This is a genomic window from Kineosporia sp. A_224, from assembly GCF_002198655.1.
GTDB lineage: Bacteria > Actinomycetota > Actinomycetes > Actinomycetales > Kineosporiaceae > R-H-3.
The window spans coordinates 1-43,138 of the sequence record NZ_MWLN01000232.1 but is presented as its reverse complement, the minus strand read 5'-3'; the positions used below and the strand labels follow the sequence as shown (position 1 = coordinate 43,138).

Here is a 43,138-nt window from a genome sequence, read left to right as displayed (position 1 = left end):
CCCGCCGCACGTCGTCCACCACCCCGCGCCGGGGACGACGCACGAGGTGACGAACCAGCCGCCCCCGCTCGAGGGCTACGACGTCTACGAGGCCGACCGGGTGCTCGTCGAGGCCGTCGAGCGGGAGGGCGCCGGCTGGGCCGGGGCGGACCTGCACCGGCTCGGCCGCCGGGCCGGCAGTGCCGAGGCGGTCGCGCTCGGGTTCGCCGCCGACGTCCACCGGCCCGCGCTGCGCACCCACGACCGCTACGGCCACCGGGTCGACGAGGTCGACTTCCACCCGAGCTACCACGAGCTCCTCGGCACGAGCGTCCGGCACGGCCTGCACGCGGCGCCGTGGGCGGACCCGCGGCCGGGCTCGCACGTCGCCCGGGCGGCCGGCTTCGTCGTCTGGAGCCAGGTGGACGCGGGCACCGGCTGCCCGGCGTCCATGACCTATGCCTCGCTACCGGTGCTCCGGGCGGCCCCCGGGCTCTTCGCCGGGTGGGGCCCGCGGCTCGTCTCGCGGCACTACTCCCCGGCGCTGGTCCCGGTGGCCGACAAGGGCGGGGCCCTGGCCGGGATGGCGATGACCGAGAAGCAGGGCGGCTCGGACGTCCGGGCCGGGACGACCCGCGCCGGCCGCACCCCGGCCGCCGACCACGACGGCGCCGAGGCGTACCGGCTCACCGGCCACAAGTGGTTCTGCTCGGCCCCGATGTCGGACGCCTTCCTCGTGCTCGCCCAGGCGCCCGAGGGGCTCACGTGCTTCCTCCTGCCGCGGGTGCTCCCCGACGGCACGCGCAACGCCGTCCGGCTGCAGCGGCTCAAGGACAAGCTCGGCAACCGGTCGAACGCCTCGGCCGAGATCGAGCTCGTCGACGCCGTCGCCTGGCGTGTCGGGGAGGAGGGGCGCGGCGTCCGGACCATCGTCGAGATGGTCGCGCTGACCCGGCTCGACTGCGTGCTCGGGACGGCGGCCCTCATGCGGCAGGCCGTCGCCCAGGCGACCCACCACGCCGCGCACCGCTCCGCGTTCGGCCGCCGGCTCGCGGACGCCCCGCTCATGCAGGCCGTGCTCGCCGACCTCGCGGTCGAGTCCGAGGCGGCGACGGTCCTCGCGCTGCGCCTGGCCGGTGCCGTCGACCGCACCGAGCGCGACCCCGACGACCACGAGCAGGCGCTGCGCCGGATCGGCACCGCGGCCGCCAAGTACTACGTCTGCAAGCGCGGCTGCGCGGTGACCGCCGAGGCGCTGGAGTGCCTGGGCGGCAACGGGTACGTCGAGGAGTCGGTGATGCCCCGGCTGTACCGCGAGGCCCCGGTGAACTCGGTCTGGGAGGGGTCGGGCAACGTCAACGCGCTCGACGTGCTCCGCGCGCTCGCCCGCACGCCGGCCGTCGCCGACGCGGTGCTGCGCGAGATCGACCTCGCGGCGGGCGCCGACACCCGCCTCGACGCCGCCGCGGCGTCGCTGCGTCGCGACCTCGGTGCGCTCCTGGCGTCGCCGGACGCCGTGACGTCGTCCGCCGTCGAGCGCGGTGCCCGCCGCCTCGTCGAGCGCACCGCGCTCGCCCTGCAGGGCAGCCTGCTCGTGCGGCACTCCCCCGCCGCGGTCGCGGACGCGTTCTGCGGCAGCCGCTTCGGCGCCGGCGGCCTCACCTTCGGCACGCAGCCGGACGGCGTGGACCTCGCCGCGGTCGTCGCCCGCCACACGCCCGCGCTGCCCTGACGCCGGCGGGCCGCCGCGCCCGCCGGCGCCGGTCCGACGTTGCGCCGGTCAGACGCTGCGCCGCACCGGCGGCAGGACGCCGCCGTGCCGCGCCCGCAGGACGGTGGCGAGGTCCGCGCGCAGCGCCTCGAGCCGGCGGGCCCCGATCTCCTGCGCCCATCCGGCCTCGAGGTCCGCGTAGATCGACTCGACGTCCTCGAGCAGCGCCGCGCCGTGCGCCGTGAGGTGCAGCAGCACGACCCGGCCGTCGTCCGCGGACGGCTCGCGCCGCAGGAAGCCCTCCGCGACGAGCCGGTCGGCGAGCTTCGTCGCCGCCTGCCGGGACGTCCCGGTGAGCGCCGCGACGTCCACCGCGGAGGTCGGCCCCTGGCGGGCGGCGAGCAGGACGTACCCGTCGCCGGGGCGGACCTGCGGCCAGCCGGCGCCGGCGAGCCGGTCGTGCAGCCCGGTGAGCAGGTCGTCCAGGCCGATCGCCAGCAGCCGGGCCAGCGGCACCGGTCCGGCAGGCGCGTCCGCAGGCGTCACTGCGCCCACGGCGGGGTGAACGGCTCGCCGCCGGGCAGCACGGCCCGGCCACCGACCGGCATGCAGCACAGCGCGCGCAGCGGCTCGTCGCCGGACGCCGTGAGCGCGAACGGCACACCGGGCGGAACGACGATCGCGTCGCCCCGGCCGGCTTCGAGGCGCCGGCCGTCGAGCAGCACGTCCGCCCGGCCGGCGAGCACGACGAAGACCTCCTCGCGGGTCAGCGTGTGCGGCTGCGCGTCGGTGCCGGGCTCGATCTCGACCTGCCAGACGCTCGTCTCGCTGCTGCCCCGGCTGGGGGACGCGAGGGCGGTGAAGGCAGCACCCGGGAGGTGATGGGTGGCTGCGGGGGGTGCGGTGATGACGGGCACGGTGGGCTCCTTCCACGAGCGGTCCCGCGGGCGCGGGCACCCGACGACCGGGGGCGCTCCCTCTGCGGGACAACGGGTCCAGCGTCCGACCCGACGCACAGATTGTCAACCTGGTTGACGATTTCTCTTCCGGGGCCCGGCGGTGCGAGCATGGCCACCGTGACCCCGCCGGCCTCCAGCCCCGCCCCGTCCGACCCGCGCGACCCGCTGGGCCTGGCCGCCGACGCACCGCTGCTCGACGGTTGGCTGCGCTTCGACGACCAGGTGCGGGCGGGCACGGTGACGCCGTTCACCATCCCCGGGCACAAGCAGCGCACCCACCTCGTCGGGGACGTCGTCCGCGGGGACGTCCCGCTCTTCGCCGGGGTCGACACGATGAAGCAGGCCGGCGGGCTGCTCGCCGAGGCGGAGCGCCGGGCGGCGGTGCTGTGGGGCGTCGACTGGTGCCGGATCTCGGTCGGGGGCGCGACGCACGGCAACCAGGCGGTGGCCCTCGCGCTCGGCCGGCCGGGGCAGGAGGTCGTCGTCTCCCGGACCCTGCACCGCTCGCTCCTGCTCGGGATGGTGCTCGCCGGACTGCGGCCGGTGTGGGTGCGGCCCGCGATGGACGCCGCGACCGGGCTGCCGGCGGCCGTCCCGGTCGACGCGGTGCGGGCCGCGCTCGCCGCCCACCCGGGCGCCTGCGCCGTCGTCCTCGGCGACCCGTCCTACGTCGGCACGGTCGGGGACGTCGCCGGCCACGCCGCCGTCGCGCACGCGGCGGGCGTCCCGCTCGTCGTCGACGCCGCGTGGGCCGCGCACTTCGGCTTCTCCCCCGCGACGCCGCGGCACGCCCTCGCCGACGGCGCGGACGCCGTCGTCACGAGCGCGCACAAGACGCTCCCGGCCTGGAGCCAGGCCGCGTTCGTGCTCGCCAGGACGACCCGCGCCGGTGGCCTGCTCGACCCCGACCGGCTCGAGCGCGGCTTCGAGGCGACGCACACGACGAGCCCCGCGGGCGCCGTCCTCGCGAGCGCCGACGCCTCCCGCGCCCTGCTCGAGCGGCACGGCGCCGGCCTCGTCGAGCGGCTCGTCGCGCTGGTCCGGGGCGCCCGCGACCGGCTCGCCGCGGTCCCCGGGCTCGCTGTCCTCGACGACCGCCCGGACGACCACCCGGACGGGCCGCTGCGCGTCGACCCGGCCAAGCTCGTCGTCCTGCTGGCCGGCACGGGCGCCCACGGGCACGCCGTCGAGGCCGACCTGCTCGCGGCCGGCATCACGCTCGAGATGGCCGACCGCGACGTCCTCGTGCCGATGGTCACCCTCTCGGACGACGCCACGACCGTCGGGCGGCTCGTCGACGCCCTCGTCGAGGCGGTCGGGCGGCGCCGCGGCGCGCCGCGGACGGTCACCCCGTCGCCTGCCTGGACCGTGGCGCCCGCGACCGCGACCGACCCCCGGACCGCGTTCTTCGCGCGCCACGAGACGGTGCCCGCCGACGCCGCGGTCGGCCGCGTGAGCGCCGAGCTCGTCGCGCCGTACCCACCGGGCGTCCCCGTGCTCGCCCCGGGCGAGACGGTCACCGCGCCGGCCCTCGACGCACTGCGGGCGACCCTCGCCGACGGCGGCCGGATCGCCTACGCGGCGGATCCGACGCTCGCGACCCTTCAGGTCGTCGAGCGGTCCGCCGACACACCGACGATCAGCGGTTGAAGTAGTTGAACGGTTGACAGCCGGCCCGAGGGGCCTGAGGGTGTGACCAGCGTCCGCAGAGCGGTCAAATGTCCGCTCTGCGTCGCGCAGCTCGCAGACGCAACGACGCATCGACACGAGGGCGGATCCCATGACCGAGGCCACCACGAACGGCGCGACGACGACAGGAGCGGGTGCCGACCTCGACACCGACGTCCTCGTCGTCGGGTCCGGGCCCGCCGGGGCCTCGATGGCCCTGCTCCTCGCGACCTACGGCGTCCGGGTCCGGATGATCACCAAGTACGGCCGGCTCGCCGACACCCCCCGCGCGCACATCACGAACCAGCGCACCGTCGAGGTCTTCCGCGACCTCGGCATCGAGGAGCGCCTCATGCGCGAGGCGACGCCGTGGGACCTCATGAGCAACACGACGTTCTGCACGAGCCTGGCCGGCGAGGAGCTCGGCCGGGTGCCGTCGTGGGGCACCGACCCGCGCCGGCACGCCGACTACGTCCTCCAGAGCCCGTGCTCGATGGTCGACGCGCCGCAGACCATCGTCGAGCCGATCCTCGTCGGGCAGGCCCAGGCCCGCGGCGCGAAGGTCCGCTTCGACAGCGAGTACGTCAGCCACACCCAGGACGCGGACGGCGTGACGACCCTCGTCCGGGACCGGCTCACCGGCGCGGAGCACACCGTGCGCTCGGCGTACCTCGTCGGCGCGGACGGCGCGCGCAGCAAGGTCGCCGAGGACCTCGGCCTGCCGTTCGAGGGGCCGGGCGCCGTCGCGGGCGCGCTCGGGATCATCTTCGAGGCGGACCTGTCGCGCTTCGTCGCGCACCGCCCGTCGGTCCTCTACTGGATGCTCCAGCCCGGTGCCGAGCGCGAGGGTGTCGGGCTCGGCGTCCTGCGGATGATCAAGCCGTGGACCGAGTGGATGCTCATGTGGGGCTACGAGGTCGCCGCCGGGCCGCCCGAGCTCACCGACGAGCTCATCCGCTCGCTCGCCGTGGCGCTCGTCGGCACCGACGACTTCGAGATGCACGTGACGTCGCGCTCCCCCTGGACGATCAACCACCACTTCGCGACGACGGTCGCCAAGGGCCGGGTGTTCTGCGCCGGGGACGCCGTCCACCGGCACCCGCCGACGAACGGCCTCGGCTCGAACACGTCGATCCAGGACTCCTACAACCTCGCGTGGAAGCTCGCGCACGTCGTCAAGGGCCTGGCGGCGCCGGCCCTGCTCGAGACGTACGACGCCGAGCGGGCGCCGATCGCCCGTCAGATCGTCGAGCGGGCCAACCTGAGCATCGCCGAGACCGGCAAGATCCTCGAGGCGCTCGACCTCACCGACACCTCGGACCCGGCCAGGCTCGAGGAGCGGCTCGCCGCCCGGCGGGCCCCCGGCCCGGACGGCGCCCGCACCCGGGCGGCGATGCGGGAGGCGATCGCCGCCAAGTCCTTCGAGTTCAACGCCCACGGCGTCGAGCACAACCAGCGGTACGCGTCCGCGGCGGTCGTCCCGGACGGCACGCCGATGCCGGAGCCGACCCGCGACCCGGTGCTCTACGCGCAGCCGACGACGTGGCCCGGCGCGAAGCTGCCGCACACCTGGGTGACCGTCGACGGCGTCCGGACGTCGACACTCGACCTCGGCGGCAAGGGCCGGTTCACCGTCCTCACCGGGATCGGCGGCGACGCCTGGGCGGACGCCGCGCAGCGCCTCGCCGCCGAGCTCGGGCTCGACCTCCCCGTCGTCGCCATCGGGCCCGGGCAGCCGGTGGACGACCCGTACGGCACGTGGGCGGACCTGCGGGAGATCGACGACGACGGCGTGCTGCTCGTCCGGCCGGACCTCTACGTCGCGTTCCGGGCGCAGTCGTGCCCGGACGCCGGCGCTGCGTACGACGCCCTCGGCGGCGCGCTGCGGGCCGTCCTCGGGCGGTCGTAGGGGCCGGGCTACGATCCCGCCCGTGACGCGATGGGCACAGGTGGCGGGCGGCGGCGCCGACGGGTCGGACGGCGCCCGCTACCAGGAGCGGTTCGACGCGATGGCGGCCGCCGGGCAGCACGTGCACGGCGAGGCCGACCGCTGCGGCACGCTCGTGCCGCCCGGGTCCCGGGTGCTCGACGCGGGCTGCGGCACCGGCCGGGTGGCCGTCGAGCTCGGCCGGCGCGGGTACGCGGTCGTCGGGGTGGACGTCGACGCCGGGATGCTCGCGCACGCCCGGGACGCCGCCCCGCACCTGCCGTGGGTGCGCGCCGACCTCGCGGACCTCGACGCCGCGGTGCTCGACGCCGCCGGCCACGGGCCGGGCGACGGGTTCGACCTCGTCGTCGCCGCGGGCAACGTCGTCCCGCTCGTCGCCCACGGCACCGAGGCGCAGGTCGTCGCGCGGCTCGCGGCGCTGCTGCGCCCCGGTGCCCCGCTGCTCGCGGGCTTCGGGCTGGACGCCGCCCACCTGCCGCTCGACGCCGCCCCGTTCGGGCTCACGGAGTACGACACGTGGTGCGCCGCAGCGGGTCTCGTGCTCGCCGAGCGGTACGCCACCTGGGACGGCGCCCCGTACGCGGGCGGCGGCTACGCGGTGAGCGTCCACCGCCGCCGGTGATCAGAGCCGGGCGCCGGTGATCAGAGCCGGCCGCCGGTGATCAGAGCCGGCCGCCGCCGTTGCCCTCCGACAGCCGGTTCGCGAGGTAGACCGGGATCACCGACGCCACGACGAGGGCCGCCGCGACGACGTTGACGACGGGCGCCTGGTTCGGCCGGAAGAGGTTCGCGAAGATCCAGATCGGCAGGGTCTGCAGGCCCGCGCTGATGGTGAACTGCGTGACGACGATCTCGTCGAAGCTCAGCGCGAACGCGAGCAGGCCACCGGCGAGCAGCGCCCCGCGCAGCTGCGGGAACGTCACGTGGAGGAACGTCTGCAGCGTGCTCGCACCGAGGTCGGCGGAGGCCTCCTCGAGCGTCGTCCCGGTGCGCCGCAAGCGCGCGAGCACGTTGTTGTAGACGACGACGATGCAGAAGGTCGCGTGGCCGACGACCACCGTGAGGAAGCCCAGCGCGACGCCGCCGGCGCTGAACGCCGAGTTCAGCGCGATCCCGGTGACGATGCCGGGCAGCGCGATCGGCAGGACGACGAGGAAGCTCACCGTCTCCCGGCCGAACCAGCGGTACCGCGCCACCGCGAACGCGGCCATCGACCCGAGCACGAGCGCCAGGGCCGTCGCGGCCAGGGCGATCTCGACGCTCGTGAGGAGCGCCTCCCGGGCGCCGGGGTTGGACGCCGCGCGCGACCACCACTGCGTCGTGAAGCCGGACGGCGGCCAGCCGAACGTCTTGCTCGGGTTGAAGGAGTTCACGAGGACGACGAGCAGCGGCACGTAGATCACCGCGAGGCCGCCGAAGGTGGCCAGCCGCAGCAGGAGCCGGGCGCGGGCGGACAGGGTCATCGCGGGCTCCTCCCGGGTCGGCTCACGGGCTGTGTCACGGGCTGCGTCTCGGGCTGCGTCACAGGTTGTCCAGGGCACCCGTACGGCGCACGAGCGCGAGGTAGAGCAGGATCGCGACGACGGGGAAGACCGCGGCCGCCGCGGCGAACGGGAGGTTCCCCGCGACACCGATGTTGTCGTAGATGACGTTCGCGAACATCTGTGTGCTGCCGCCGACGATCTTCACGGCGATGTAGTCGCCGAGGGTCAGCGAGAACGTGAAGATCGAGCCGGCGACGATCGACGGGAAGAGCAGCGGCAGGACGACGGTCCGGAACGTGCGCCCCGCCGTCCCGCCGAGGTCGCCGGACGCCTCGAGGAGCGAGTCGGGGATCCGCTCGAGACCGGCGAACACGGGCAGGATCATGTACGGCAGCCACAGGTAGCCGAGCGTGATCGCGGTCGCGGCGACGCCGAAGCCCGGGCCGCGGCCGCCGACCGGCCCGAGCGCCCAGTTCACGACGCCGTCCTCGGCGAGCATCGTGCGCCACGCGTACGCCTTGACGAGGTAGCTCGCCCACAGCGGGGTGAGCACGAGCGCGACGAGCACCTTGCGGGTGCGGGGCGAGGCCACCTTGGCCATGTAGAACGCCATCGGCAGCGCGACGAGCGTGTCGACGACGGTCACCGCGGCGGCGATGCCGAGCGTGCGCAGGGCGACCCGCCGGTAGACGTCCTCGGTGAGCAGCTCGGTGAAGTTCTGCAAGGACGGCGTCCGGTCGAGCACCGCCACGAAGCCGCCCGTGTCGAGCCGCCAGAACGCGGTCACGAACATCACGGCGAGCGACCCGAGGTACGCGACGACGAGCCAGAGCATCGGGGCGGACAGCAGCCCCGCCAGCCGGAGCCGGGGGTGGCGGTGGAGGAACGAGGACGCGCGCACGGCCGCGGAGGGCCTGCCGGGCAGGCCCTCCGCGGTCGGCGTGGAGGTGGTCACGGTCGTGCGACGCCCTTCGGGACGGTGCTTCTCGGTCGGACGGCGGTCAGCCCTTGATGTCGGTCCAGGCCTTGGTCCACTCCGAGTAGTCCTTGCAGACGTTGCCCCGCTCGTCACCGCAGCCGGCGAGCGGCGTCGTCCAGTAGGCGATCTTCTCGGCGTACGCCGAGTCGGTCGCGTGGTACGTCTCGCAGTGCTTCTTGTCCGTCGTGAGGTCGCACGCCTTGACGTTGGCCGGCGCCTCGCCGAACCACTCGGCGACCTGGGCCTGCGCCTGCGGGCCGGCGATCCAGTCGAGCCACTTGTACATGCAGTTCGGGTTCTGCGCCTTGCTGGCGACCATCCAGGTGTCCGACCAGCCGGTCGCACCCTCGGTCGGCAGGACGGTGCCGATGTCGACCTTCTTGCCGGCGGTCACGAGGTTCGCGATGACCTGCCACGACGTCGTGAGCGCGGTGTTGCCGGACTCGATCGAGGCGGTCGCCTTGGTGTAGTCCGACCAGTACTCGCCGACGACGCCGCGCTGCTGCTTGAGCAGGGCGACCGCGGCGTCGAACTGGGCCTGGTCGAGCTCGTACGGGTTGGTGATCTTCAGGTCCGGCTTGGTCGCCTTGAGGTACAGCGCCGCGTCGGCGATGTAGATCGGCGAGTCGTAGGCCGAGATCTTGCCCTTGTACGGCGAGGCGGGGTCGAAGACGGCACCCCACGACGTCGGGGCCGGGTCGACGACCTTCTTGTTGTACAGCAGCACGTTGGCGCCCCAGCCGTGCGGGATGCCGTACATCTGCCCGCCGACCGAGTTCCACGCCTTGTCCTTGAGGAACGGCGCGATGTCGGCGTAGCTCGGGACGAGCGAGGTGTTCACCGGCGCGACGTCACCGCCGTAGATGAGCCGCAGGGTCGCGTCGCCGGACGCCGAGACGCCGTCGTACTGCCCGGTCTTCATGAGCGTGACCATCTCGTCGGACGTGTTGCCGATCTTGACGTTCACCTGGCAGCCGGAGGCCTTCTCGAACGGCGTCACCCAGTCGACGGACTTGTCCGTCGTGCCGTCCTCGGCGTAGCCGGCCCACGCGATGAGGTTGAGCTTGCCCTCGCCCGCGCCGACGGCGTCCGCCATCGGCACGGCCGGCGGTTTGGCCGCCTCGGCCGCGCTCGAGGCACCGCCCGTCGCGCTGCCGCCGGTCGCGCCGCCGCTGCTCGACCCGCCGCACGCGGCGAGCACGAGCGTCACGGCGCCGATGGCCGCCGTCGTGAGGATCTGTCGTCGTCCTCGCATGGTCACTCCCTGGGTCACGTCCCCACCTGGCCTGGTGGGACATCCGGTCGGTCTCGGTGCTGGGTCTCGGTGCTGGGTCTCGGTGGTCGGTCTCGATGGGTCGGTGCGGCTCAGCCGTCGTCGTCCGGCAGCCGGGACGCGTGCTCGCGGGACCACGCGAGCCGCACCCGCGCACCGCGCAGGCCCTCGGTGTCCAGCGAGGACGTCCGCTGGTTCTGACGCTGGACGACGAGCGAGTCACCCGCGTCGAGCCGGGCGACGATGCGGGTCGTGGCGCCCGCGTAGACGACCTCCTCGACGACGGCCGGCGCGACGGTCTCGCCCGTCACAGGGTCCTCGCCGTCCGCGAGCAGCCGGATCTTCTCGGGCCGGACGCTGAACAGCCCGGCCTCCCCGAGGAGCGCCTCGGAAGCCTTGGCGTGCAACAGGTTAGAGGTGCCGACGAAGCCGGCGACGAACGTCGTCCGCGGGTGCTCGTAGATCTCGGCCGGGCTCCCGACCTGGTCGACCCGGCCGCGGTTGAAGACCACGATCCGGTCCGACATGGTGAGCGCCTCCTCCTGGTCGTGGGTCACGAAGACGAACGTGATCCCGACCTCGCGCTGGATCTGCTTGAGCTCGACCTGCATCTGCTCGCGGAGCTTGAGGTCGAGGGCACCGAGCGGCTCGTCGAGGAGCAGCACCGACGGCCGGTTCACCAGGGCGCGGGCGAGCGCGACCCGCTGGCGCTGGCCGCCGGAGAGCTGCCCGGGGGCGCGCTTCTCCATGCCCTCGAGCCGGACGCCGGCCAGCGCCTCGAGCGCGCGCTCACGACGCTGCACGCGGGGCACCTTCTTGACCCGCAGGCCGTACTCGACGTTCTGGAGCACCGTCATGTGCGGGAAGAGCGCGTAGTCCTGGAAGACGGTGTTGACGTCGCGCTCGAACGGCGCGGTCCGCGTGACGTCCGCCCCGCGGAGCAGGACCTGGCCGCCGCTCGGCGTCTCGAAGCCCGCGATCATCCGCAGCACCGTCGTCTTGCCCGACCCGGACGGCCCGAGCAGCGTGACGAACTCGCCCTCGGCGATGTCGAGGTCCACGCCGTCGACCGCGACGACCCGGGCGCCGCCGCCGACCCCGGGGAACTCCTTGCGCAGGCCGCGCAGGCTGACGACCGGCGTGGTCGCACCGGCGGGTTGGCTCACGCAGGTCTCCTCGGGCACGGGCGGACCCGCCGGGCACGCAGGGCCGACGGGGGCCGGACGTCTCCGGCAGACTCGCAAGATACGGCCCGCACCGACGGATCCGCCGCACGAGGTCGGTCACGGTTGCGTTACGAGATGTCCACAGGGCTATCGGCGACGAAATCCGCAGGCGATCTCGACGGCGATCGACGGAACTCACCGCGAACCCGTGTCGCGACCGCCCCCGCCTGGTGCACACTGGCCCCATGACGACGCAGCGTTCGCTGTTTACGTGGTGGCCGGGCTCCTAGGGCGGTCACCACCTCGTCGCATCCTTGCGGCCGCCCGGTTCCGGGCGGCCGTCCGTCGTCTCTCCCCCGAGTGACGCAGCGCGGACGACGCCCGACCGGCGGCCCGTCCCCTGTCACCCGAGACCACACCGGAGAGACCCGTGACCGTCACCGCGTCCACGCCCGCCGCCGTCCCCGCGACCTCCCGGGTGCGTTCGCGCAGGGCCTGCGGATCGTGGTCGACGGTCATCGCGTGCAGNGCCCCTGCGGGCGCCGGCCCCGCCGTCCCGACCACGACGAGGATCGTCACCGGCCTCAAGCCGACCGGCCGGCTGACCATCGGCAACTACCTCGGGGCGGTCCGCCCGACGCTGGACCTCGCCGCCGACCCCGCGCACGAGACGCTCGTCTTCGTCGCCGACCTGCACGCGATGACCGTCGACCACGATCCGCAGGCCCTGCGCGAACGCACCCGGGAGGTCGCGGCGACGGTGCTCGCGTGCGGCCTGCACCCGCGCGCGACGCTCTTCGCCCAGTCGGCCGTCGGCGCGCACACCGAGCTCGCGTACCTGCTCGAGTGCACGGCGGCGTACGGCGAGATGACCCGGATGATCCAGTTCAAGGAGAAGAGCGCCGGTCACCGGTCGGTGCGCCTGTCGCTGCTCACCTACCCGGCGCTCATGGCCGCGGACGTGCTGCTCTACCGCGCCGACGCCGTCCCGGTCGGGGACGACCAGCGCCAGCACATGGAGCTCACCCGGAGCCTGGCGCAGCGTTTCAACGCCCGGTACGGGCCGGTCTTCGTCGTCCCGGAGTCGCTCACCCCGGCCTCGGCGGCGCGGGTCCGGGACCTGCGCGACCCGGCGTCCAAGATGGGCAAGTCGTCGGTCTCGACAGAGGGCACCGTGCACGTCCTCGACGACCCGGTGCGGATCGCGGCCACGGTCCGCCGGGCGGTCACCGACCTCGACCCGGTGCTGTCCTACGACCCGGACCTGCGGCCCGGTGTCGCGAACCTCGCCGAGCTGCTCGGGTCGCTCACCGGCCGGACGCCGCAGGCGGCCCTCGTCGGGCTGCGCGGCGGCGGCGGGCTCAAGGCCGCGGTCACCGAGGCGCTCGTCGAGACCCTGCGACCGGTCCGGGCCCGGTACGGCGACCTCACCGCCGACCCGGCGACGCTCGACGCCGCCCTCGCGACCGGGGCGCAGCGGGCGGCGGCGCTGGCGGCACCGACCCTGGCCGCGGCCCGGACCGCGATCGGGCTGGCCGGCTGACATGGCTGACCTGGCTGCCGGCTGCTCGGCGCCGGTGGGCCGGTCAGCCGACGGGCGCGGGGACCCGCGGCCGCGGCAGCCAGGCCTGCCGTTCGTCGAGGTGCACGGCGACCGTGCCGACCGTGACCATCGCGACGACCGCCGTGACGCTGACGACCGCGGCGGCCTGGGCCACCGCGCCGTAGGTCGTCGCCGCGGTGCCGCTCGCCGCGAGCGCGGCGAGGCCGGTGCCGACGGCGACCCAGAACGCGAGGCCCGCGGCGAGGGTCAGCGACCACACCGCCCCGATGGCGACGACAACGCCGCGGGGGCGGCGACCCTGGGCATCCATGTGCCACCTGTCTCTCGTCATGTCCGCGACGGTAGGTCGGGGCACCCTCGCCCCTCGTCCGTCGCAGGTCCGGTCCACGTCGCCACCGCGTACGACCACGGGCCGACGGCCCGCCCGCCGCGGTGGCTACGTCGAGCACGATCCCGGCTCACGGTGAACAACGAGCGGGCGGGCGGCTTCGTGCTGTCGACAGGCTGTGGAACCCCCGGCCGTAGACTCCTGCCCCGTGCGGATCCTCCAGGTCGTCGGCGGGCTCGACGTCGGCGGGGTCCAGCGCAGCGTCGCCCTGCTCGCGGTCGGCCTCCAGAAGGCGGGTCACGAGGTGACCGTGGTCAACCTCGCGACGCGCGACGTCAACGCCGAGCCGCTCGAGGCGGCCGGCATCCCCGTCGTCCACCTCGGTCTGCGCACCGCCCCCACCCCGGGTGCCCTGCTCGCGACCCTGCGCGGGCTGGGCCGGCTGTGGCGGATCGTCCTGCGCGGCCGGTGGGACGTCGTCCAGACGCACCTGTTCAAGACCGCGGTCGTCACGACCCCGGTGGCCCGGCTGACCCGGGCCCGGGTCGTCGGCACGGTGCACGGCCTCGACCCGTCGGGCCTGCAGCGCCGGCTCGCCGGGCTGCCCGCCCGGCTCCAGCACCGCGTCGTCGCCGTCTCGACGCCGCTCGCGGACGACGTGGCGCGGGTGACCTCGATCCCCCGGCGGCTGCTCGACGTCGTCCCCGACGGCGTCGACGACCCGGGCCGGGCGCTGGCACCGGACGCGGCGCGCGCCGCCGCCGGCCTGCCGGCCGGCACCCTCGTCGGCTGCGTCGGGCGGCTGTGGGAGCGCAAGGGCCAGCGTGAGCTCGTCGCGGCCTGGCGGGACGTCGTCGCCCGCTGCCCCGACGCCCGCCTCGTGCTCGTCGGCGACGGGCCGCTGCGCACCGAGCTCGAGACCGCCGCGGCCGACCCGGCGCTCGCCGGGACCGTGCTGCTCACCGGCAGCCGGGACGACGTCGGCACGATCCTCGACGGCCTCGACCTCGTCGTCGTCCCCTCCCACCACGAGGGCTTCAGCCTCGCGACGGTCGAGGCGATGCTCCACGGGCTCCCCGTCGTCGCGACCGCGGCCGGCGGCCCGCGCGAGCTCGTCGACGACGGCGCGACCGGGCTGCTCGTCCCGCCGCGGGACGTCGCGGCGCTCGCCGCCGCGGTGGTCCGGCTCGTCGAGGACCCCGGCCTGCGCGCCCGCTTCGGTGCGGCCGGGCTCGCCAAGGCCCGCGAGCGCTACACGGTCGAGGCGATGACCCGCGGCTACGTCGAGCTCTTCACCCGGCTCGGCGCGGGCCGCCGCTGAGCGCAGGTCGCCCGGCCCGGGCGACCTGCCGGCGCGTCAGCGCAGCCGCGACGACAGGACGATCGAGGCCAGGTGCCCGGTGACGGTGACGAGCGCCGCGGGCACGAGGAGGACGACGAGCCACCGCGTCCCGTCGAGGCCGCCCGTCGCGAGGTCGACGAGGGCTGCCACGAGCACGAGCAGGGTGAGCTCGATCGCGACGAACGCCCGGTTGAACGGCAGCGAGTGCGCCGCGCGGCGCAGCGTCGCGACGAGGCCGGCGCGCGGTGCCGTCGTCGCGGCGTCGTCGCTGACGAGCGGCCGCTTCGCGAAGGCCCGGGCGACGTGGACGAGGTCGGTCTCGGCCTTGATGAGCAGGACGAGGACGGCGAGGAGCGCGCCGACCGTCGTCCAGCCGCCGATCGAGCCGAGGCCGCCGTCCGCCCGGACGCCCAGCGCGATCGGCAGCGCCGCCTCGGTCGTGTAGTGCGCGATCCGGTCCAGGTACACCCCGGCCGGCGAGAACTGCTGCCGCCAGCGGGCGACCTCGCCGTCGCTGCAGTCGAGCAGGATCTGCAGCTGCACCCCGAGCACCGCGAGGACGGCGCCCCAGGGGCCGCCGAGCAGCAGGCAGGCGGCGCCGGCGAGCCCGACGACGACCATGAGCCACGTGACGCCGTTCGCCGAGATGTTCGTCGGCAGCAGCAGCCGCGTGACGTGGATCGAGCCACGGCGCAGGTAGAGCGGCCCCGCCCAGTGCTCGGCGTTGCGCCGGCCGAGGGTCTCGGGCGGCTGGCACACGGCCCGCAGCGTCGCCATGTCCGGGTGGTTGTCCGTCGGGTCGTGGACCAGGTCGTGCGTCGTCACTGCTCCTCCTCCATCGACGGGCGGGCCCGCAGCCAGCGCATCCAGGCGTCGAGGCTCTCGCCGCCGAAGAGCAGGGCGAGCACGACGGTGAGGACGGCGACGACGCCCGTCAGCGCCGTCCCGCCGCCCGTCGCGGCGAGGGCGACGACCGCAGCACGGCCGTACGGCCCGAGCGCGACGACGCGGACGATGCGCGGGGCGCCCGGGACCCGGTACTTCTCCCGGTACACCTCGTCGTAGCCGTGGTACGCCACGACCGCGAGCAGGCAGTAGCCGAGCCAGAGCCGGTCGTCGGCGCGCCACAGGAAGGCCCCGGCGACGACGGCGGCCTCGAGCACCCAGCCGAGTGCGGGGACGAGCCACGAGACCTGCCCGGCCGCGGTGCCGGCGAAGGCCCGCGAGCGCAGCACCCGGCCGCCGGTCGTCCAGACGGCGCTGACGACCGCGGCAGCGAGGTAGGCGGCGAGCGCCGCGGTCTGGCCGGCCAGGACGACGACGGTCCCGAGGAGGATCCAGCGCTCCCCGACGCCGAACTGCAGCACCCGCCGCACCCAGACCACGGGGGTCTCCCGCTCGACGTGCACCGCGGGGGCGAGGCCGGGCGCGGGCGGCGGTGCCGCGGCCTTGAGCCGCTCCATGAACTGGTGGTCCGCGACGTGCCGGTAGGTGAGCACGAGGACGCCGCCGAGGGCGAGCAGCCAGCCCGTGCGGCCGCCCGCGGCGACAGCGAGTGCCGCGAGCGTGGCGTACTCCTTGACCCGGTCGCTCACACCGTCGAGCCAGGCGCCGAGCGGGGTGAAGCGCCGCGCGTAGCGGGCGATCTCGCCGTCCACGCAGTCGATGACGAGGCTGAGCTGGAGCAGCACCGCGCCCAGGACCCGGGGCAGCACGGCCGGCGAGGTGAGCAGGCCGGCGGCGAGCAGCCCGACGACGAGCGAGACGGAGGTGACGAGGTTCGGCGACATGCCCAGGCGCAGCGCGACCGGGGTGAGCCGGCGGGACAGCCGGCGCACGACGAACGTCGAGTAGAGCCCGTCGGCCGGGCGGGCCGCGCCGTCGAGGCGGGCCGTGTGCTCGCTCGTCGCGGCGAGGACGTCGAACGCGGCGTCCCGGTCCTCGGGCGCCCAGCCGGGCCGGCGGGCCACGAGCAGCCCGGGGGTCACACGGACGACGGGCGTCCCGGCGGCGGTCAGCGCGCCGAGGACGGCGTCCAGGCCGTCGGGCGCGGGGGTGCCGGCCGGGCCTGGGCCGGGCAGGTGCTCGGCCGCCGCGACCGCGGCGGCCGGGTCGAGCCGCAGCGCCCCCAGCCGGCCGTCGTCCAGGACGAGCGCCGCCACGGCCCGGCGCGGGTCGTCGAACGTGTCGCCGAGCAGGCTCGGGTGGACGACGAGGTCGGCGGCGACGAGAGCGGCGGGCTCGCCCGAGGCGGACGCCGCGCGCAGCGAGGTGCGCAGCGCGTCGAGGTCGGTCGCGGACTCGACGGTGCCGACCGGGACGCGCGCGCCGCGGGCCTGGTCGGCGAGGGCCTGGCTCCCGCCGTCGCCCGCTCCCACGACGACGAGGCGGGTCACTTCCCGGAGGCCTTGTCGCTGTCCTTCACGTACGCCTGGAACGACTCCTCGATGCCCCCGTCGGCGACGACCTCGCCCTTGCGCAGGTAGATGCCGCGGGTGCAGAACCGTTTGAGGTCCTTCTCGCTGTGGGAGACGAACAGCAGCGTGCGGCCCTCCCCGATGAGCTGCTCCATGCGCTTGTAGCACTTCTCCCGGAACGCGCGGTCGCCGACGGCGAGCACCTCGTCGACGAGGATGACCGGCTCGTCGAGCGTCGTGACGACGGCGAAGCCGAGCCGCACCTGCATCCCGGAGGAGTAGTGCCGGAACGGGGTGTCGAGCCGGTCGCGGACCTCGGCGAAGTCGACGATCTCGTCGAAGCGCTCCTCGACCTGCTCCCGGGACAGCCCGTGCAGACCGGCGGTGAGGTAGATGTTGTCGCGTGCGGTGAGGTCGCCGAGGAAGCCGCCGGTGAGCTCGATGAGAGGCGCGACGCCCCGGCGCACGGTGACGCTGCCGGTGTCGGGGAGCATGACGCCGGCGACGAGGCGCAGCAGCGTGCTCTTGCCGCAGCCGTTCGCGCCGATGAGGCCGACGCCCTCGCCCGCCGTGACGTCGAAGGAGACGTCCTTGAGTGCCCAGAAGGTCCCGGCGGGGGACGACGACTTGCCCGTGAAGAGCATCTCCCGCACCGAGAGCCGGCGCTTGCGGTTCTGCTGGAACTCGATGCCGAGGTTGCGGACCTCGATGACGGGGGCGCCGGTCGTGCCGTCGGCCGTCTGCGTCGTGCTGGGCATGGCCATCGTCAGAGCTCCTTGAGCACGGCGGGTTCGAGCCGGCGGAACAGCGAGGAGCCGAGCACGAAGAGCGCGACGGTGACGACCGCGCTGATCGCGGGGACGTGCCAGCCCGCCGTCCCGTCGAAGGCCGAGGCGCCGCTGGGGGTCCGCAGGTCGACGCAGCGCCGGTAGAGGTCGACGATCCCGGTCATGGGGTTGAGCGCCATGACGTACTTGAGGGCCGGGTGCTGGTTCAGGGCGTCGACGCTGTAGACGATCGGCGTCACGTAGAACGCGACGCGCAGCAGGATCCGGACGACGCGCTGCATGTCCGTCACGAGCACGGTGACGGCCGCGAGCGCCAGGCCCACCCCGGTGATGAGGACGGTCTGCAGGAGCATGGCGGCCGGCAGCGCCCAGAGGATGTCCCAGCGCGGCGGGACGCCGTACCGGATCATGAACAGGACGATGACCGGGATCGACAGGAGGAACTCGACGCCCTTCGCGAACACGATCTTGAGGACCCAGATCTCGCGCGGCAGGTTGGTCGACCGGACGAGCTTGGACTCCTGCTGGAGCGCCCTCGTGGTGTCCATGACCCCGCCGTTGAACCACTGCCAGGTGAGGACGCCCACGACGAGGAAGAGGATGTACGGGTCCAGGCCCTTGCGGTGCCCCTGGAAGATGAAGCCGAAGACGAACCAGTAGACCAGCGCCATCATCAGCGGGTCGAGGATCGTCCACACGTAGCCCAGGGCGGACGACGAGTAACGGACCTTGAGGTCGCGGACGACGAGGAGCCGGAGGATGGACCGTCGTTCCACGAGCTCCCGGGCGCGGTCAAGCATGAGCATCGAGGAAGCGTCCTGATCTGTCTGGCCGAGCGGCGTCCACGCAGGGCACGGGACGGGCCGATGCTAGCATCGGCCCTCCTCGCGGCCCCGCCCACCCGGCGTGCCGCGGCCGTCCGACGGCCGGGACGGCAGCCTCTTCCGGGCGCCGCACGGGCACCCGGATCGACCGGATCGGAGCCGTCCCGTGGCAGCAGCACTGCAGGCCGTCATCCTCGCCGCAGGGCTCGGGACGCGCCTCGGCCGCCCCCTCCCGAAACCGCTCACCCGGCTCGAGGACGGGCGCACGATCATGGGGCAGCAGCTCGACAACCTGCGCTCGGCGTTCGGCGAGGAGCACCGGGTGCTCGTCGTCGTCGGCTTCAAGTACGAGGTCGTCATGGAGACCTTCCCCGACGTGACGTTCGCCTACAACGAGAGCTACGACCAGACGAACACCAACCGCAGCCTGCTCAAGGCGCTGCGGCTCACGCAGCCCGGCCAGGGCGTGCTGTGGATGAACGGCGACGTCGTCTTCGACCCGGCGATCCTCGACGCGCTCCGCCCGGCCGTCGCGGCCGACCGGACGGCGGTCTGCGTGAACACCGCGACGACCGCCGACGAGGAGGTCAAGTACACGGTCGACGACCGGGGCCTCGTCGCGGAGCTGTCGAAGACGGTCCGCGGCCGGGCGCTCGGCGAGGCGATCGGGATCAACTACGTCGCCGGCCGGGACAAGGCGACGCTCGTGCGGCACCTGGCCGCCTGCGACGAGCAGGACTACTTCGAGCGCGGGCTGGAGACGGCGATCGCGGTCGACGGCCTCGAGGTCTCGCCGGTGGACATCACCGCGCACTTCGCCGTCGAGGTGGACTTCCCGGACGACCTCGAGCGGGCCAACGCCCGCGGCTGACCGTCGTCCGGCCCTGCCGTGCCGGGCGCTCAGATCGACAGGACGTCGACGGCGTCCGCCCGGGTGTGCCCGTAGCGCAGCGCGGCCGCCTGGTCCCCGACCTTGCCGGGGAGCAGGTGGTACGCGACCCGGTTCGCGGTGCTGCGGACCCAGGGCAGCCCGGTGAGCAGCCCGTGGCTGGCCATCTTCGCCTGGACCCGCATGTCGGGGCCGAGCAGCGCGAGCCGGCCGAACCCGTCGGGGCGGTCCTCGACGTTGCGGGCGACCGCGAGGTCGAGGAGGGTCTCGGTGTCCCCGCTGAGGACGGAGTCGACGACGAGCCGGCGCAGCGGGTCCCGCCCGGAGAGCACCCGCTCCGGCACGTGCTCGAGGAACGCACGGGTCAGCTCGAGGAACCGGGCCAGGTACGGCTCGTCGGCCGCGGGCAGGAAGGTGACCATCCGCCGCAGGTCGATGTCGACGAACTTCGCGTCGTGCGCGTCCCGCAGCGCATGCGACCCGCTGGCCTCCGCGAGGTCGTCGATCGCGCGCAGCGACGCCATCCGCTGCTCGAGGCTGTCGTGCTCGTCGAGCCGCTGCGTGATGGAGCGGTCGGGCCCGGTCCGCCGGCGCCACACGTAGACCGGATCGGCGACGACGTCCGTGCTCGTCGCGGCGAGGTGCATGGCGAAGGCGACGGGCATGTCCTCGTAGACGACCCCCTCGGGGAAGGTGATCCCCGCGGCGTCCCACGTCGTGCGCCGGATGACCTTGTTCCAGACGGTGCTGTCGTAGACGAGCCGGGTGTCCCGGGTGATGTGCCCCCGGGAGAGCGGCTCGCTCAGCGAGAGCCGGTGCAGCTGGGACGTCGTGAGGGACTCGCCGTCCCACCGGCGCACCGCGCCCGCGACGAGGTCGGACCCGGTCGCCCGGGCCGAGCGGAGCAGCCGCTCGTAGGCCCGACGGGGCAGCAGGTCGTCCCCGTCGAGGAACGTCAGCCAGGTGCCGGTCGCGTGCCGGACGCCGACGTTGCGGGCGCCGCCGGGGCCGGCCGCGGGATCGCCCTCGACGACCTTCCAGCCGTACCGTCCGGCCACCGTGGCGGCCGCGACCTTGCCCGTCTCGTCGTCCGCGTCGCCGACGACGACGACGACCTCGATGCTCCCGCGGAGCGTCTGGTCGGCGAGCGAGTCGAGGCACTGCCCGAGGTAGGGGGCGACGTCGTGGGCGACGACGACCACCGACACGTCCGGGCTGCTCACAGCGTTCAGGGTCTCACCGATCGACGGCGTCGCACAGCGAGATGATCACTTTTTGCCGACGAACCATCTACGGAGAGTGTCGATTCGGGCGCGGAGCTCGTCCGCGCTCGCCTTCGGGACCTCGGGCCCGCCGCACTCGGACCGCAGTGCGGCGTGGACCGTCCCGTGCGGCTGCGACGTCCGTCGGGCCCAGGCCCCGACGAGGCTGTGCAGCTCCTTGCGCAGCGCGGTGAGCTCGCGGTGCATGGACACCTCGACGACCCGGCCGCCCTCGCCGCCGCCTGCCTTGGCCTTGCGGCTGCGGGCCGCGACCTGGTCGGCCTGGCGCTGCCGGAGCAGCGTCGTGACCTGCTCGGGCTCGAGCAGCCCCGGGATGCCGAGGAAGTCCTGCTCCTCGTCGCTGCCGACCTCGGCCTGGGTGCCGAACTCCTGCTTGTCGAAGAGCACCCGGTCGAAGGTCGCCTGCGCCTCGAGGGCCTCGAAGGCCCCGTTCAGCTCGTCGGAGGCCTTCTCCTCTCGGTTGGCCTTCTCGAGGAGGTCCTCCTCGGGCGACCAGTCGTCGTCGGCCTTCGCCGGGCGGTCGAGCGCGTGGTCGCGCGCGACCTCGAGCTCGGCGGCGAGCGAGAGCAGCACGGGCACGCTCGGGAGGAACACCGACGCCGTCTCGCCGCGCTTGCGGGCCCGGACGAAGCGCCCGACCGCCTGGGCGAAGAACAGCGGCGTGGACGTCGACGTCGCGTAGACCCCGACGGCCAGGCGCGGGACGTCGACCCCCTCCGACACCATCCGGACCGCCACCATCCAGCGCTGGTCGCCGCCCGCGTAGGACTCGATCGCGTCCGAGGCGCTCGGGTCGTCGGACAGCACGACGACCGGCTTCTCCCCCGTGATGCCGTGGAGGATCTTCGCGTAGGCCCGGGCCACGGTCTGGTCGGTCGCGATGACGAGGCCGCCGGCGTCCGGGACGCCGCGGCGCACCTCGGTGAGGCGCTTGTCGGCCGCGTGGAGCACCGACGGGATCCACTGCCCCTTCGGGTCCAGGGCCGTGCGCCAGGCCTGCGCGGTGACGTCCTTCGTCAGCGGCTCGCCGAGGTTCGCGGCGATCTCGTCGCCGGCCTTGGTGCGCCAGCGCATCTGGCCCGAGTAGGACAGGAAGATCACCGGCCGGACGACGCCGTCGCGCAGCGCCTCGCCGTAGCCGTACGTGTGGTCGGCCCGGCTGCGGCGGATGCCCTTCTCGTCCTCCTCGTACTCGACGAAGGGGATCGGGCTCGTGTCGGAGCGGAACGGCGTACCCGTGAGGGCGAGCCGGCGGGCGGCCGGGTCGAAGGCGTCCCGGACGGCGTCGCCCCAGCTCAGCGCATCGCCGCCGTGGTGGATCTCGTCGAGGATGACGAGGGTGCGCGCCGCCTCGGTGCGGGCCCGGTGCAGGAGCGGCCGGGTCGCGACCTGGGCGTACGTCACGGCGACGCCGTCGTACGAGCGGCCGTGCGAGCCCTGGTTGTTCTTGAACGTCGGGTCCAGGCGGATGCCGACCCGGTGCGCGGCGTCGGCCCACTGCTTCTTGAGGTGCTCGGTCGGGCAGACCACGGTGACCCGCTGGACGGTGCCGCGCTCGAGGAGCTCGGTGGCGACCCGCAGGGCGAACGTCGTCTTGCCGGCGCCGGGCGTCGCGACCGCGAGGTAGTCGCGCGGCGTGGAGCGCAGGTAGTCCGCGAGGGCCTCGGCCTGCCAGGCACGCAGCTTGCCCGCGGTGCCCCAGGGCGCCCGCTGCGGGAAGGCCGGCGGCAGGTGCGAGGCAGCCGCGGCGCTGGCGTGGCGGGGCCCCGAGAGCGACCCGATCGCGCCGTCGGACGGGCTCTGCACCGGCCCCGCTCCCCCTGCGCTCACGAGGACAAGACCGTAGTCGAAGCGCCGGGACGACTCACCGGGGGCCGGGGTCATGGCGTGCCGGACAGGGCCGTGGTAGGCCCCGCCCAGCACGCTCACCCGACCGGGTCGGTGCCGGACGTCACACCGGTGTGGTGGTCGTCCTGGCGTGCCGGCCGTCCTCTGGCGGGTTCTGCACCGCGTCGAGTTGCGCCACCGTCCTCTGGCGGGTCAACGACCCTGGACCCGAGTCTTGGGGTGCGTACGGCACCAGAGGACGGACGTCACGACGACCGGCCCGTCGTCCGCCGCGCGACCGGCGTCCTCGCGGCGTTCGCGACCCGGCGCGCCACGAGGGCGCTGAAGACCCCCGTCCCGCCGAGCACCGCCCACAGGAGCGCGAAGACGGCGGCGTCGGCGCCGTCCGTGGTGTGCCGCGCGGCGAAGATCGCACCGGCGACGCCGATGCCGAGGACGCTGCCGAGCGCGTCGCCGATCTGCAGGGCCGCACTGTTGCGGCCCTCCTCCCCCGGCACGGACAGCCGCAGGGTCAGCACGCTCGTGCTCGACATGGCCAGCCCCATCCCGGTGCCGGCGAACGCCCACACGAGCGGGAGCACCCAGACGGGCACCGCCGCGAACGGCGTCGAGACGAGGGCGAGCGTGCAGGCACCGACGACGGCGCCGCCGACCGACAGCAGCTGGGTGCGGCTCAGCGGCAGCGAGCTGCGGCCCTGGATGAACGACCCCACGGACCAGCCCACGGCGCCGGTGGTGAGCGCGACCCCGGCGAGCGTCGGGCTCAGCCCGCGTTCGGTGACGAGCATGAGCGGCACGAAGGTCTCGGCGCCGAAGAAGGTGCCGGTGAACATCGCCCGGCACACGACGAGGCTCGCCAGGCCGCGGGCCAGGCGCAGGGTCCGGCGCGGCAGGAGGCCAGGGGTGCTCGCCGCCCCGAGGAGCAGCCCGGCGACGACGACCGGGGCGGCGGGCAGCCCGCCCCCGCCCTGCAGGCCCCACTGGAGCAGGCCGGCCCCGAGGGCGAGGCCGCAGCCGTGCGCGAGCCGGCGCAGGCCCCCGAGCTCGGAGACGGCGCCCGGCTGCGGCACGACGGCGTCCGGGCGGCCGGGACCGGGCGGACCGGCCCCGGGCTGCGGCGCGGAGTCCGGGGCGTCGTCCGACCCGTCGTCCGGCTCGTCGTCCGGCTCGTCGTCGTGGAGCGTGCGGGTCCGGGCCCAGAGCACGGGCAGCGGCAGGAGCGCGAGCGGCGGCACCGCGAGGAACACCAGCCGCCACGTCAGCTGGGTCGCGAGGAACCCGGCGACGGGCGGGCCGAGCACGCTCGGCAGCACCCAGGCCGCAGAGATGACCCCGAAGGCCTGGGGCTGCAGGCGTTGCGGGTAGACGGCCGCGACGACGACGTAGAGCGTGACGACCTGCAGGCCGCCGCCCAGCCCGGAGACGGCGCGGCCGACGAGCAGCACACCGAAGCTCGACGCGGTCCCGGCGACGACGAGCCCGCCCGAGAACAGGAGCAGACCGACCGCGAGCGGCTCGCGGGGGCCGCGGGCGTCGTTCCAGCCGCCGGCCGCCACGACGCCGAGCAGGGACGTCGTGAGGAACAGGGAGAACGCCAGGCCGTACTCGCGCAGCCCGCCGAGCGCCTGGGCGGCGACGGGCATCGCGGTCGAGACGGCCATCGCCTCGAAGGCGACGAGCGTGACGAGCGTGACGATGCCCGTCGTCGCGGTGCGGTACCGCGGTGCCCAGGGCGAGTGCGGACCTGCCTCCTGGACCGTCAGCCCTCAGCCCTCAGCCCTTGGCCCCGTCGTCGTTGCCCTCACGGCTCCTCAGACCGTCGATGATCGCCTTGCACGCCGGGCAGACCGGGAACTTGTTCGGGTCGCGACCCGGCACCCAGACCTTCCCGCAGAGGGCGATGACGGGCTCGCCGGTGAGCGCCGACTCGAGGATCTTCTCCTTCTTCACGTAGTGCGCGAAGCGCTCGTGGTCGCCCGGCTCGACCTCCTGCTCCAGGAGCTCGCGCTCGAGGGTCGCGGTGGTCCCGCCGTCCGGGGACGACGGCATCGGCAGCGGCTCAGGGGGCATCGTGCTCACGCCGACACTTTACGGGGCCGGGCAACCCCTGCGCGTCACCGCACCCTGGTCACGGGGACGGGAACCGCACGACGACCCGGGTCTGCTTGTTCGCGGCGACGGAGATCCTCCGTGCCAGTGCGCGGTCCGCGACGAGGGCGCCGTCCCTGCCGAGCCAGAGCTCCTCGGACGACGGGTCCGTCGTCTTGAGGAGGACCTGCGACGTCGGCAGCCCGTGGACGACACCGGAGTCGTCACCGAGGAGGTCGATCCCCCACCCGACCGGGGCACCGCTGCGGGTGAAGACGTCGTAGGTCTTGAAGAACTCCGGGTCGGCGCCGCGGGCGGTGACGGTGAGCGTGGCCTCCGGGGCGAGCGCCGCGTCGAAGCGGAGCGTGCGGTAGTGGGCGAAGAGCAGGCGCTCGGCGTCGGCCGGGTCGCTCGCGCGCCCGCTCCACTGCCACGCGTACGGCTGGTCGGCCTCGGTGTAGACGGTCACGAACTGACGCTGCCGGGCGATGTTGGCGATGCGGTAGCGGCCGTCCGCACCGGTGTGTGCGGTCCACCGCCCCTCGCCGGCACCCAGCCGCGCCGAGAAGCCTCCGACGACGACCCAGGCCCCCGTGACCGGACGGCCGCGGCGGTCGGTGATCCGACCGGTGAGGACGGCGCCCTGCGGCACCCGGGTGGCGCCGACGTCGAGGGTGCTCCCGGCGACGACGGTGACCGTGCGGGCGGCGGCCTGCGTGTCGACGCCGGGGTGCCACTGGTCGAGGTGCGTGTCGTCGCCCCCGACGAGAACCGTGTACGCGCCGGGGTCGATCCCGGCGACGGTCCACGTGCCGTCGGCCTCGGTGACGCCGGACGCGACCGGCGAGGTCTCGCCGACCGGGCCGGCGAAGACGTCGACGCTCAGGCCGCCGAGCGGGGCGCCGGAGCGGGCGTCCACGGCCCTACCGGACAGCGAGCCCGCCGGCGCCAGTGCGACGTCGACGACGATGCGGGACCCGGGCTCCGGAGCGATCTCCCGGCTCGTGCGGGCGAAGGCCTTGGTCGGGTCGACGACCCAGAACGTGCCGGGGCCGGACGGCACCTCGCGCTCGTAGGTGCCGTCCGCGGCCGTCTCGCCGAGACCGAACGCCTGGCAGCTGTCGACGTTCGAGGGCGGCGGGTCGAAGAGGACGCCGACGCAGATGCCGGCGAGCGGGCTGCCGTCCCTCGCGTCGGTCACGCGCCCGGTGGCCGTGGCCGGGACCGGCAGGCCGCAGCAGCCGGGCAGGGTGTCGTCCACGGTGAGGGTCTCGCGGGCGGCGGCGGTGAACACCGTCGCCCCCGCGGGGTCCGTCGCGCCGGGGACCCACTGCGTGAGCCCGGAGAACGGGTCGACGACACGGACGACGTAGCTGCCCGGCGGGACGAGGACCGACCAGCGCCCGGCGGCGTCGAGGAACGTCTCGTTGACGGTGCCCAGCGGGTCGTCGACCGGGGTGACGTAGACGCTCGTCGACGGCTGCGCCGTGCCGTCGGACAGCAGCACGGTCCCGCGGAAGGTGGCACCGGGCTCCAGCCCCTCGACGATCTCGGCAGGGGCCGTGAGGGTGCGGGTCGTCTCCGCGGGCGGCAGCAGCCCCGTCGACGCCGGGACCGTGAGCGTCACGGTGTAGTCGGCGCCGTCCACGAGACCGGGCACGGCGAGCACGTCGGGCGCGGCGTCGAGGCAGTCGCTGCCCGCGTCGTCGGAGTTGGCGTCCTGGACGAGCAGGCACGTCCCGACGGCGGGGGAACCGGTCCCGGCATCGGTCACGACCGCCGAGATCGTGCCGGGGACGACCGCGGCCTGCGCCGGGCCGGCGGCCGGCACGACCGCCGCGACGAGGAGGCCGGCGAGGGCCACGACGACGGAGAGCGTGCGCCAGGGGCCGCGCCGTCCCGCTGCGACGAAGAGATCCACCCGTGCCTCCCGCCCTGCGGCCGGGGCCGCAGCATCCACCGAACGGACGATGTGATCACCGTCACCGTACGTCCGACGGGAGACCCGTGTGATCCGTTCCGCAGGATCATGCGCAGCCCGGGCGCGGCCGCTGGGGGCCCCGGCTCAGTTGTCGACCGGGTCCACCGGGTAGGTCGCCATGAACGCGAGGTCTCCGCGCTGCCGGCGCAGCACGTCGGCCCACAGCCGCTGCGGCTCGTCGCTGAAGGGGTCCCGGGCCTCGGCGTCGACGACGAACCAGGCACCCTCGTCGATCTCCGCCTCGAGCTGGCCCGCGCCCCAGCCTGCGTAGCCCGCGAAGATCCGCAGCCCGGCGATGCCGCCGACGACGACCTCGGGCGGGGTGTCGAGGTCGACGAGGCCGAGGGCGCCGATGATCCGCTTCACGCCGACCGGCTCGGTGGCGTCCCCGGGCACCGCGACCACCCCGAGCGCCGAGTCGAGCTGGACCGGGCCGCCTTTGAAAAGCCGGCCGGGGGCCGTGACGTGCGGCTGCCACACCGGGAGCACCTTGTCGACGTCGACGTCGAGCGGCCGGTTGACGACGATGCCGAGGGCGCCCTCGTCGTTGTGGTCGAGCATGAGGACGACGGTCCGGTCGAAGTTCGGGTCCGTGAGCAGCGGGGTGGCGACGAGCAGCCGGCCCGTCAGGCGCTCCGTCAGCGCCATGCCCTCGTCCCCATGCGCCCCATCATTCCCGGTCCGCGGCCCCGCGGTCAGCCGGGGTCGCCGGTCGGTCGCCGCCGACCGGCCACCGGCGCAGCGCGAGCCCCGCGAGCAGCAGCCCGGTGAGGTCCGCGAGCGCGTCGGGGACGTTGCCGTCCCGGTCGAGCAGCGTGCCCTGCACGACCTCGCTGACCCCGGCGTGGACGGCGAGCACCGCGGCGAGCGGCCGCACCGCGACGCCGGCCCGGGCCCCCGCCCACAGGACCGCGCCGAAGACCGCCGCGTGGACCAGCTTGTCGACCGGCAGGCTCGTCCCCGTCGACACCGGCCGCGGCCAGTAGAGGACGACGAGCTGGACGACGACCGTCAGCGCGAACAACGGCGCCGCCCACCGGGAGCGGGCGCTCACCCGTGCCCGCCGATGTCGTGCGTCGGCCCGCCGGTGTGGTGCGGGTGGACGTGCCGGGCGGTCCCGGCGCTGCGGGCGGCCCGCTCGACGGCCGCGGCGACGACCTTCGTCACGTCGGGGTGGAAGACGCTCGGCACGATGTACGCGGCGTTGCGCTCGTCGTCCCCGACGACCTCGGCGAGCGCGGTCGCGGCGGCGAGCAGCAGGTCGGTCGTCACCGTCCGGGACTGCGCGTCGAGCAGCCCGCGGAACACCCCCGGGAACGCGAGCACGTTGTTGATCTGGTTCGCGAAGTCCGAGCGGCCGGTCGCGACGACGGCGGCGTACCGGGAGGCCGCGACCGGGTCGACCTCGGGCACCGGGTTCGCGAGCGCGAAGACGACGGCCTCCTCGGCCATCGTCGCGATGTCGTCGCCGTCGAGGATGTTCGGCGCGGACAGGCCCACGAACACCTCGGCGCCCTTGAGCGCGTCGCGCAGCGTCCCCGTGACGCTGCGAGGATTGGTGTTCTCCGCCGTCCAGCGCAGCGACTCGGCCAGCCCCGGGCGGCCGACGTGGACGACGCCCTCGACGTCCGACACGACGACGTCCTTCGCCCCCGCGGCGAGCAGCAGCTTGAGCACCGCCGTCCCGGCCGCGCCGGCCCCCGACATGACGAGCCGGACGTCCTCGAGCCGCTTGCCGACGACCTTGAGCGCGTTCGTCAGCGCCGCGAGGGTGACGATGGCCGTGCCGTGCTGGTCGTCGTGGAAGACCGGGATGTCGAGCGCGTCGCGGAGCCGGGCCTCGATCTCGAAGCAGCGCGGCGCGGAGATGTCCTCGAGGTTGATGCCCGCGAACACCGGCGCGAGGTGGATGACCGTCTTGACGATCTCGTCGGTGTCCTGCGTGTCGAGGCAGATCGGGAACGCGTCGATGTCGGCGAACCGCTTGAAGAGCGCGGCCTTGCCCTCCATGACGGGCAGCGCGGCGAGCGGGCCGAGGTTGCCCAGGCCGAGCACCGCCGAGCCGTCGGTGACGACCGCGACGGTGTTGCGCTTGATGGTGAGACGGCGGGCGTCCTCCGGGTTCGCGGCGATGGCCTCGCAGACCCGGCCGACGCCGGGGGTGTAGATGAGCGACAGGTCGTCGCGGTTGCGGATCGGCACCTTGCTCTCGATGCTCAGCTTGCCGCCGAGGTGCACGAGGAACGTGCGGTCGGAGACGCGCTCGATGTCGACGCCCTCCAGGGCGCGCAGCGCGTCGACGACGGACGTCGCGTGGTCGCCGCCGCGGGTCGCGCACGTGACGTCGACGCGGACCCGGTCGGCGCCGGACGCCGTGACGTCGAGCGCGGTGACGACGCCGCCGGTCACCTCGATCGCGTGCGTCAGCTCGCTGACGGCCGTCGGCCGGGCCGGCAGCTCGAGGCGGATGGTGATCGAGTACGAGACGCTGGCGGCCGGGGTGTGCGCCGCCGCGGGCGCGCCGGAGGGGCTGGTCGGTGCGGTGGACATGGGACGACATCCTCACGGTTACCCGGGCGTAGCCCGGTATCGGGGCGGTGTGACGTTCGGCGGTGTGACGTTCGGCGGTGCGACGTTCGGCGGCGTGACGTTCAGGGGCGGCGGCGGTACTCCACCTCGGGGCGGCCCGCCCCGCCGTACCGGGTCGCCCGGTCGACGAGGCCGGCCCCGGTGAGGTGCTCCAGGTAGCGGCGGGCGCTGACGCGGGACATCCCGAGCCGTTCGCCGACCTCGCCGGCCGACAGCGCGGGCCGTTCCTCCGGCGGGCGCGCGGGGTCCGGTTCGAGGAGCCGGACGACGGCCTCGAGCGACTCGCGGGACAGCCCCTTGGGCAGCCGGTTGGCGGCCGCGACCCGCAGGCTGCCGAGCATCCGGTCGACGTCGTCCTGGCCGCCGACCGTGCCCTCGGCGGCGACCTCGCCGCGGTAGGCGGCGTACCGCTCGAGCCGCTCGCGCAGGGCCGCGAAGACGAACGGCTTGAGCAGGTACTGGACGATCCCGGCGGACACCGCGGCCCGGACGACGGACAGCTCGCGGGCGCTCGTCACGGCGATGACGTCGGCGCTGCGGCCGGCAGCGCGCATGGCGCGGCAGACGTCGAGGCCGTGCATGTCGGGCAGGTTCATGTCGAGCAGGACGAGGTCGACGTCGCCGAGTGCGAGCAGCCGCAGCGCGTCCTGGCCGAACCGGGCCCGGCCGGCGACGACGAAGCCGGGCACCCGCTCCACGTAGGAGCAGTGCGCGTCGAGCGCGACGGGGTCGTCCTCGACGACGAGCACCTGGATCGATCGTTCGCGGGGACCGGGGCGCTCCGGGGCGCTGCCTTCCCCGCTCACTCTGCTTGATCGTTCGCGAGGACGAGGGCGCTCCTCGGCGCTGCCTTCCCTCCTCCCTCGCACGGGCAAGAACGGCCCGTACTCGCTCGTCAGTCCAGGCACCGCCGCGCCCCCGTCCTCGCTCACAGGGGCAGCCGAACAGTGAAGACAGCACCGGGTGTGCCGTCGTCCGCCGGGCCGGGCGAGGAGACCGTGACGGTGCCGCCGTGGCGGTGCACCGCCTGCCCGACGAGCGCCAGCCCGATCCCGCGGCCGACGAGGCCGCCGTCCGGCTTCGTCGACCAGCCCCGGGTGAAGGCGCGGTCGGCGTCCGCCGGGTCGAGGCCGGGCCCGCTGTCGGCGACGGTCACGACGAGCTCCTCGCCGCCGCCGGCGTCCGGTACCCGGACGGCGCTGACGACGACACGGCGCGGCGGCGGTGCCGACAGCGCCGCGTCGAGCGCGTTGTCGAGGAGGTTGCCGACGATCGTCACGAGGTCGCGCGGGTCGGCGACGTCCGCCGGGACGTCGAGGGCGCCGGGAACGAGGTCGACGCCGCGCTCGGCGGCCTGGGCGGCCTTGCCGAGCAGGAGCGCCGCGAGCACCGGCTCCCCGACCGAGCCGACGACCCGGTCGGTGAGCTCCTGGACGCCGGCGAGCTCGGCGGTCGCGAACTCGAGGGCCTGCTCGGGCCGCCCGAGCTCGATGAGCGAGACGACGCTGTGGAGCCGGTTCGCGGCCTCGTGGGCCTGCGACCGCAGCGACTCCGCCAGGCCCCGTACCGAGTCCAGCTCGCCGGTGAGCGCGAGCAGGTCGGTGCGGTCCCGCAGGGTGACGACGGTGCCGAGCCGGCGGCCCTCCCAGACCGCCGGGGCCGCGTTGACGACGAGCACCCGGTCCCCCGCGAGGTGCACCTCGTCGGACCGCTCGGCCCCCTCGCCGAGCGCGGCCCCGAGCGCGGCGGGCAGCCCGAGGTCGGACGTCGCGCGGCCGACGGCGTCGGCGGCCAGGCCCAGCAGGCGCAGCGCCTCGTCGTTCGCGAGCTCGAGCCGCCCGTCCCGGCCGACGATGAGCAGCCCCTCGCGGACCGCGTGCAGCACGGCGTCGTGGTACTCGTACATCGCCTTGAGCTCCGCGGCACCGAGGCCGTGGGTCTGCCGCCGCAGCCGCCGGCTCAGCAGCCACGCCGCGGCCGCGCACGCGGCGAGCACGACCGCGCCGGCGGCGAGCAGACCGCGCACCTGCCCGGCCAGGCCGCGGCCGACGCTCTCCAGGGTGATGCCCACGGAGACGAGCCCGACCACCCGCCCGGGCCGGCCGCCGTCCGGCGCGAGGACGGGGACGACGGCCCGCACCGACGGGCCGAGGGAGCCGGTGAACGTCTCGGTGAACGCCCGGCCCTGCGCCGCCGGCTCGATGTGGCCGATGAACTGCTGGCCGATCCGCGCCGGGTCGGGATGCGTGAAGCGCCGGCCGGCCGGGCTCATGACGACGACGAAGTCGGTGCCGGAACCGGCCCGCACCGACTCCGCGTAGGGCTGCAGGGTCGCCGACGGGTCGGCCGCGGTGACCCCCTCACGGACCTCCGGCGCCTGGGCGACGGCGAACGCGACGGCGAGGGCGCGGGCCCGGGCGGCGTCGAGGGCGGTCCCGCGGGCCTGCACGTACGCGGCCGCGACCGCGACCGCGACGACGACCGCCAGACCGAGCGCCATGAGGGCGAACAGCTGGCGGGCCAGGCTCCAGCGCCTCGGGTCCACGGCCCCAGTGTGCCGCGACGGCACCCGCCGGGCAGTGGTCGGCGCCACGTACGCAATGAACACAAGGCAGACCGCGGGCGCGGCCCGCTCACATCCTCGACCCACGCCCCGAACGAGGAGGTTCCGCCATGGCGCACCCGGCAGACTCGCCGACGCAGAGCACGTCCACCGCCGGCACGACCGGCCGCAAGGACCGCACCCACTACCTGTACGTCGCGGTCATCGTCGCGGTGCTCGCCGGCATCGCCGTCGGTTTCGCCGCGCCCGAGGTCGGCAAGGCGCTCAAGCCGCTCGGCACCGGATTCGTCGCGCTCATCAAGATGATGATCTCGCCGGTCATCTTCTGCACGATCGTGCTCGGCGTCGGATCGGTGCGCAAGGCCGCCCAGGTCGGCAAGGTCGGCGGGCTCGCCCTCGGGTACTTCCTCACGATGTCGACGGTGGCGCTGGCGATCGGCCTCGTCGTCGGCAACATCGTCAAGCCCGGCTCGGGCCTCGCGCTCGGCCAGGACCTCGCCGGCTCCGGCGCGGCGGCGGCCGGCGACGGTCACGGCTCGACCGTGGACTTCCTCCTGGGGATCGTCCCGACGACGCTCGTCTCCGCGCTCACCGAGGGCGAGGTGCTCCAGACGCTGCTCGTCGCGCTGCTCGTCGGGTTCGCGCTCCAGGCGATGGGCCGCACCGGCGAGCCCGTGCTGCGCGGCGTGAAGCACCTCGAGCGGCTCGTCTTCCGGGTGCTCGCGATGATCATGTGGGCGGCCCCGGTCGGCGCGTTCGGCGCGATGGCCGCCGTCGTCGGCGCCACCGGCATGGACGCCCTGAAGAGCCTCGCGCAGATCATGCTCGGGTTCTACGCGACGTGCCTGCTCTTCGTCGTCGTCGTCCTCGGCACCCTGCTGCGGGTCGTCGCCGGCCTGAACCTGTTCTCGCTGCTGCGCTACCTGGGCCGCGAGTTCCTGCTCATCGTGTCGACGTCGTCGTCGGAGTCGGCGCTGCCGCGGCTCATCGCGAAGATGGAGCACCTCGGCGTCTCCCGCCCGGTCGTCGGCATCACGGTCCCGACCGGCTACTCGTTCAACCTCGACGGCACCGCGATCTACCTGACGATGGCGAGCCTGTTCGTCGCCGACGCCATGGGCAAGCCGATGTCGATCGGCGAGCAGGTCTCCCTGCTCGTCTTCATGATCATCGCCTCGAAGGGCGCCGCGGGCGTCACCGGTGCCGGGCTCGCGACCCTCGCCGGTGGTCTGCAGTCCCACCGCCCCGACCTCGTGGACGGCGTAGGCCTCATCGTCGGCATCGACCGGTTCATGTCCGAGGCCCGCGCCCTGACGAACTTCGCGGGCAACGCGGTCGCGACCGTCCTCGTCGGGACGTGGACGGGCGAGTTCGACCGCGGCCGCGCCGAGCAGGTCTTCTCCGGCGCACTCCCCTTCGACGAGGCGTCGATGCTCGACGACCACGACGCGGACGAGGCTTCCGCCGGTACCGCGCCCGCCACGGCCGACGTCCGCGAACCGGCGACGGTCACCCGCTGACCCTCGCCCCCTGACCGCTGGTGCGGTCAGGGGGCGAGGACGTCGGGGAGGCGCGCGGGGTGGCCGTCGATGAAGCCCTGGTACTCGTCGCAGCCCATCTCGCGCAGGGCGTCGAGCTGGTCCTCGCGCTCGACGCCCTCGGCGACGACGACCAGGCCCATGCCGTGACCGAGCCCGAGGACCGCCGAGACGACGGCGCAGGCGTCGGGGTCCCGGGGCATGTCCGCGACGAACGACCGGTCGATCTTGATGATGTCCACGGGCAGCGTCCGCAGGTACGACAGCGACGACCAGCCCGTGCCGAAGTCGTCGAGCGCGACGGACACCCCGAGCCGGCGCAGGTCGGTGAGCACGCTGCGGGCCTGCGCGGGGTCGTCGACGAGGGCCCCCTCGGTGATCTCCAGGACGACGCGCCACGGCTCGAGCCCGCTCGCCGCCAGGGCGCCGTCCACCTTCTCGACGAAGCGCGGCGCCGAGAGCTGGCGCGGCGAGACGTTCACCGAGACCGTGACCCGGCGGTCGTCGACGAGGGCCACCTCCGCGAGTGCCTGCTGCAGCGCCCAGCCGCCGACCTCGACGATCCGCCCCGTGCGCTCGGCGATCGGCACGAAGACGTCCGGCGGGACGGCGCCGAAGGCCGGGTGCGTCCAGCGCAGCAGCGCCTCGACGCCGGCCAGCCGCCGGTCCCCGCAGTGCCGGCGCGCCTGGTACCGCATGGACATCTCGCCGTTGCCGATCGCCCGGCGCAGCGCGCTGGCGTACTCGAGCCGGGAGGAGATGTCGACCCGCAGCCGGGCGTCGAAGAGCTCGTGCCGGCCCCGGCCGCGCTCCTTGGCGTGGTACATCGCCGTGTCGGCGTCCCGCAGCAGGGTCCCGACGGGGTCGTCCCCGGGCGGGCGCCGGTCGACGACGGTGACACCGATGCTCGCCCCGGGCGCGACCTCGGCGTCGCCGACGGTGATCGGCTCGGACAGCGCCTCGACGAGCCGCTCGGCCGTCGCCCGGGCGCGGCCGACGTCCGGCACCGGGATGACGACGACGAACTCGTCCCCGCCGAAGCGCGCGACGACGTCCGCCTGCCGGCAGCGCTGCCGCAGCCGGCGCGCGACCGCGACGAGCACCTGGTCGCCGACGGAGTGCCCGAGGCCGTCGTTGATGTCCTTGAAGCCGTCGAGGTCGCAGAAGAGGACGGCGAGCATCCGGTCGCCGTCGAGCCGTTCGACGCTCGCGCCGAGCCGCTCGATGAGCGCCGCCCGGTTCGGCAGCCCGGTGAGCTCGTCGTGGGTGGCCCGGTGGCTCATCTCGTCCTGGAGCCGGCGGCGCCAGGAGACGTCGGACTGCACGACGACCGCACCGCCGGTCTCCTGCAGGCCGGTCACCTCGACGGCCGTGGCCCGCTCCGGTCCGCTCTCGAAGCAGCGGCACTCCAGGCGCGCGACGGTGCGGGCACCCCGGAGCACCTCCTCGACCTCGACGACGAAGCGCGAGACGTCGGCGAGCCGGCTGCGGCGCAGCGCGGCGACCCAGTCCGAGCCCTCGGCGACCGGGCCGCACACGCAGTGGTCGCGCTCACCGGTCCCGGCGACCCACCGGCTGTTGCCGGCAAGGACGACGCCCGCCGGGTCGACGACGGCCGCGCGGCTGTCGAGGGCGTCCATGAGGTCGCGGGTGAACCGCGCCTGCGCCGACGCCGCCGACCGGGCCGCGATGACCTCGGTGAGGTCGCGGTCGACGGCGACCATGCCGTCGACGCCGCCGCGGGAGTCGCGCGTCGCCGTGACGCTGCTGTCGACCTCGACGACGGCGCCGGTCGCCGACCGTACGAGGAGCCGGCCGTTCCAGGCGCCGGTCCGCAGCACCTCGTCGGCGACGTCCGCCGGGGTGCCGCCGGGGTGCTCGGCGACGACGAGGTCGGCGAGCGGGCGGCCGATCGCGTCGTCGGCGGCGATGCCGTAGATCCTCGCCGCCGCGGCGTTCCAGGCCGTGACGCGGCCCGCCCGGTCGACGGCCACGACGGCGTCGCTCACGGCGTCCATGAGCGCCGCCTGCCGGCGGACCTGGGCCAGGAGCAGCGCGGTCTCGAGCGTCGTCCCGGCGCGCCGGCCGAGGACGAGCGCGACGTCGACGTCCTCCCCGGAGAACGGCCGGTCACCGGGCGCCCGGGTCACGGCGAGCGCCCCGACCGGCGAGCGACGGCCCCAGACCGGCACGACGGCCGCCGACCCGACGAGGTGCTCGCGCAGGGTCGTGGCGAAGGCTCCCGGGAGCGCCTCGGCGTCGCTGACGACGACGGGCCGGCCGGTGCCGGCGACGTGCCGGGCGAGGGCGAGGACGGTGCCCGCGAACCGGTCCTGCGGCGCGCGCGCCAGGAGCGCGGTGACGGCGGCGGCCCGGAGCGGGTCGTCGTGGTGGGCGACGCTGACGTGCGGGGAGCCGTCGCCGTCCGGCCAGGTCCACACGACCCCGAGGTCCGCGGGCAGGTCGGCGGCGGCCCGGGCGAGGACGGCCGGGACGGTGTCCGCGGAGTCGGCGACGGCCGCGAACCGGTCGCCGAGGTCAGCCATCCGGCGTGCGCGGTCGATCGGCACGGCGCGGCGCAGCACGCTGACCGCGTCGCTCTGATCCGTCCGCGACACCCGAAGCTCCCTAGCGAAGAGTGCATGAAAGGTAGCACTCTGTCACGGAATTGTCAGACGTCGATGCTGGAACGGGACATTGGGTGACCCCGTCAGCAGGGCTGCGGGTAGCCCTCGGCCAGCAGCGTCCGGTCGATCCGCCACTGCCCGTCCGCGCGCAGGAGGGTGTAGGTCACGCGCCACCGCGAGCACGTCTGGCCCCCGGGACCGAGCCGGTCCTCCTGGGTGCTGCTGAAGTCGACGACCGCACGCAGCGCGCCGCCCTCCCCCGGCGTCACCACCGGCGGTGCCGGCGTCGCGGGGGTCGTCGTCCCGCCGGGCGTCCGGGTCGGCGACGAGCCGGCCGGCGCCGACGGCGACGCGGCGGCCGTCGTCGGGTCCGCCCCGGGCGCGACGACCGAGACCTGCCGGACGGCGACGTCGAAGATCTGGCTCGACCGCTCGGCGGCCGACCACTGCTCCAGGGTCTGCCCCGCCCGGGCGTTCGTCGTGAGCAGCCCCCACGCCTCGGCGTAGCGGCCGCTGTTGATCGCCGAGGCGTAGGTGCCGTAGAAGTCGGCGACGACGGCCCCGGGGCCGGGTCCGCTCGCGTCCCGGACGACGACCCGCGACTGCGGCGGGCCGACCGGGGCGTCGCAGACGTCGGCGACGTCGACGGTCGTCGTGAGCTTGCGCCACCGGGCGACGAGCGGCGCCGCCTGCAGGGCGCTCACGGCGTACCCGGTGTTCTTGTCCGCGAGGGAGCGGCCCTCGACGAAGCCGACGACCGACCCGTCGGCGGCGAGCAGCGGGCCGCCGCTGTCGCCGCCCTCGAACCCGCCGTCGACCCGGATGAGGTCCCGGACGACCTGGTCCGGGCCGGCCGACGCCGCAGGCCCCGAGACGTCGAGGCTCTGCCCGGTGCCGGTCACCGTGCGGCGGACCGGGACGAGCGGGCCGTCGAGCGGGTACCCGAGTGCTGCGACGTCCGACCCGACCGCGGGCTCGGCGGCCGCGAACCGGAACACGTGCCCGTCGAGCCGCTTGGAGGACCGGACGAGCGCGACGTCGTGGACGCTGTCGAGCCCGACGACCCGGGCCTCGGCCTCGGTGCCGTCGTCCCGGCGCAGCAGGATCGCGTGCGCCCCCTCGACGACGTGCGCGGCGGTGACGACGAGGTCGGGGCCGACGAGGAAGCCCGTGCCCGCACCGCCGAGGACGCACGCGGTCGTCTCGATCCGGACGACACCGTCCGAGACCTGCCCGAAGAGCGCGGGCAGGTCGAGCCGGGCGCCGCCCGTGACGGCGACGGGGCTCGTGACACCCGTGGGGACGCCGACGGCGGGCAGCGCCACCGCGTCGTCCGCGGTGACGCGCAGGACGACGAGCGTCGTGGCCACGGAGACGACCGCCGCGACGGCCGCGCAGAGCGCCACGACGCGCGGCGTCGTCCAGCCCTGCACCCCCTGCACCCGAGCCTCCCTGCGTCGCCGACCCGTGTCCTGCCCCCCGGCCGTCATCATCCGCCCCGCTCAGGCCTGCGCGGGGGCGGTCTCGCGAGCCGGTGCCGCGACGTCACCGTCCGTTCGCCGCGTCTTCTCCCGGAGCAGGGCCACGAGCCGGTGCAGCACGGCACCGACCGGCACGACGAGCGCGAAGATCCCGGCGGCGACGATCCCGTCGAGCCACCAGTGGTTGGCCGTCAGCGTCACCGCGAGCACAGTGAGGACGGTGTGCAGCGGGCCGACGAACCGCCACCGGCTCGGGCTCGCCCACCAGACGTACCAGCCGACGACCACGGCCCAGCCCACGTGCACGGACGGCATCGCCGACAGCTGGTTCGCCAGGCCCGCGTCGAACGTGCCGTAGACCGAGCGCCCGTTGGCCATCGCCGTGTCGACGAAGCCGAGCGCGGGCAGCAGCCGCGGCGGGGCGACCGGGACGATCTGGACGAGCAGGCACGTGAGCGTGAGGAGGACGACCGACGTCCGGACGCGGGCGAACCACTCCCGGTGCCGCCACCACAGCCACACGAGGAACAGCGCCATCCCGTTGAGGTGCGCGTAGGCGTAGTAGGTGTCGAAGAACCAGACCACCTGCGGGTGCGGGAGCACGGCCGCCTGGAGCGTGACCTCGTCCGGCAGGTGCAGCCGGCCCTGGAGCGCGTAGACGGCACGGCCGCGCTCCATCGCGCCGTCCTTGCGGGTGTGCACGAGTCCGCCGACCCGCTGCCACAGGGCGAGGAGCGCCATGACGACGGCGAACTGCTGGGCGAAGGCGGCGACGACGTCGGTCCAGCGGTTGCGGAACAGCCGGCACACGAGGAGCACCGCGAGCAGGACGAGGGCCGTGGTCAGCGAGAGCTGCCAGCTGGGCTTGAGCTGGGGCACCGGTCAGCCCGCGGGAGCCGGTGCCGGGCCGTCGGCCGGCGCGTCCTCGGGGGGCGTGTCCGGGGACGCCGTCCCCTCCGGCGCAGCGGCGGCGTCGACCGCGTCGTACGGGCCGCCGATGCTCCCGTCGGACCCGATGAGGATGTTCAGCCACCGCGAGCCGGGGTCGACGTCGATGAGCAGCGCCTTCGCGAGCAGCGTCAGCGGGATCGCCAGCAGGGCACCGAGCGGCCCGAGCACCCAGGCCCAGAACGCGGTCGCGAGGAACGTCACGGTCGTCGAGAGCCCCACGACGTCCCCGACGAACTTCGGCTGGATGATCGTCTGGATGACGACGTTGATCGCGCTGTACGCGACGACGACGAGGAGCATCTCCTGCACCCCGCCGTCGAGCAGGCCGAGCAGCGCCGGCGGGACGAGCCCGACGACGAACCCGATGTTCGGGATGTAGTTCGTGATGAACGACAGGACGCCCCAGAGGATCGGCAGCGGGACGCCGATCCAGGCGAGGACGGCGGAGTCGAGCACCGCGCAGATCAGCCCGAAGATGCTCGACACGACGAGGTAGCGCCGGGTGCCGCTCGCGAACGCACCGAGGGCGTGCGCCACCCCGGGCCGCAGCGGGGCGACCGCCGCCACCCGGGCCCCGAAGCCGGCGGCGTCCAGGCCCATGAAGAACAGCAGCGCGAGCAGGAAGAAGAGCGTCGTCGCCAGGCTCGACAGGCTGGACAGCACGGTGGAGACGACGCCCGCGACCTTGCCGAGGTCGATCTGGTCGACGATGCCGTTGATCTGGTCCTGGCCGACGCCGTACCTGGCGAGCAGGTCCGTGACCGCGGTGAGCTGCTTCTGGGCGGCGTCGCTGTACTGCGGCAGCACGGTGGCGAACCGGGCCAGCGAGACGACGAGGATGACGACGAGACCGACGAGCACGGCATAGACGAGCAGCAGCACCGTGATCGTCGAGAGCCAGCCGGGCAGCCTGCGCGCCCGCATCGCCTCCTGGACCGGTGACACGGCCACGACGAGCATGAGCGCGAGGAAGACCGGGCCGAGCATCCAGGCCAGGCTGCGCATGCCCTCGACGGCGACGATCGTGCCGGCGGCGCCGAGGACGACGACCAGCCCGCGGGGCAGCACGGGCGGGGTCGGCACGGCAGCCGCGCCGGCGGCAGCCTCGAGGTCGGTGCGCCCGGTCATGGGCGCCAGGGTAGCCGCCGCCCGGACGTCGTCAGGCGACGACGACCGCACCCGCCCCGCTCAGCCGCTCGACGGCGGCGCGCAGGAAGGTGGTGACCTCCGCCGGGGCCCCGGCGAACTGCAGCCCGACCTCGTCGGCGTCGCCGACCGGGCTGCGGTGCGCGACGGTCGCGTCGAGGCGGAGCTGCCGGCCGTCGAGGGAGCCGTCGAAGACGACCCGGTCGCCCCGGTCGAGCAGCTCCGGCGGGGCGATGTAGCAGCGGACGCCGCCCTCGGCGAGGTCGAGCAGCCGGACGGTGACGTCCCGGCCGCGGTGCGTGAGGGTTGCGTCGCCCTCGACGCGGACCCGCCGCTGCCGACGCCGCTCGAGCCGGTCGGTGAGGCTCGACATCGACTCGACGCGCTCGATCGCCGCGGAGATCGTCGTGTCGAGCAGCCCGACGACGTGGTGCTGGTCGGCCGCGACGCTCGACAGCACCGCGGTCGCCTCGTCGACGCTGCCGATGCCCTGGCCCATCTCGTGGATCGCGTGCGCCATCCCCTCGGCCTGCTCGCGCAGCCGCCCCACGGTCGCGGTGATCTCGACGGTCGATCGGCCGGTCGTCGCCGCGAGCTCCTTGACCTCGTTCGCGACGACGCTGAACCCGCGGCCGGCGCTGCCGGCCCGGGCGGCCTCGATCGTCGCGTTGAGGGCGAGGAGCCGGGTCTGGTCGGCGACCCCGGCGATGAGGTCGGCCATCCGGCCGACCTCCCGGAGGGAGTCGCCGAGGTCGCCGACGACCTGCTGCGCGAGGTCGGCACGCCGGACGACCTCTCGCGTGACGACGTCCGTCGACGACACGCTGCGGTCGATCGTCGCGGCGGCCGCGCGGACGGCGGCGACCTGCTCGACGACGCTGCGCAGCTCCTCGGAGACCGAGGTCGCGGTCTCGTCGATGATGTCCTGCGCCCGGTCGCGGACCTGCCGCTCGGCGGCGCTCTGGGACTCCATGCGGTGCCGGAGCTCCTCCTCGCGCGCCGTCTGGGCGGCCGCGAGCTCGTCGGACTGCTCGGCGAGCCGCTGCCGGGTCGTCGCGACGGCCCGGCCGAGGTCCCCGAGCTCGTCGCGGCCCGCCGGCAGCGGGTGCTCGGTGCGGTCCCCCTCGGCGAGCGCGGTGACGGCGGCCAGGGCGCGGTCGACGTCGGACGAGGTCCGCCACCAGACGCCCGCCGCGAACCAGGCCGCGGCGAGCAGGCCGGCCGCGGTGAGGGCGAGGGTGCGGGTGCGGTCGGCGACGAAGCCGCCGATGCGGGTCTCCAGGAGCGCCTGGAGCCCGTCGGCGGCCGGTCCGACGGCGGCCGCGGCGGCGTCGGCGGCCGGGGCGGGGTCGAAGCCCGAGGTCTTCGTCAGCGAGCCGGTCACGGTCCCGGCGTACGCGTCCGCCGCGTCGGCGAACGCCACGAGCCCGGCGAGCCGGTCGGCGAGCGCCGGGTCCTTCGTCTGCTCGGTCGCCGTCGTCACGTCGCTGCGCAGGGCGGCGGCGGCCCCGGACACGGTCCCGGACCGGACGGCCTGGGCGGCGACGAGGTCGTCGCTGCCGGCGGCCTCGCCGGCGGCGGCCGCCGCGGCAGCGGCCACGAGCACCTTCGGCACCTGCACGACGAGGGCGTCCATGACGTAGAAGGAGTCGAGGTCGGGGTCGAGGATGAGGTTCGAGGTGTTGCCGACCTGGGTCACGAGGTCCGCGAGCGACCCGACGACCACGGCCCGCCCCTGCGGGCCGGTGGCCCCCGCGGCGCCCGCAGCGGTCCGGACGGCGTCGAGCTGCGTCGCGAGGTCGAGGCCCGGCTCGGCGGCGGCCGCACGCTCGATCGCGGCGACGTCGACGGTGCGCCCGGCGACGGCGTCCGCGGCGGCCGCGAGCACCGGCCGCAGCACGCGCACGCCGGACTCCTCGGCCGCCGAGAACGCGATCTGGCCGCCGACCGCCGACGAGTACGCCCACGTCGCCCCGACGCCGGGGACGAGGAGCACCAGGACGAGCACGGCGAGCCGGGCGCTCGTGCGCAGCCGGCTCGACGCCGCGACGACCGGGCGGAGGACGACGGGGACTGCGGCGCTGCGCCGGCTGCCGGACACGGGTGACCCCCAGGTGCTTGACGATCTTCCTCAGGGGTGTCGGTCGTGCCACCGGTGGTGCCTGACCTGCACCGACGGACGTCACCCGTTCGGAGCAGGGACGACCAGGGTCAGGCGGAGCAGGCGAGGTCGGCGGCCGGCTCGGCGCCGTCGACGTCCCGGGCGGGGATGAGCCCGCGCCAGCCGCAGGCGCACATGACGTCGAGGCGGCCGGGGACGACGGCGGAGTGCCCGACGACCTCGAGCGCGTGGCCGAAGCTGTCCTGGTGGGAGTGGACGATGCTGCGTGATGCCGCGCAGGCGTGCGCGGCGAGGACGACGAGGCCCATGCGTCCCCTTTCCGGTGCGGTGCGGAGCGGCCGGGGCGCCGTCTGCTGGCTGGTGGTCGGTGGTCGGTGGTCGGTGGTGCCCGCCGTACGCACAGCGTCGACGAGGCGGTCGCCGTCCGGGTGAACCGTCGGCAGACGGGTGTCGAACCTTGACCGACGCCGCCGGGCCTGCTGTGCCAGGCTTCGCCTGACGCGCCGGGCGGCCCGGTGCGGCCGCTGGAGGCCGAGGAGGTCCGGGTGTCCCGACCCGTGCGCTGGGGTGTGCTGTCCACCGCGCTCATCAACGACAAGGTGCTCGCCGGAGCGGCGCAGTCCCCCGAGGTCGAGGTGCTCGCCGTCGCGAGCCGGGACGGCGAGCGAGCGCGCGCCTACGCCGACGCCAAGGGCATCGAGCGCTCGTACGGCTCGTACGAGGCGCTCCTCGCCGACCCGGACGTTGAGGCCGTGTACATCCCGCTGCCCAACTCGCTGCACCACCCGTGGACGCTGCGGGCGCTCGCGGCCGGCAAGCACGTGCTCTGCGAGAAGCCGTACAGCCGTCGTCCGGCCGAGGTCGCCGAGGGCTTCGCCGCCGCCCGCGAGGCGGGTCTCGTGCTCTCCGAGGCGTTCATGTGGCGCTACAACCCGCAGACCCGTGCCGTCGCAGGCCTCGTGCGCGACGGCGCGATCGGCGACCTGCGGCTCGTCGTCGCCTCCTTCAGCTGGCCGTGCCCGGTCGACGGCGACATCCGTACCCGGCCCGACCTCGACGGCGGCTCCCTCATGGACGTCGGCTGCTACTGCGTCAGCGCCGCGAGACTCCTTGCCGGGGAACCGGTCTCGGTCACCGCGCAGTCGACCGTCGGCCCGCACGGCGTCGACGCCCACCTCGCCGCGACGCTGCGGTTCGCCGACGGCGTCGTCGCGCACGTCGACTCCGCCTTCCACGTCCCCGACCGCAGCCACCTCGAGGTCGTCGGGACGACGGGCACGATCCGGGTCCGCGACCCGTGGCACTGCGTCGACCCCGGGGTCACGGTGACGGGCCTCGACGGCGTCGCGCGCGACGTGCCGGTCGAGACGGTGAGCTCCTACCGGCTCGAGCTCGAGGAGATGAGCAAGGCGATCCGCGGCGAGCCGAACGTGCTGCTCGGCGAGGCGGACGCACTCGGCCAGGCCCGCACGATCGAAGCGCTCTACCGGGCGGCCGACGAGGGCGTCGCCGTCACGCTCTGACGGTCACCCCTGACGGTCACCGCAGTCCGAGCAGCCGGCGCCACCACGGCCGCCGCCCGGCCCGGGCCCGTCGTCGAGC

36 protein-coding genes are annotated in these 43,138 nt (G+C 74.8%); 9 read left to right on the top strand and 27 right to left on the bottom strand.

Features of this window, described 5'->3' with window-relative positions:
• Window positions 1-46: 46 nt before the first annotated feature.
• On the top strand, window positions 47-1,711 hold the full coding sequence (locus EDJALFJO_RS31590; protein ID WP_088290592.1) for an acyl-CoA dehydrogenase family protein: 1,665 nt from the start codon (window positions 47-49) through the stop codon (window positions 1,709-1,711).
• Window positions 1,712-1,759: 48 nt separating this feature from the next.
• Here EDJALFJO_RS31590 and EDJALFJO_RS31585 read toward each other — a convergent pair whose 3' ends face one another.
• Both EDJALFJO_RS31585 and EDJALFJO_RS31580 read right to left on the bottom strand, forming a co-directional pair.
• On the bottom strand, window positions 1,760-2,236 hold the full coding sequence (locus EDJALFJO_RS31585; RefSeq protein WP_158220643.1) for a MarR family winged helix-turn-helix transcriptional regulator: 477 nt from the start codon (window positions 2,234-2,236) through the stop codon (window positions 1,760-1,762).
• Entirely contained in the window at window positions 2,233-2,607 is a 375-nt protein-coding gene (locus EDJALFJO_RS31580; protein ID WP_088290590.1) for a cupin domain-containing protein, read from the bottom strand. Before EDJALFJO_RS31580 ends, EDJALFJO_RS31585 begins: the two co-directional genes overlap by 4 nt.
• A gap of 150 nt (window positions 2,608-2,757) precedes the next feature.
• Between EDJALFJO_RS31580 and EDJALFJO_RS31575 the strand changes: the two genes are divergently transcribed.
• The 3 genes from EDJALFJO_RS31575 to EDJALFJO_RS31565 all read left to right on the top strand — a co-directional run bounded on the left by EDJALFJO_RS31575 (window position 2,758) and on the right by EDJALFJO_RS31565 (window position 6,887).
• Complete coding sequence (locus EDJALFJO_RS31575; RefSeq protein ID WP_088290589.1) at window positions 2,758-4,299, top strand: aminotransferase class I/II-fold pyridoxal phosphate-dependent enzyme; 1,542 nt, start codon at window positions 2,758-2,760, stop codon at window positions 4,297-4,299.
• 130 nt (window positions 4,300-4,429) lie between these two features.
• Window positions 4,430-6,226, top strand: coding sequence for an FAD-dependent monooxygenase (locus tag EDJALFJO_RS31570; RefSeq protein ID WP_088290588.1), 1,797 nt, complete (start codon window positions 4,430-4,432; stop codon window positions 6,224-6,226).
• Window positions 6,227-6,248: 22 nt separating this feature from the next.
• Window positions 6,249-6,887: a bifunctional 2-polyprenyl-6-hydroxyphenol methylase/3-demethylubiquinol 3-O-methyltransferase UbiG gene (locus EDJALFJO_RS31565; protein ID WP_233150149.1), complete on the top strand. Its 639-nt coding sequence runs from the start codon at window positions 6,249-6,251 to the stop codon at window positions 6,885-6,887.
• 40 nt (window positions 6,888-6,927) lie between these two features.
• On the opposite strand, the gene EDJALFJO_RS31560 is transcribed toward EDJALFJO_RS31565, so the two are convergent.
• The 4 genes from EDJALFJO_RS31560 to EDJALFJO_RS31545 all read right to left on the bottom strand — a co-directional run bounded on the left by EDJALFJO_RS31560 (window position 6,928) and on the right by EDJALFJO_RS31545 (window position 11,167).
• Window positions 6,928-7,728 carry an ABC transporter permease gene (locus EDJALFJO_RS31560; RefSeq protein ID WP_088290587.1) on the bottom strand — a complete coding sequence of 267 codons (801 nt, stop codon included), beginning with the start codon at window positions 7,726-7,728 and terminating at the stop codon, window positions 6,928-6,930.
• Window positions 7,729-7,786: 58 nt separating this feature from the next.
• Window positions 7,787-8,704, bottom strand: a complete 918-nt coding sequence (locus tag EDJALFJO_RS31555) for an ABC transporter permease (protein WP_198950828.1) — start codon at window positions 8,702-8,704, stop codon at window positions 7,787-7,789.
• 46 nt (window positions 8,705-8,750) lie between these two features.
• Window positions 8,751-9,983, bottom strand: coding sequence for an extracellular solute-binding protein (locus EDJALFJO_RS31550; protein WP_088290602.1), 1,233 nt, complete (start codon window positions 9,981-9,983; stop codon window positions 8,751-8,753).
• Window positions 9,984-10,093: 110 nt separating this feature from the next.
• Entirely contained in the window at window positions 10,094-11,167 is a 1,074-nt protein-coding gene (locus tag EDJALFJO_RS31545; protein ID WP_088290586.1) for an ABC transporter ATP-binding protein, read from the bottom strand.
• Between the two features lie 571 nt (window positions 11,168-11,738).
• Between EDJALFJO_RS31545 and trpS the strand changes: the two genes are divergently transcribed.
• On the top strand, window positions 11,739-12,710 hold the full coding sequence (gene trpS, locus EDJALFJO_RS31540) for a tryptophan--tRNA ligase (protein WP_143448902.1): 972 nt from the start codon (window positions 11,739-11,741) through the stop codon (window positions 12,708-12,710).
• A gap of 43 nt (window positions 12,711-12,753) precedes the next feature.
• Here the strand turns inward: trpS and EDJALFJO_RS31535 are convergent, their stop codons facing one another.
• Window positions 12,754-13,062 (bottom strand): hypothetical protein, encoded by a 309-nt coding sequence (locus tag EDJALFJO_RS31535; protein ID WP_143448901.1) that lies wholly within the window; start codon window positions 13,060-13,062, stop codon window positions 12,754-12,756.
• A gap of 205 nt (window positions 13,063-13,267) precedes the next feature.
• On the opposite strand from EDJALFJO_RS31535, the gene EDJALFJO_RS31530 reads away from it, so the two are divergent.
• Complete coding sequence (locus EDJALFJO_RS31530; RefSeq protein WP_158220642.1) at window positions 13,268-14,380, top strand: glycosyltransferase family 4 protein; 1,113 nt, start codon at window positions 13,268-13,270, stop codon at window positions 14,378-14,380.
• Window positions 14,381-14,416: 36 nt separating this feature from the next.
• Here EDJALFJO_RS31530 and EDJALFJO_RS31525 read toward each other — a convergent pair whose 3' ends face one another.
• Genes EDJALFJO_RS31525 through EDJALFJO_RS31510 form a run of 4 tightly spaced genes read right to left on the bottom strand, consistent with a single transcriptional unit; the run spans window position 14,417 to window position 18,412 of the window.
• A complete protein-coding gene (locus EDJALFJO_RS31525) occupies window positions 14,417-15,226 on the bottom strand; it encodes a CDP-alcohol phosphatidyltransferase family protein (RefSeq protein WP_198950827.1) in 810 nt (269 codons plus the stop codon).
• Window positions 15,223-16,797, bottom strand: coding sequence for a CDP-alcohol phosphatidyltransferase family protein (locus EDJALFJO_RS31520; protein ID WP_088290583.1), 1,575 nt, complete (start codon window positions 16,795-16,797; stop codon window positions 15,223-15,225). The genes EDJALFJO_RS31525 and EDJALFJO_RS31520 overlap by 4 nt, the downstream gene beginning before the upstream one ends.
• Window positions 16,794-17,576: an ABC transporter ATP-binding protein gene (locus tag EDJALFJO_RS31515; protein ID WP_088290599.1), complete on the bottom strand. Its 783-nt coding sequence runs from the start codon at window positions 17,574-17,576 to the stop codon at window positions 16,794-16,796. Before EDJALFJO_RS31515 ends, EDJALFJO_RS31520 begins: the two co-directional genes overlap by 4 nt.
• A gap of 8 nt (window positions 17,577-17,584) precedes the next feature.
• Window positions 17,585-18,412, bottom strand: a complete 828-nt coding sequence (locus EDJALFJO_RS31510; protein ID WP_088290582.1) for an ABC transporter permease — start codon at window positions 18,410-18,412, stop codon at window positions 17,585-17,587.
• 184 nt (window positions 18,413-18,596) lie between these two features.
• Here EDJALFJO_RS31510 and EDJALFJO_RS31505 point away from each other — a divergent pair, with 184 nt between their 5' ends.
• Window positions 18,597-19,301 (top strand): NTP transferase domain-containing protein, encoded by a 705-nt coding sequence (locus EDJALFJO_RS31505; RefSeq protein WP_198950825.1) that lies wholly within the window; start codon window positions 18,597-18,599, stop codon window positions 19,299-19,301.
• 29 nt (window positions 19,302-19,330) lie between these two features.
• Here the strand turns inward: EDJALFJO_RS31505 and EDJALFJO_RS31500 are convergent, their stop codons facing one another.
• From EDJALFJO_RS31500 to EDJALFJO_RS31455, 10 genes are all read right to left on the bottom strand, one after another.
• Window positions 19,331-20,542, bottom strand: coding sequence for a glycosyltransferase family 2 protein (locus tag EDJALFJO_RS31500; protein ID WP_088290581.1), 1,212 nt, complete (start codon window positions 20,540-20,542; stop codon window positions 19,331-19,333).
• A 45-nt stretch (window positions 20,543-20,587) separates the two neighbouring features.
• Window positions 20,588-22,408 (bottom strand): DEAD/DEAH box helicase, encoded by a 1,821-nt coding sequence (locus tag EDJALFJO_RS31495; RefSeq protein WP_369812598.1) that lies wholly within the window; start codon window positions 22,406-22,408, stop codon window positions 20,588-20,590.
• Between the two features lie 287 nt (window positions 22,409-22,695).
• Entirely contained in the window at window positions 22,696-24,147 is a 1,452-nt protein-coding gene (locus tag EDJALFJO_RS31490) for an MFS transporter (protein ID WP_255392600.1), read from the bottom strand.
• 76 nt (window positions 24,148-24,223) lie between these two features.
• The gene (locus EDJALFJO_RS31485; RefSeq protein ID WP_088290596.1) at window positions 24,224-24,520 is read right to left on the bottom strand and encodes a DUF3039 domain-containing protein; all 297 of its coding nucleotides are present in this window, start codon (window positions 24,518-24,520) and stop codon (window positions 24,224-24,226) included.
• Between the two features lie 58 nt (window positions 24,521-24,578).
• Complete coding sequence (locus tag EDJALFJO_RS31480; protein ID WP_088290579.1) at window positions 24,579-26,459, bottom strand: carboxypeptidase-like regulatory domain-containing protein; 1,881 nt, start codon at window positions 26,457-26,459, stop codon at window positions 24,579-24,581.
• Window positions 26,460-26,603: 144 nt separating this feature from the next.
• Window positions 26,604-27,167, bottom strand: coding sequence for a YqgE/AlgH family protein (locus tag EDJALFJO_RS31475; RefSeq protein ID WP_088290578.1), 564 nt, complete (start codon window positions 27,165-27,167; stop codon window positions 26,604-26,606).
• Window positions 27,168-27,189: 22 nt separating this feature from the next.
• Window positions 27,190-27,573 carry a hypothetical protein gene (locus EDJALFJO_RS31470; RefSeq protein WP_088290577.1) on the bottom strand — a complete coding sequence of 128 codons (384 nt, stop codon included), beginning with the start codon at window positions 27,571-27,573 and terminating at the stop codon, window positions 27,190-27,192.
• The gene (locus tag EDJALFJO_RS31465) at window positions 27,570-29,069 is read right to left on the bottom strand and encodes an NAD-dependent malic enzyme (RefSeq protein WP_088290576.1); all 1,500 of its coding nucleotides are present in this window, start codon (window positions 29,067-29,069) and stop codon (window positions 27,570-27,572) included. The genes EDJALFJO_RS31470 and EDJALFJO_RS31465 overlap by 4 nt, the downstream gene beginning before the upstream one ends.
• A gap of 101 nt (window positions 29,070-29,170) precedes the next feature.
• On the bottom strand, window positions 29,171-29,914 hold the full coding sequence (locus tag EDJALFJO_RS31460; protein WP_233150147.1) for a response regulator: 744 nt from the start codon (window positions 29,912-29,914) through the stop codon (window positions 29,171-29,173).
• Window positions 29,915-30,036: 122 nt separating this feature from the next.
• Window positions 30,037-31,653 (bottom strand): sensor histidine kinase, encoded by a 1,617-nt coding sequence (locus EDJALFJO_RS31455; RefSeq protein ID WP_233150146.1) that lies wholly within the window; start codon window positions 31,651-31,653, stop codon window positions 30,037-30,039.
• A gap of 128 nt (window positions 31,654-31,781) precedes the next feature.
• Between EDJALFJO_RS31455 and EDJALFJO_RS31450 the strand changes: the two genes are divergently transcribed.
• On the top strand, window positions 31,782-33,191 hold the full coding sequence (locus EDJALFJO_RS31450) for a cation:dicarboxylate symporter family transporter (protein ID WP_088290575.1): 1,410 nt from the start codon (window positions 31,782-31,784) through the stop codon (window positions 33,189-33,191).
• A gap of 26 nt (window positions 33,192-33,217) precedes the next feature.
• On the opposite strand, the gene EDJALFJO_RS31445 is transcribed toward EDJALFJO_RS31450, so the two are convergent.
• The 6 genes from EDJALFJO_RS31445 to EDJALFJO_RS31420 all read right to left on the bottom strand — a co-directional run bounded on the left by EDJALFJO_RS31445 (window position 33,218) and on the right by EDJALFJO_RS31420 (window position 41,844).
• Complete coding sequence (locus EDJALFJO_RS31445; RefSeq protein ID WP_088290574.1) at window positions 33,218-35,827, bottom strand: EAL domain-containing protein; 2,610 nt, start codon at window positions 35,825-35,827, stop codon at window positions 33,218-33,220.
• Window positions 35,828-35,919: 92 nt separating this feature from the next.
• Window positions 35,920-37,278 (bottom strand): trypsin-like peptidase domain-containing protein, encoded by a 1,359-nt coding sequence (locus EDJALFJO_RS31440; RefSeq protein WP_158220641.1) that lies wholly within the window; start codon window positions 37,276-37,278, stop codon window positions 35,920-35,922.
• A 60-nt stretch (window positions 37,279-37,338) separates the two neighbouring features.
• Window positions 37,339-38,196 carry a phosphatase PAP2 family protein gene (locus EDJALFJO_RS31435; RefSeq protein WP_088290572.1) on the bottom strand — a complete coding sequence of 286 codons (858 nt, stop codon included), beginning with the start codon at window positions 38,194-38,196 and terminating at the stop codon, window positions 37,339-37,341.
• A 3-nt stretch (window positions 38,197-38,199) separates the two neighbouring features.
• Window positions 38,200-39,396 carry an AI-2E family transporter gene (locus tag EDJALFJO_RS31430; protein WP_198950824.1) on the bottom strand — a complete coding sequence of 399 codons (1,197 nt, stop codon included), beginning with the start codon at window positions 39,394-39,396 and terminating at the stop codon, window positions 38,200-38,202.
• Window positions 39,397-39,427: 31 nt separating this feature from the next.
• Complete coding sequence (locus EDJALFJO_RS31425; protein WP_088290571.1) at window positions 39,428-41,515, bottom strand: methyl-accepting chemotaxis protein; 2,088 nt, start codon at window positions 41,513-41,515, stop codon at window positions 39,428-39,430.
• 110 nt (window positions 41,516-41,625) lie between these two features.
• Window positions 41,626-41,844: a hypothetical protein gene (locus EDJALFJO_RS31420; protein WP_088290570.1), complete on the bottom strand. Its 219-nt coding sequence runs from the start codon at window positions 41,842-41,844 to the stop codon at window positions 41,626-41,628.
• Between the two features lie 237 nt (window positions 41,845-42,081).
• Between EDJALFJO_RS31420 and EDJALFJO_RS31415 the strand changes: the two genes are divergently transcribed.
• The gene (locus EDJALFJO_RS31415; protein WP_158220640.1) at window positions 42,082-43,059 is read left to right on the top strand and encodes a Gfo/Idh/MocA family protein; all 978 of its coding nucleotides are present in this window, start codon (window positions 42,082-42,084) and stop codon (window positions 43,057-43,059) included.
• Window positions 43,060-43,138: the final 79 nt, after the last annotated feature.

Excerpts from the sequence above, each read along its gene's own strand:
- EDJALFJO_RS31575 (WP_088290589.1), top strand. The coding sequence starts at position 2,758 with ATGGCCACCGTGACCCCGCCGGCCTCCAGCCCCGCCCCGTCCGACCCG.
- EDJALFJO_RS31510 (WP_088290582.1), bottom strand. The coding sequence starts at position 18,412 with ATGCTCATGCTTGACCGCGCCCGGGAGCTCGTGGAACGACGGTCCATC.
- EDJALFJO_RS31465 (WP_088290576.1), bottom strand. The coding sequence starts at position 29,069 with ATGTCCACCGCACCGACCAGCCCCTCCGGCGCGCCCGCGGCGGCGCAC.
- EDJALFJO_RS31430 (WP_198950824.1), bottom strand. The coding sequence starts at position 39,396 with ATGACCGGGCGCACCGACCTCGAGGCTGCCGCCGGCGCGGCTGCCGTG.
- EDJALFJO_RS31475 (WP_088290578.1), bottom strand. The coding sequence starts at position 27,167 with ATGGCGCTGACGGAGCGCCTGACGGGCCGGCTGCTCGTCGCCACCCCG.
- EDJALFJO_RS31570 (WP_088290588.1), top strand. The coding sequence starts at position 4,430 with ATGACCGAGGCCACCACGAACGGCGCGACGACGACAGGAGCGGGTGCC.
- EDJALFJO_RS31560 (WP_088290587.1), bottom strand. The coding sequence starts at position 7,728 with ATGACCCTGTCCGCCCGCGCCCGGCTCCTGCTGCGGCTGGCCACCTTC.
- EDJALFJO_RS31420 (WP_088290570.1), bottom strand. The coding sequence starts at position 41,844 with ATGGGCCTCGTCGTCCTCGCCGCGCACGCCTGCGCGGCATCACGCAGC.
- EDJALFJO_RS31550 (WP_088290602.1), bottom strand. The coding sequence starts at position 9,983 with ATGCGAGGACGACGACAGATCCTCACGACGGCGGCCATCGGCGCCGTG.
- EDJALFJO_RS31450 (WP_088290575.1), top strand. The coding sequence starts at position 31,782 with ATGGCGCACCCGGCAGACTCGCCGACGCAGAGCACGTCCACCGCCGGC.
- EDJALFJO_RS31515 (WP_088290599.1), bottom strand. The coding sequence starts at position 17,576 with ATGCCCAGCACGACGCAGACGGCCGACGGCACGACCGGCGCCCCCGTC.
- EDJALFJO_RS31485 (WP_088290596.1), bottom strand. The coding sequence starts at position 24,520 with ATGCCCCCTGAGCCGCTGCCGATGCCGTCGTCCCCGGACGGCGGGACC.
- EDJALFJO_RS31535 (WP_143448901.1), bottom strand. The coding sequence starts at position 13,062 with ATGACGAGAGACAGGTGGCACATGGATGCCCAGGGTCGCCGCCCCCGC.